We start from the raw sequence: 55,594 nt of genomic DNA on the forward strand, positions 1-55,594 counted from the left end.
GGCGGCCCGCACTACCTCAAGTCTTCGGCGTGAGCTTCAGCAGGCGTGCCTTGCTGCCGTCTTCCAGCAGCCACAGCGCGCCGTCCGGGCCCTGTTCCACTTCGCGGATGCGCTCGCCCATGTTGAAGCGCTCGGCTTCGCGCGCGCTGTCGCCATCGAAGGCCACGCGCACCAGCGAGGTGGACGACAGGCCGCCGATGAAGCCGCTGCCCTTCCACTGCGGGAACAGGCTTCCGCTGTAGATCACGAAGCCGGCCGGCGAGATCACCGGCGTCCAGGTCACCTTCGGCGCGGCGAATTCCGGGCGCGTGTCGTGGTCGGGGATCGGCCGGCCATCGTAATGATCACCATTGGAGACGATCGGGTAGCCGTAGTTGGCGCCACGCACGATCAGGTTCAGTTCGTCACCGCCGGCCGGGCCCATCTCGTGTGCCCACAGCTTGCCGCTGGCATCGAAGGACATGCCGAGGATGTTGCGGTGGCCCAGCGACCACACCTGTGCGGCCACCCCGCCCTGCGAAGCGAACGGGTTGTCGGCGGGCAGGCTGCCATCGTCGTTCAGTCGGATGATCTTGCCCAGGTTGCCGCCCATGTCCTGGGCCGGATCGAACTTCTGCCGCTCGCTGGAACTGATCCACAGCTTGCCGTCCGGGCCGAAGGCAAGACGATGGCCGTAGTGGCCTTCGCCGCTGACCTTGGGGCTCTGCCGCCAGATCACCTTCAGGTCCTTCAGCTGGCCACCGCCGTTGGCATCCAGCGTCAGGGTGGCGCGGGCCACCGCCGCACCGCGCGTATCCAGCGTGCCTTCCTCGGCATAGCTGAGGTAGATAACGTGGTTGCGGGCGAAATCCGGGTGCAGGATCACGTCGCCGAAACCGCCCTGGCCACCATAGGCGACCTTCGGAACACCGGTGATCTCGTGCTTCTGGCCGCTGGCCAGGTCCAGGTGCTGCAGTTTGCCGCGCTTCTCGGTGACCAGCAGGCTGCCATCAGGCAGGAAGGTCATCGCCCACGGCTGGTCGAAGCGGCTGACTTCGGTGGCGGTGAACGGGCGCTGGTCGGCAGCGGTGGAAGCTGCGGGCGCCGCGGTCTGGGCGCCGTTGGCGGCCGGGTCGGCGGCGTTGCAGGCGGAGGTGGCAAGGATCGGCACCAGGCCGAGGGCGAGCAGCAGGGGCGTGCGGGTCATGGGTATCTCCAGGGCGGGGATGCGGATGGCCGGGCGTTCCCTTGTATACCACCGGTGCCGTGAGCGTCGTGGCCCGAAGGTCCTGCGACCCCTGTGCGAGCGCAGCGGGATCGTCTAGGGTGGGCACGCCCGGGCAAAGCGTGCCCGCCTGCCTGCCAAGGACCTGCAATGAACACTGCACTACCCCACAAGCCGTCCACCGCCTTCATCGCCGCCTCGTGGGTGGCGCTGCTGCTGGGGGCGGCGGCGTACCTGATCGGCCTGTTCAACGCCACGATGGCGCTCAACGAGAAGGGCTACTACCTGACCCTGCTGCTGTTCGGCCTGTTCGCGGCGGTCTCGCTGCAGAAGAGCGTGCGCGATCGCGTGGAAGGCATTCCGGTGAGCGGCCTGTACTACGCGCTGTGCTGGTTCGCGCTGCTGTCGGCGCTGATGCTGCTGCTGGTTGGCCTGTGGAATGCCACGCTGGCACCCAGTGAAAAAGGCTTCTACGGCATGGCATATGCGCTGTCGCTGTTCGGTGCGGTGGCGGTGCAGAAGAACACGCGCGACCTGATCGCCGCCGGTGGTGGCGAGAGCAAGCGCAGCGCGATCGTGCCGCCGCTGCCGGAACAGGAGTGAATGTGTAGAGCCGAGCCCATGCTCGGCTCTACAGCAGCAGGGCGCTATCGCTTCAATTGCGGATCCGCCAGCTGTGCATCCTCCCAGCCACGACGCACCGCATTGCGTGCCTGCGCCCATTCCAGGCGGCTGCGGCCGCGTTCGTTGGCCCAGCGTGATTCGAGCTCGGCCTCGACCTGTTCATAGGCGCGGATGATGTCCTGTGCACGCGCGGCGTGGCCGATGCGGTAGGCCGGCTCGTAGTCCTCGAAGAACAGCTGGTCGTCATAGTACGGTTCGGCGGTGTAGCGCTCGCGCCAGTAGTTGCTGATCGCATCACGCGGGGTGCTGTCGTCCGGCACGCGGCCGGGAATCTGGTACTCGGTCATGGAGGGCTCCGTGGTGGACGAAACCCGATCATGCCGGCCCGATGGTTAATGGCCCGGTCCAGCGACGTGATTGCCAGATCAATCCGACCGGCACGGCCTGATGCGTCCGGTCAGCCTGCGCCGGCATCCTTGCGCGGCAGCGTGTAGATCACTGCGCCGATGGCAAACGCGACCAGTGCGGCGGCAATGTTCTGCCAGCTGGCGCTGGCAAACAGGGCCAGGCACAGCAGCAGTGCCAGCACCGGAATCAGTGGTCCACCGGGCAGCTTCAACGCGCCCGGGCGGTCGGCGTAGCGCTTGGCCAGGACCAGTACCGCCGCGGCGGTGCCGATGTAGGCGAACAGGCGCGTGGTCATCGACAGCAGGGCCAGCTGCACGAACGACCCGGACAGGGCCAGGCCGAGCGCGATCAGGCCCTGGCACAGGATCGACGCGGCCGGGGTATGGAAGCGCGGATGCACCTGGGCCAGGATCTTCGGCCCATAGCCATCGCGTGCCAGCGCGAACAGGAAACGCGGGCCCATCATCATCGTGTTGCTGTTGGTGCCGAGGATGGAGATGGTGGCACCGACGGTCAGGATCAGCGCCAGTGCTTCGCCACCGAATCCAGCGGCGGCATCGGCCAGCGGCGTGGCCGAGCTGGCCAGGCCGGCCAGCGTGCCCTGTGCCACCACCTGCACCGCGCCGTAGATGACGGTGACGGTGATGATCATGGTGATCAGCGCGAACGGAATGTCGCGGCGCGGATTGCGGTACTCGCCGGCGGCGGCGGGAATGTTCTCGAAACCGGCGTAGGCGTATAGCAGCAACAACGCGGCCTCGCCCATGCGTTGCAGGTCGTGCGGGTCCGGGCGCTGGCCGGAGAAGGCCAGCTTCGGGTCGATGTAGAACGCACCGATGGCCACGAACAGCAGCAGCGGCAGCATCTTGCCGATCACCAGCACCACGCCGGTGCGCGCGGCCGAACGCACGCCGATGATGTTGATGCCGGTGAGGAAGCCCAGCGACACCACGATCACCGCGATGCGGCCCAGGCCGGCACCGGCCCATGGCCAGAAGCGCGCGACCGCATCGGCCAGCGCATTGCTGAGTGCGGCCGCCGAACTGATGCGGGTCAGCCAGATCATCCAGCCGATCTCGAAACCGGCGAAGCGGCCAAAGGCCTCGCGTGCATACAGGTAGCTGCCGCCGGGTTCATCGAAGTAGCTGGCGGCCTGCGCATAGCACAGCACCAGCAAGGCCACGACGATGCCGGCGGCGACCACGCCCCACAGGCTGAAGGGGCCGAGCAGAGCGACGGTGGCGGCCGGCAGCAGGTAGATGCCGCTGCCGATCACATCGTTGATCGACAGGCCGACGATCTGCCAGCGGCTGACCGCGCGCTGCAGCTGCGGATCGTCCTGCGCGCTCAACGGCCGTCTCCCTTCAGTGCAGGCAGCTGCCACTGCGCCTGCAGTCGCTTGTACTCCGCGCGCGGCAGCAGCACGAAACGCGGCGCGTCCTGCGGCCGCAGCCAGTCCAGCAGTGCCTGCATGCGTTCCTGCGGCATCGCCGTGCAGCCGGCGGTGGCCTCGCCGGGCTGGCGCCACAGATGGGCGAAGATGCAGCTGCCCTTGCCGGGCTGGTTGTCCGGGTTGTGGGCAATCACGAAGCCTTCCCGGTAGCGCACGTCGCCCTTGTTGTGCAGGTCCAGCCGCATCGGCTCGGTGGAGCCCTTGACCGCTGCGCTGCCGACCTTCTTCTCATCCACGATGCGGTTGTAGAACGGCGAGGCGGGTACGTCCATGCAGTAGCTGCTGTCCAGCATCGGCTGGTAGGGCAGGGCGGTGCCGGGGCGGGTGACCGCATAGCCGAACGCGCTGCCGAGCGCGAATATGCCGGCCGGGCTGCGGCCATCGCCTTCCTGCTTCTGCGGGCCATCGGCCTGTGCCGGATGCAGGCCCAGGCCCCATGCGCTGCCGGTGCGGCCAAGCGCCACCGGGAACGCCTGGCCATGCGGGTGCCAGCCCTTGCCGTCGCGCACATAGGCCTGTAGTTGCCCCTGGGTGCTGTCCCAGCCATCGCTGGTGACCACGATCAGCTGGCGCGCGCCATCCAGCGGCGCAGCGTGAACGGACACCACTGCGGCAAGCAGCAGTGTAGTGATGACAAGGCGGACCAGCGATCTCATCAACATGCGCTCCGGTCAGGAATCCAGCAGGTGGTCGATCCGCTCCAGGTTCACCGCAAGCTGCTGCTGGCGATCCGGATTGGCATGGCAGAGCAGCACGAACAGGAAATCGAGCAGGGCGTGCATGGCGCTACGGTACAGCAGCTGCGCGACCTGTGGCGTGCGGTCGTGGGCGCAGACCGCCAGGGCCGCATCCGCATGCGCGCGCAGCGGGTTGGCGGTGTGGCGGGTGATGGAAATCACCTTGCCCCCCATGTCCTGGAACTGCCGCGACAGCTGCGAGAGCTGGGGCAGGTTGCCGAACTCGGAGAACACCAGCAGCGCGTCACCGGGCCGTGCGGCCGAGAGGTTGGCCAGCATCAGGATCGGGTCGGTGTGGGGTACCACGAGCAGCCCGAGCAGCGACAGCCGCATGGCAAACTCGCGGGCGAACAGGCCGTCGTCTCCCAGGCCGTACACGAACAGCTTGGGCGCACCGTCGAGCAGCTGCACGATGCGCTCGATCTCCGCGCGTGGATTGGCCTGGCGTGTTTCCTCTTCGGCCTGCGCCTTGCTGCGGCGCAGGGCCTCGCCCAGGCGCAGGTAGTCATCGCCGCTGTCGGGTTCGTCGGGCGCCTGCTGCGGATCGGCACCGGCGCGGGCGACGTCCTGGCCGATGGAGTACTTCAGGTCCGGGTAGCCCTTGAAGCCGAGCTTCTGGCTGAACTTCACCACGCTGGACTGGCTGATGCCCAACGCGCTGGCCAGTTGCTGGGACGAGTAGTCGCGCAGCAGGTGGGCGTTGTCGAGGATGAAGTCGGCGATGCGGCGCTCGATGGCCGACATCTGCCCGCGCTCGGTGCGGATCTTCAGCAGGGGCGGCATGCGGGGTGTCCGAGGGGCGTCCGTTGGAGCATAGGGGAACGCGTTGCGGTTGGCAGCGTAGAGCAGGTCATGGAGTGGGTCGGGCGGGTGGGGTTTGCAGGGGACGCCGTGAATCCGTCCACGGAGGCTTGGCCGCGCTTGCTCGTTTGCGCTGTCCTGCGCAAACGGCAAGACCGGGGTTGGGCGTCCTGCCCAACCCGCCCGAGGCATGCCTCGGGCCCATGGCGCGGACACCCCTGCAAGCCCCACCCGCCCGACCCCGGACAGATCGCGCGCGTGCCAGCCGCGAAGGGGATACGGGGTAGAGCAGAAGCAAGAGCAAAAGCATCCACGCATGGCGTGGATCCACGGGATGCCGTTGTTGCCTTTGACGTTGAGTCCGCCTTCAAGCGAGCCGAGCACCGCAGGTCCGGCGAGGGCGAAGAGGCGCGGGTGTCTGAGCGTAGCGAGTTCCCGCGCCGTCCCTCCACTGGCCGAGGAGCGCAGGGAACCGGTGCGTAGCACCGGCTCGCGGCCGGCGGAGCGTTTCTTTTGGTCACTTTTCTTTTCGCGAAAAGAAAAGTAACGCGCGACCCAACGTCAGTGGCACGCAACGTCAGCCGCAAGGCAGAAATCAACCCAGCATCTCCAGCCCACGCACTTCAGTAATGCCCAGCCCCGGCACGTCGCTGATGCTGATCTCCGATTCGTTGAAATGCACGCCGCCGCTGACCGGGTCGAACTGGCCCAGCGAGGGGCCGTCCAGATCAACCTTGGTGATCACATCGCTCTTGGCCACGGCCAGGTGCACGGCGGCAGCCACGCTGATGCTCGATTCGATCATGCAGCCGATCATGCACGGCACGCCGTAGATGCCGGCAATGTCGGCGATGCGGATCGCGTTGGACAGGCCGCCGGTCTTCATCAGCTTGATGTTGATGATGTCGGCCGCGCGCTGCTGGATCAGGTCCATCACCTGGCTCGGGCTGAACACGCTTTCGTCGGCCATCACCGGCGTGTTGACGCGGTCGGTGACGTACTTCAGCCCGCTGATGTCGGCGGCTTTCACCGGCTGCTCCAGCAGTTCAAGCACCACGCCGGCGTCTTCCAGGGTACGCATCGCATGCACCGCCTGCTTGGCAGTCCAGCCCTGGTTGGCATCCAGGCGCAGCAGGGCACGGCCTTCCACGGCGGCGTGGATGGCCTTGACCCGTTCGATGTCCAGTCCGATGTCCTTGCCGACCTTGATCTTCAGCGACTCGAAGCCGCGCTCGATCGCCGACAGCGAATCGGCCACCATCTTGTCGATGTAGTCCACGCTGATGGTGATGTCGGTGGTGATCACCGGGTCGCCGCCACCAAGCATCTGGTACAGCGGGGCACCGTGCAGCTGCGCCCACAGGTCGTACAGTGCGATCTCCACCGCCGCCTTGGCGCTGGTGTTGCGTTCCATCGCGGTCTGCACCAGCGTGCACAGGTGGTTGAGGTTGACCACGTCCTGGCCGATCAGGCGCGGGGCGATGAAGTGGCGGATCGCTTCGATGATCGAGCCGTGCGTATCGCCGGTGATCACGGCGGTGGCCGGGGCTTCGCCGTAACCGGTGTTGCCGGTATCGGTACGGATCAGGACGACCACGTCCTCGACGGTTTCCACCGTGCGCAGGGCCGTCTTGAACGGTGTCTTCAACGGCACGCGCAGCATGCCCAGTTCGATGGCAGTGATCTTCATTCAGGGGGTCTTGGCCCGCAGGCGCTGGATGTTGGTGATGCGGTCGATGTAGCGGACGGTATCGCTGGCCACCATCGGCTCCAGCGGCGTGACCGAAACACCATTGAGATGGGCCTGCACACGTCTGCCGTCGGCACCGAACCAGCTGCCGCCCGCCGTATCGTGGATCACCCAGGTGCGGCCGTCGACGTGGCCGATGGCCATCATCACGTGGCCGGGAATGTAGACCAGGTCGCCAACACGGAGGTCGGTGACGGCGCGCTCGCGCACCGCCTTGCCGTCCTTGCCGGTGAACGGCAGCCGATCCAGCGCGGGGCTGACCGCCTGCGCGCTGGTATTGCGTGGCAGCAGTACGCCGAAGCTGCGGTAGATCTCGGACACAAAGCCGCTGCAGTCGCGGGTGTCGTAGTCGTGGCCCCAGCCGTAGCGTTCGCCAAGGAACTTGAACGCCTGCTGCAGCAGCAGGCGCGGGGTCAGCGGCAGGTAGTCTGCGGCAGTGTCCTGCGAGCGTGGCAGCAGTGCCGGCACCAGCTTCAGGCGGCCGTCGGCTTCCCGCACGGGCAACTGCACCACCCACGATGCGTGCGCCTGCTGGCCGTTCACCGGATCGGCAGCCGGCCAGTCGGCCAACACCGGCAGGCGCACGCCCATGTCCAGCTGCAGGCGCGAGACACGCGGCTCTTCCGGGGTGTAGGCGGTCTGCGCGGTGGCACCGGTGACGATCCGGTACGGGCCCTTCGTGCCGTAACCGAGCACGGTGGCCTTGTCGCCGCTGGCGATGGCCTCGGCCTCGATCCACGCGCTGTAGCGCTCGCTGTGGACGAACAGCCAGCGGCCGTCGGCGCTGCGATGGACCACGGCGACCTTGTCGCCGGGGAACAGTGCCGATTCCTGGAAACGGTCGATATCGGTGTCACCGACGCTGCTGAAGACGCGCTCGCGGGTGGGGAAGGTGCGCAGTGCCGCGCGTTTCACCACCAGCCCGTAGGCCGGTGCCACCTCGGCCGGGATCGCATCCAGGCCGAGGTTGGCTTCGATCGCGCTGCGCAGCGCCGGCGCGATCGGCTGGCCCTTGTCGTTGTAGAGGGCGCGTGCGGGCCAGCGCGACAGCGCGGTGATGCTGGCACGCACTGTCGCCGCATCAAGCTGCGCCGGCAACGCCGCGATGTCCTGGAGGTGGCTGTCCTGCGCCCGCATCCGCGCGTTCTGCGCCTCGATCTGCGCGCGGTCCAGGATCGGCGCATCGGCGTTGTCCAGACGCGCGGCCCAGTATTGCGGGGTCAGGTAGGCCTCGTGCAGGCCGATCACATACGGCAGCGGCGCACCTGGGTCGGGTGGTGGTGCCGCCGGTGCAAAGGCCGGGGCGGCCAGCAGGCACAGCGCCAGGGACACGCGGCGCGGCCAACGCCGGTGCCGTTCGCGGGAAGCCAGGATCATGCGCTGCACACCCTCCTCGAATGCCTGTTGGAATATTTATTCCTTTCGGCGGCGAAAGCAAGAATAAATTATTGACCGGCATCCCGGCCCGTGTTACACAGCCGTTACCACCCGCGCTGGGGAAGTGTCGCTGTGGATCCTGCCGTTCGCAAACCACGTCTGCCTGCTGCTGCCGGCCTGTGTGCCGCGCTGCTGCTGTGGGCGTCTGCCGCGCAGGCCACGGATGGGAATAGCCGCCAGCAGTGGGCGCGCCAGGCGCAGGTGATCGACCTGATCGACAGCGGTCGCTTCAGCGATGCCCAAGCGCTGCTGGCAACGGCAGGCGATACCGCCGACGGGGCCTTCCAGCGCGAGCGCATGCGCCGCATCCGCTTGGATTTCAGCCTCGACCACGCTGCCGCCAAGGCCGCCGTACGCCGCTGGATTCCCGACCTGACCGACGAGGAATTCTCGCGCTGGGACCAGCTTGGCCTGATCGAGCATCTCGATATCGACGGCGAGCGTTGGTACTTCAAGCGCGCGCCGTCGAATCTGTTCCTGCTCAGCGCCGAAGCACGCGCGCGCCGCCGCGCGGATGCGCCGATGCCCACTCCGGGCCCGAACGAAGTGCTCAACGCACACCACGCGCGCGTGGTGGCCGCGTCCGAGCAGCGTGGCCAGGCGTCGGTGCTGCCGCAGCGCATCGAATTCACCCAATCGCTGACGGTGAAGGCCGATGCAGTGCCGGCCGGCGAGACCGTGCGTGCCTGGATTCCGTACCCGCGCGAGATCCCCGGCCAGCAGGAGCAGGTGCAGTGGCTGGGCAGCACCCCGGGCAAGGCGCGCGTGGCTCCGGCCGATACCCAGCAACGCACCGCCTACCTCGAAGCCAACGCGGTGGCCGGGCAGCCGACCCGCTTCGAGATCCGCTACGCGGTCACGATCTTCGCCCGGCATACCGCGATCGACCCGGCCGTGGTGCAACCGACCCCGGCCGATCCGGCCCTGAAGCCCTATCTGGCCGAACAGCTGCCCCATGTGCGCTTCACCCCGGCGCTGAAGCTGTTCTCCGACCAGGTACTGCAGGGCGAGACGCGCCCGTATGAAGTGGTGCGCAGGCTGTTTGCCGCGGTCGACCGCATTCCGTGGGCCGGTGCGCGCGAATATTCCACGCTCAGCAACATCAGCGATTACGCCCTGCGTGCCGGCCATGCCGACTGCGGGCAGCAGACGTTGCTGCTGATCGCACTGCTGCGCCTGAACGGCATTCCCGCACGCTGGCAGTCGGGCATGGTGTTCTCCGACGATGGCAGTGGTTACAACAACCTGCATGACTGGGGACAGGTCTACCTGGCGCCGTATGGCTGGCTGCCGATGGACGTGACCACTGGCGCACTGGCCAGCGATGTACCGGCGCTGCGCGACTTCTATCTGGGTGGCCTCGATGGCTACCGCATCGCCTTCAACGATGATTTCGGCCAGCCCTTCGTGCCGGCCAGACAGCATTACCGCTCGGAAACGGTCGACTCGCAGCGTGGCGAGGCCGAGTGGGCAGGCGGCAACCTGTACTTCGACCAATGGAGCTACGACTTCCAGTGGCGGGTACTGCCAGCCAGGCAACGCTAGCGCGACACCTCGCATTCCACACCATTCAATTCTTGCAGGAGAGAGCAGGGGATGAAGGCTTACAGCATCAAGCGGGCGGCGTTGTGCGTCGCTCTCGGGGCGTGTCTGGGCGTGATCGCGCCCAGCGCATTCGCACAGGATGGTTCAGTGGTCGGCCGGCTGGTCAGCGATGCCGGCCAGGTCCCGGCCGGTGCCACGGTGACCGTACGCAACCCGGCAACGGGCTTCGTCCGCTCCGTGCAGGCCGACGCCAACGGCAGCTACCGCATTCCGCTGCTGCCGGTCGGCACCTATGACATGGAGGTGAGCCTGCCCGGCGGAGGGGCCAGCCGCGTCGGCCAGGTGACGGTCAGCCTCGGCAGTGCCACCACGGTCAACGTGCCGCTGGGTGCGGTCAGTACCCTGGGCACGGTCGAAGTGCGGGCGCCGCAGGTGGTGTCGATGGTGGACGTGAAGTCCACCGAGTCGGCCACCAACATCACCCGCGAGGAGCTGTCGCGCCTGCCGGTGGACCGTGACATCACCGCCGTAGCGCTGCTCGCGCCGGGCGCGGTGAAGGGCAAGGGGTCACTCGGCGGGCAGGGCATTTCCTTCGGCGGTTCGTCGGTGGCCGAGAACACCGTCTACATCAATGGCCTGAACGTCACCGACTTCTACAACCGGGTCGGCTTCTCGTCGGTGCCGTTCTCGTTCTACCAGGAATTCCAGGTCAAGACCGGCGGCTACTCGGTCGAGTTCGGGCGCAGCACCGGTGGTGTCATCAACGCGGTGACCCGCTCGGGCAGCAACGATTTCAAGGCCGGCGCCGAGCTGGTGTTCGAGCCGCGGGCATGGCAATCGCAGGCACGTGATCGCTACGACGGCAGCGGCAGCCGCTACATCACCGCCAGCCGCGACGACTACAGCCGCAGCGCGCTGAATGTGTTCGCCTCCGGTGCGCTGGTGCAGGATCGCCTGTTCTTCTTCGGCATGTACGAGGCGCGCGACTACCGCCCCACCTCGACCAATGACGCCGGCACGCGCCTGAGCCAGGGCAAGGCCGATGACCCGTTCTGGGGCGGCAAGATCGACTGGCAGATCACCGACAACCAGATGCTGTCGCTGTTCGGCTTCTCGGACAAGAGCAAGACCCTCACCGACGTCTACGCCTACGATTACGCCACGGGGCAGACCGTGGGCGAGCGCAGCAACCAGATCTACAACACGGTGGGTGGCAAGAACTGGTCCGGTACCTACAGCTGGCAGGTCAACAACGACCTGACCATGAAGCTGATGTACGGCGAGAACAAGCGCAACCGTGTGCAGAGCTCGTTGATGGACGAGAACTGCAACCGCGTGTTCGACAACCGCACCGCCAGCCAGGGCGTGCCGCCATCGCTGCAGGGTGACCGCGGCTGCACCAGCAGCTCGCAGCTGGAATCCGCGCTGGACACCCGCAAGGCTGCACGCGCCGATTTCGAATGGACGCTGGGCAACCACCTGCTGCGCTTCGGCCTGGACCGCGAAGAGAACACCTCGGACTACAGCCGTGCCTACCCCGGGCCCGGCGGCCTGCGCTATGACATCTATGCCCGCACACCCGGCAGTCCGCTCAATGGTGGCGTGGTGCCGGCCAGCGGCCTGGTCGCGCGCACCCGTCGCTATGAAGTGGAAGGGGCCTTCGAGACGATCAACTCGGCCTACTACCTGGAAGACAACTGGCAGGTGACGCCGAATCTGCTGCTGAACATGGGCCTGCGCCTGGAAGCCTTCGACAACAAGGGCGGCGACGGCAGCAGCTACATCAAGATCGACGACATGCTGGCCCCGCGCCTGGGCTTCTCCTGGGACGTGCGCGGCGATGGCACGACCAAGGTGTTCGGCAACCTGGGCCGATACTTCCTGCCGGTGGCCAACGTCATCAACATCAAGCAGGCCGGTGGCTTCCTCGACGAGCGGACCTGGTATGAGTTCCTCGGCTACAGCGGCGCGGCCAACAACATCCCCAACCTGGGCGCACAGATCGGGCCGGTGGACAACTCGCAGGGCGACGGCAGCGTGCCGGACCTGCGTGCGGAAGTGAACCGGGACATGGACCCGGTCTACCAGGACGAAGCGATCCTCGGCTTCCAGCAGATGATCAACGAAGCCTGGTCGGTGGGGGCGAGCGTGACCTATCGCCGCCTGCACAATGCCATCGATGACATGAACATCACCGCGACCGGCCAGTGTGGTGCCATCGACGGGGTGTGGATCATGGGCAACCCCGGGCGCACCAATACCGTCTGGGGCGACACCGACTGCGATGGCCGCAACGACGGCTGGATCAGCATCGATACGTCGAAGGAAGGCTGGGCACTGTACGACGACAACGGCAACTACGTCGGCCAGCGCGGCTGGGTGAAGCCCAAGCGTGACTACAGGGCGCTGGAACTGCAGGTCGACCGCGCCTGGGACGGCAAGTGGGGCTTCAACGCCTCCTACACCCTTGCATACGGTCGCGGCAACGCAGAAGGCCCGGTCAACTCCGATACCGACTTCGCCGACGCAGGGCGCACCGAGAACTTCGACAACCCCTGGGTCAACTACCGCGGCTACGGCTATCTGGCCAACGACCGCCGCCACCAGTTCAAGTTCCGTGGCAGCTACGCATTGACCGAGAACCTCAGCGTGGCGGCCACGCTGGGCGTGCAGTCGGGCAGCCCGATTACCCGCTTCGGCGCCGGTAATCCGTTCGACGACACCGACTTCCACAGCTACTACGTGTGCGTGTCCAACTGCCAGTCGACGGTTCCGTCCCAGCGCGTGTTCGTGCATTCGCCACGCGGTGGCGACGGCCGCACGCCCTGGACCTATGACCTGGACGTGAGCGTCTCGTACAAGGTGCCGATTCCCACCGATCTGCGCCTGAAGCTGGCGGTGTACAACGTGCTCAACCAGCAGCGCGTGGTGACCGTGGACCAGGACTACGAGCCGCAGGACAGCATCGGCACGCCGAACCCGCTGTACCGCTACGGCACCGGCTTCCAGTCGCCGCGCTACGCGCAGCTGACCGTCACCTGGGCCTACTGAGGCCCTCTGCCGGGACCATGCGCATGCAGGCACTGTGGATGCTGGCCGCGCTGGTGGCTTTTCCGGCGGCGGCGGTCGATACCGCCTCCGTCGAGGCCGATGTCGCCGCTGTGGTCCGGCACGAGCACCTGCCCGGGCTGGCCATGGCGGTGGTCGACAACGGGCAGGTGGTCTATCGCCACGCCGAGGGCGCGCGTGGCGATGGCGGCCGCATCGATCAGGACACGCTGTTCAAGATCGCCTCCAACAGCAAGGCGATGACTGCCGCGCTGCTGGCGCGGCTGGTGCAGCAGGGCAGGCTGCGCTGGGATGATCCGGTGCAGCGGCATCTGCCGGGCTTCCGCATGCACGATGCATGGGTGGGCCAGCAGATGCAGGTGCGCGACCTGCTGATCCACAACAGCGGCCTGGGCCTGGGCGCCGGTGACCTGATGCTGTGGCCGGAACCGAACGCATTCACCCGCGCCGACATCATCGCCGGATTGGCGCACCTGACGCCGGTCAGCAGCTTCCGCAGCCACTATGCCTACGACAACCTGATGTACGTGGTGGCTGGCGAAGTGGCCGCTGCGGCAGGCGGCAAGCCGTACGACCAGTTGATGCGCGAGCAGGTGTTCGAACCACTGGGCCTGTCGCGCTGCCAGGTGGGGGCGTGGTCGGTGAAGCGCGTGGGCAACGTGGCGCAGCCGCATGCTTGGCGTGGCGATCACAATGAGGTGGTGAACGCCGACGCTGACATCAGCCCGGATCTACCGTCGATGGCCGCTGGCGGCATCCGGTGTTCGCTGCGCGACATGACGCGCTGGATGCAGGTGCTGCTCGATCCCACCGTGGCGCCCGGCTGGCTGGATACGGAGCAGCGCCGCACGCTGTGGACCCTGCACATGCCGATGCCGCTGGGTGAGCGCCAGCGGCGCTGGGACAACGCGCATTTCTACGGCTACGGCTATGGCTGGCGCGTGTCCGACATGGACGGCCAGTGGAAGGTGGCGCACACCGGCACGCTGTCCGGCATGTATTCGTCGCTGGCGCTGCTGCCCGGCCGCAAGGTGGGCGTGGTCATGCTGATCAACGGTGATGGGGAGGACGCGCGTACCGCATTGATGCAGGCCGCGCTGAAGCGCTTTACGGCGCCGGACGATGCGCGTCCGGCGCTGGAGTACCTGGCCGAACTGAAGGCAGACCAGGCGACGCGCGCGGCAAGCGGCCATCAGCGGCCGGCGACGTCGGAGGCACGGCCGACATCGGACGCCGATCTGCCGCGTTGGCAGGGTCGCTACACCGATCCGTGGCTGGGGCCGGCCTCGCTGTGCCCGGGCAAGGACGGCCTGCGTTTCAGCGTGGACAAGTCGCCCCGGCTGCAGGCGGCTGTGCTGCAGCTGCAGGGGCGCTGGCTGCTGCGCTGGGATACGCTGGGCGACGACGCACAGGCCTGGCTGCAACCCGGGGACGGTGCGTCGCCCACGCTGGACCTGCGCGCCATCGATCCGGACATCGACTTCAGCTATGACTTCCAGGACCTGCATTTCACTCGTACTGGCGACTGCGCTGGTGGCGACCACCCGCGCCGCTGAGCCACCGCGCGTTTCACCGGCCACCGATGCGGCCAGTGCCGGACTGGTGGAGATCCGCACGGTGTCGCCGCGCATCGACCTGGATATCCGCTATGCCGGCGCCAACAACTTCACCGGCGCGCGCGTGCCCGGCTACGAGGCGCCTTCGTGCTACCTGCTGGCGCCGGTGGCGAAGGCACTGGCACAGGTGGAACAGGACCTGCGCGCCGATGGCTTCGGCCTGCGCCTCTACGACTGCTACCGGCCGGTGCGTTCGGTGCAGGCCTTCATGGCCTGGGTGAACGATCCACACGAACGCTCGCGCAAGGCCCTGCAATACCCCGACCTGGACAAACCGCGCCTGCTGGCCGATGGCTACATCGCCGAGCGCTCCGGCCACAGCCGCGGTGCCACGGTGGATCTGGGCCTGCTGGATTGCCGCAGCGGGACGTGCACGCCGCTGGACATGGGCACGGACTTCGATTTCTTTGGCCCGCGTGCGCATACCCAGACCCGCGGGCTGAGCGCTGCACAGCAGGCGAACCGCCGTCAGCTGGTGCAGGCGATGGCGCGCCACGGCTTCGTCAACTATCCGCAGGAGTGGTGGCACTACACCCTGCAGCCCGAACCGGATCCCGGCACCGCGTACGACGTCCCAGTGCTTTAGCGTTTGTTGGCAGGGGCGCCCTCGACAATTTCCGCTGCTCTTGGTAGCTGTCGACCTTGGTCGACACGGTAGATCCACGCCATGCGTGGGTGCTTTCCGTCCAACCCCGGAGATAGTCGATCTCGATGGAGATTCATCCACGCATGGCGTGGATCTACCGGGGCCAGCGGATTGGGTCCGGGGCAGATCCCTTACACTGGCCGCCATTCCACTGTTGCCCACCCGATGAACCTTCCCCTGCATTTCGGCCTGCTCGGCACCCTGGAAGCGGGCGCCATCGCCCTGCTGGTCGGCCTGCTGGTGTACCTGCTGTGGTCGCGGCTGTGCCGTCTGCTGCACTGGTCGATGGGCCATGCGATCGGCTGGGCCTGCGTCATCTCGGTGGTGATCTCCGCCGGCATCGATGCGTGGAAGCTGTTCTACATGGGCATCGTGCGGCTGGAATCACCGCTGTATGCGCGCCTGTTCCTGGCCACGATCCACGATCCGAACGAACTCGGCAGCCGGGTGGTGCTGGAAATCGCCGGCGCGCTGGCCGGGGTCGCACTGGGCTGGGTGATGTTCAGTTCGCGGTCATCGGAAAAAACCGTCGACTGACGCAGGTTTTTCGTTGCCTGCCGGTTAAATGCAGAGGCGCTGAATGCGCAACTTATGAGCCACTCACTTCACTCTAACCACCGCGCTAAAGCATGCGTGGCGGCGAGTGGTTAATCGTGTGTGTGCATGCCAGTCGCGGGGCAAAATCGATTCAGAATCGCGGTGGCAGGGTAGGTGCCGTGCGGAAACAACAGGCCGCGCAACACCACCCAACAGGTAGGAGACACCCCTGATGACTATTCGCAACCGCAAGCCCCTGATCGCCCTGATCGTCGCCGCCGCCAGCGTGCTGGCCCTCCCGGCGATGGCCCAGTCGGCCAAGCAGCAGGCCGCACATGCGCAGAATGAAGCGGCGCAGGCCCAGCAGGCGGCGGCACAGGCGGGCCAGGCGGCCGACCAGGCCTCCAACGCGGCTGCAGCGGCCTCGGCGCAGGCCAACGGCGGTGGCCAGACCTGGGCCAGCATCGATACCGATGGCAACGGCACCATCAGCAAGTCCGAGGCCCAGGTGAACGCGGGCCTGGCCCAGGTATTCGACCAAGCCGACAGCAACAAGGACGGCGAGCTGAGCGCCGACGAGTACAAGGCCTACGTGGCCGCCCAGCAGGCCGGCGCGGGTGCCGGCGCGGCGCAGGGCCGCTGATCCAGACCCGATTCGGGAAGACCGGTGCATGGATCCCGGGCGGCGGTGGCCGCCCGGGTTTTTCCCGTCATCGCGGCCCCTGTATCCTTGACCGATGAACACCTCCATGCCTGCGCCGTCGCGCGCCATCGGCCTGGTCGGTTTTGACGGTGACGATACGCTGTGGAAGAGCGAGGACTACTACCGCAAGGCCGAGCAGGATTACCTTGACCTGTTGTCGCGCTACGTCGACGTGCACGACACCCAGACCGCGCGCCACCTGCTGGAAGTGCAGCAGCGCCACCTGGGCACCTTCGGCTACGGCGTCAAGAGCATGACCCTGTCGATGATCGAAGCGGCCATCGACATCACCGGCCAGCGCATCGAGGCCCGGGACATCCAGCGCATCCTCGACATCGGCCACGACACCCTGCGTCACCCGGTGGAGCTGATCGACGGAGTGCGCGACGCGGTGGCGGCCATTGCCGAGCACTACCCGGTGGTGCTGATCACCAAGGGTGACCTGTTCCACCAGGAGGCGAAGATCAAGGTCGCCAACCTGGGCGAGCTGTTCCCGCGCATCGAGATCGTCTCCGAGAAGGACCCGGAAACCTACGCTCGCGTGCTGGCCGAGTTCGACCTGCCGATGGAGCGCTTCGTGATGGTCGGCAACTCGCTGCGTTCGGATATCGAGCCGGTGGTCACTCTCGGTGGCTGGGGCGTGCATACCCCCTACGCGGTGACCTGGGCCCACGAGACCCAGCACGGCGTGGCCGATGACGAGCCGCGCATGGTCACTGCCGATACCGCCCGCGACTGGCCGGCTGCGCTGGCGGCGATCGAGGCCAAGGCCGCCGCGGCGGCCTGACAGGGCGCAGCGGCTGCGGCAGAATCGGAGCATGAACCACCGACTGCGCGCGCTGTTGCTGTCCCTGCTGCTGGTGCCGGCCACCGTGCTGGCCCAGCAGACCGCCGAGCGTTCGGCGGACTACACGGTGGAAACCGGTGACCGCTGGATCGATGCCCAGCTGCAGGACATCAACCACTACGCCGAACGCTACCCTGACGCCTTCCTCGATGAAGTGTCGCGCTACGCCGATGTCCCCCGCGGCTACCTCAATGCGCTGTTCACCACCCATGGCTGGCAGGCCGGGGATATCTATTTCGCCTGTTTCTGGGCCAAGGCCAGCGGACAGACCTGCCGCGACAGCGTGCGCGCCTTCAGCCAGAACCCGGAGGGCGGCTGGGAGGCCGTGGTGAAGCGCATGCCCACCAGGCCGGAGAACCTGCATTACCGTGCCGTGCGCCACGCCATCGTGGCCAGCTACCGGCACTGGGACCGGCCGATTACCCTGGATGCCACGCTGAAGCGTCAGTTGAAGCGGTAGTGCCGGCCGCTGGCCGGCAACTGCACCCTTCCAGGCATCAGGAGGTTGCCGGCCAGCGGCCGGCGCTACCCGGTCATGTTGCTCTGCATATCGCCGCCGCACCGCGCTCCGGCGACAATACGGGTCCGAGCTGTTCCCGTTCCCGTGATCGAGTGACTGATGAGCGCCTCTTTCGTTTCGCCTGATGTGATCCGCCGCCTGTTCGCGCAGGCCATGTCCCGCATGTACCGCACCGAAGTGCCGCTGTACGGCACGCTGGTGGAACTGGTGGAGCGGATCAACGCGCAGGTGCTTGCCCAGGACCCGGCACTGGCCGCGCAGCTGCAACGCAACGACGAGCGTGCGCGCCTGGACGAGGAGCGCCACGGCGCGATCCGCGTCGGCACCGCCGAAGAGCTGGCCACGTTGCGCCGCCTGTTTGCAGTGATGGGCATGTACCCGGTCGGCTACTACGACCTGTCGGTGGCCGGCGTACCGGTGCACTCCACCGCGTTCCGGCCGCTGACCGGCGCGGCGCTGGCGCAGAATCCGTTCCGCGTGTTCACCTCGCTGCTGCGCCTGGAGTTGATCGAAGACGAAGCCCTGCGTGCCGAATCGGCGAAGATCCTGGCACGCCGCCGCATCTTCACCGATGGTGCGCTGGCGCTGATCGACCAGGCCGAGCGTGACGGTGGGCTGTCGCAGGCCGACGCCGAGCGCTTCGTCGATGAAGCCCTGGAGACCTTCCGCTGGCACGGCGATGCCACGGTCGACCTGCCGACCTACCACGCGCTGCACAACGCGCACCGGCTGGTGGCCGACGTGGTCAGTTTCCGCGGCCCGCACATCAACCACCTGACCCCGCGCACGCTGGACATCGACGCCGCGCAGGCGGCGATGATCGAGCACGGCATGGCGGCCAAGGCGGTGATCGAAGGCCCGCCGCGCCGCGCCTGCCCGATCCTGCTGCGCCAGACCAGCTTCAAGGCGCTGGAAGAGGCCGTGCATTTCCCGGATGCGGACGGTGGCGATGCCGGCACCCACACCGCGCGCTTCGGCGAGATCGAACAGCGCGGCCTTGCGCTGACCCCGAAGGGCCGCGCGCTGTACGACCAGCTGCTGTCGCAGGCACGTGATGCCGGCGGCGAAGGCAGTACCGGTGGCGACTACGGCCAGCGCCTGCAGGCGGTGTTCGCCAGCTTCCCGGATGACCATGACACGCTGCGCCAGGAAGGATTGGGCTACTACCGCTACCAGCTGACCGACGCCGGCCGCGCCGCGCCGGAGCGCGTGGCCGATCTGCCGGCCGAAGTGCTGGTGGCCGCAGGCCTGGCCACGGCCGATCCGATCGTCTACGAGGATTTCCTGCCGGTCAGTGCCGCGGGCATCTTCCAGTCGAACCTGGGTGGCGAAGAACAGCGCGCGTATGCCGCGCATGCCAACCGCGACGCCTTCGAGCAGGCGCTGGGCGTGGCGGTGAATGACGAGTTCGAGATCTACGAGCGGCTGCAGGCCGAATCGCTGGCGGCGTTGCGCACCGCGTAAAGGCAGAGCCGGCCGCTGGCCGGGCGCCGCGTGAAGGTAGAGCCGGCCGCTGGCCGGCTGTAGGGGGAAGCCGGCCAGCGGCCGGCTCTACCCGATGTCCGGACCCGGGGTCAGCCCTTCATCGTGCCGGTATCCAGCCAGCGCTGGTGCCACGACAGCGCTTCCGGCAGCAGGTGCGGGGTGTGCTTGCCGTAGCTCTCGCGGCTGGCACGGTCTAAGTAGTCCTGCAGCTGCGGGCGGAAATCCGGATGCGCGCAGTTGTCGATCAGCACCTGCGCGCGCTTGCGCGGGGTCAGGCCGCGCAGGTCGGCCAGGCCCTGTTCGGTGACGATCACCGACACGTCGTGCTCGGTGTGGTCGACATGGCTGGCCATCGGCACGATCGCCGAGATGGTGCCGTTCTTGGCAGTGGACGGGCTCAGGAACGCCGACAGGAAACCGTTACGGGCAAAGTCACCCGAACCGCCAATGCCGTTCATGATCCGCGTGCCCATCACGTGCGTCGAATTGACGTTGCCGTAGATGTCCACCTCGATCATGCCGTTCATGCCGATGCAGCCGAGGCGGCGCACCAGTTCGGGATGGTTGGAGATCTCCTGCGTGCGCATGATGATGCGCTCGCGGTAGAAATCGATGTTCTCCTTGAACGTCTCGTTGGCCTGCGGGCTCAGCGCGAAGCCGGTGCACGAGGCGTAGCTCAGCACGCCGTCGCGCAGCAGGTCGAGCATGCCGTCCTGGATCACTTCGGTGAACGCAGCCAGGTCGCGGAAACCGCTCTTGGCCAGGCCGGCCAGCACGGCGTTGGGGATGTTGCCCACGCCCGACTGCAGCGGCAGCAGGTTCGGCGGCAGGCGGCCCTTCTTCACTTCGTGCTTGAGGAACTCGATCAGGTGCGAAGCGATCTGCTCGCTGGTCGCATCGATCGGGCTGAACGGGCTGTTGCGGTCCGGGCCGTTGGTGCGCACCACGGCCACGATCTTGTCCGGGTCGCAGCGCAGCGCGGTGTCGCCGATGCGGTCGTTGGCGTTCACCAGCGGAATCGGCTTGCGGTGCGGCGGCAGCGCGGTGCCGTAGTAGATGTCATGCATGCCGTCGACGCCGGCCGGCTGCCATTCGTTGACCTCGACGATCACCTTCTTCGCCAGGTCCAGCCAGGTCTTGTTGTTGCCGACCGAGGTGGAGGGTACCAGCGAGCCATCCTCGCGGATGGCCGAGACCTCGATCACGGCGGTATCGATCTCGCCATAGAAGCCGAACCACACGTGCTGGGCGACGTGGCTGAGGTGGATGTCGATGTAATCCAGCTTGCCCTCGTTGATGCGGTTGCGCGCATCCGGATCGCTCTGGAACGGCATGCGCATGGCGATGCCATCGGCCTTGGCCAGCGCGCCATCCAGTTCCGGCGCAGTGGAGGCGCCGGTCATCAGCTTGATCTGGAAGGGCTGGCCCTGGGCGTGCACCGCTTCGATGCGGCGGGCCAGTTCGACGGGGACGGCCTTGGGATACCCGGAGCCGGTAAAGCCGCTCATGGCCACGGTTTCACCGGGCTGGATCAGCGCGGCTGCGGCCTCGGCGGAGACCACGCGGTCACGGAGACGCGCGTTGGCGATGCGATCAACAGACATGACGACAGTGTTTCTGGGGGGAAACCCGATTATCGGCCATCCTCATCCGTACGGGGGGGTCTACCTTCGTGGAATGGCTTTTCCCCCAGGGGCTCACCCATACCCACCGGTTCTGTTTTGCAGTGCAGCGTGCAAACTGCTTTCGCAGCCCGCACGATGGCCCTGCATCCCGACGTGGGGGAGGGAGCAGAGCCCGCTGGCAGTTCGCTGCAAGCGGGCTTTTTTATTGCCTGTCGCCCCGTATGAATGCGCGGTGCCCATTATCGGTAGTGCCGGCCGCTGGCCGGCAACCCCGGCAACGTTCGGCGGGGTCAGCGGATCTGCCGGCCAGCGGCCGGCACTACCAGGTCATCGGATCTGCCGGCCAGCGGCCGGCACTACCGGGTCCGTCGCGTCCCAGCCGGGTCGATACAATCCGCCCATGACTCTTGCTCCCGCAGAACTGCCCGCCGCCCTGCAGCCCCTTGTCGACCGCGCCCTGGCGCGCCTGGCCCAGGTCCTGCCCGGGCCCATCCCCACGGAATGGCTGCCGTTGCTGACCCGGCTGGCGGTAGCCAGCGACTTCGCACTGGACACCCTGGTGCGGCAACCGGCGCTGCTGGCGCAGCTGGCCGCGCCCGGCTGCCCGCCGATCCCGGCCCCGATACTCGACCCACTGCAACCCAGCGACTGGCCCGCACAGCTGCGGCGCTGGCGCACCGCCATGTCCACGCGACTGATCTGGCGTGACCTGGCCGGGCTGGACGACGTGGCGCAGACCCTGGCCGGCGCCACCACCCTGGCCGAGGATTGCCTGCGGCTGGCGCTGGATGCCCTGCAGCAGGAATTCGCACAGCGCCACGGCGTGGTCCGCGATGGCGACGGTGCCGCGCAGCAGCTGGTGGTGTTCGGCCTCGGCAAGCTGGGCGGCGGCGAGCTCAACTTCAGTTCCGACATCGATCTGGTCTACGCCTATCCGCACGGCGGCGAATCCGACGGTCCGCGCGCGCTGGCCGCCGAAGAGTATTTCGCACGCCTCGGCCAGCGCCTGGCCAAGCTGCTGGACGAAACCACCGTCGATGGCTTCAGCCACCGCGTCGACCTGCGCCTGCGCCCGTTCGGCAGCGCCGGCCGCGTTGCGCTGTCGTTCGCGGCGATGGACCAGTACTTCCAGCGCGAAGGCCGCGACTGGGAACGCTATGCGTGGCTGAAGGCACGCGCGGTCGCCGGCGATATCCCGGCGGGTGAAGCGTGGCTGCAGACCCTGCGCCCGTTCGTGTACCGCCGCTACCTGGATTTCACCGCGCTCGATGGCCTGCGCGAAATGAAGGCGGCGATCACCGCCGAAGTCGCGCGCCGCGAGCTGCACGAAGACATCAAGCGCGGCGCCGGTGGCATCCGCGAAATCGAGTTCCTGTGCCAGGCGCTGCAGCTGATCCGCGGTGGCCGCGAGCCCGCGCTGCGCGAGCGCCGCCTGCTGGTGGCGCTGGACGCGCTGGTGGCCGCAGGGCAGATCGCGCCCGAGGATGGCAGCGCGCTGCGCGAGGCCTACCTGTTCCTGCGCCGCCTGGAAAACCGCCTGCAGATGCTGCGCGACGCACAGACCCACGTGCTGCCCAGCGACGCGCTGGACCGCACGCGCATCGCCGTCGGCCTCGGCTACCCGGACTGGGACGTGCTGCGCGCGGCATTGGCTGTGCAGCAGCAGCGGGTCAGTACTGAATTCGCCGCGCTGCTGGCGCCGCGCAAGGGCCAGGCCGCGCCCGACGCGCTGGCCAACTACTGGCGCAGCCTGCCCGAAGGCAGCAACGCACCGCTGCTGGCCGAGGCGGGTTTCCTCGACGCCAATGGTGCCGACCAGTCGCTGCGCGATTTCGCCCAGGGCACCGGCGTGAAGTCCTTGTCCGACGCCGCGCGTGCACGGCTGGATCGCGTACTGCCGGCGCTGCTGCATGCGGCCACGCGTTCGCCGCAACCCGACGCCGCGCTCAAGCGCGTGCTTGGCCTGCTGCAGGCCGTGCTGCGCCGGACCAGCTATCTGGCGCTGCTGGACGAACAGCCCAGCGCGCTGGCGCGTCTGGTCGACGTGCTGGCGCGCAGCGCGCTGCTGGCCGAGCGCCTGGCTGCGTATCCGCTGCTGCTGGACGAACTGCTGGATGTGCGCGTGTCCGGTCCGATGCCCGATGCCGCCGGCATGCTGGCCGAATGCCAGCAGTTGCTGGCGGTCGAAGATCCCGAATCGGCACTGCGCTGGCTCAACGAGACGCGGCTGGCGCTCAGTTTCCGCATGGCGATGGCCACGCTGGACGGTCGCCAGGGCGCGGTGGACAGCACGCGGCAACTGGCCGAACTGGCACAGGCGGTGGTGGTCACCGTGCTGGCGATGGCCGAGGCGGACATGCGCGCCGCGCACGGCGCGATTCCCGGTGGCCGCTTCGCGATCATCGGCTACGGCAGCCTCGGTGGCCTCGAACTGGGCTTCGGTTCCGACCTGGACCTGGTGTTCCTGCACGACCACCCGGCCGGCGTGGATGCCAGCGACGGTGCGCGTCCGCTGGAGCCGGGGCGCTGGTATGCGCGGCTCGCGCAGAAGGTGATGGCGCTGCTCGGTGCGGTCACTGCCGCCGGCCGCCTGTACGACATCGATGTGCGCCTGCGCCCCGATGGCGGCAAGGGGTCGCTGGTGTCTTCGTTGGCCAGTTACACCGAGTACCAGCGCGAGCGTGCGTGGACCTGGGAACACCAGGCGCTGGTGCGTGCGCGGGGCGTGGCCGGCGATGCCAGCCTGCTGGCCGACTTCGAACAGGTGCGTGCACAGACGCTGGGGCGCGAGCGCGACATGGCCACGCTGTATGCCGACGTGCTGAAGATGCGTGGCCGCATGCGCACTGAACTGGACCGCAGCGACGCCGCGCGGCTGGACCTGAAGCAGGGTGCCGGTGGCGTGGTGGACCTGGAATTCCTGCTGCAGACCGGGGTACTCGCGCGCAGCGCGCAGGTGCCGGCGCTGCTGCAGCCGCGCGACACGCCGTCGTTGATCGATGCGCTGGCGGTCGCCGGTTTCCTGCCCGATGCCACCGCGCAGGCGCTGCATGGTGCGCACGCCACGCTGTTGGACGTGGGCCTGGCCTGCACGCTGGACCGCCGCCCGCGACTGGCCCCGACCACGCCGGCGATTGAAGAGGCGTGTGCAGCGATTACGGCGGCGTGCAGAGCGGCAGAGCTGCCGTTCGCCTGAGTGCCGGATGGCGGAGGACTACAGTTGGTAGATGCCAACCTTGGTTGGCACGAATGCAAAGCGCCAACCAAGGTTGGCACCTGCCAGAGCAATGGCGGTCAGCCAGCCGCGCGCAGCGGCGCCATCTTCCACAACAACGCGCGGAACGGGGCCAGCAGGCAGACGCCGATCGCCAGCTTCACTGCCAGGTCGCCGGCGGCCCAGCTCACCCACGGCAAGGTGGAACCGGCAAACGCGATCGACCAGAAAATGGTGGTGTCCACTGTCGCGCTGCAGGTGGTGGCCACCATCGGTGCGCGCCACCAGCTGCCGCGGCGCAGGCGGTCGAACACGGTGATGTCCAGCAGCTGGGCCACGATGAAGGCCGAGCACGAGGCAATGGCGATGCGCGGGGTGGCCACCCAGATCGACAGCAGCACCGCCACCGCGAAGCCGATCCACGCCACCCGGCGCGCCGGGCCCGGGCCGAAGCGACGGTTGATCAGGTTGCTGACCAGGAACGCGACCGGATAGCTGAAGGCGCCCCAGGTCAGCCAGTCGTTGATCGGGTACTGCACCAGTACGTTGGACAGCAGCACCACCGCACCCATGGCCAGTACCGCCAGCACCAGGGCGCGTGGGGTCAGCGGGGCAAACAGAGGGGCAGGACGCACGGACATGGCGAGCCAGGGGGACAAAGGGGATCGCCCATTATCCGCCCGGCCTGCGGCAAAGCCAAAACCGGTCGTTCAGCTTTACAGCGCTTCACTCATCACGTCACCGGCGGCATAGGCCGTCGGCACATAGGCCAGGGTCTGGCCCTGCGCGCTCTTCACGTTCCAGCCGGCACCGGCCTCGGTGGGGTCGAAATGCACCCGTTGCCCGACCACGAAGGCCGCCGCCGGGTTCTCGCCCTGCGGCTGCACCGGCCAGCGCAGGGTGGCGGTGTGGTCGGCCTTGTCCGGTACCTGCAGCTGCACCTGGCGCTCGCCCGTGGGCGTGGTCTCCACCTTCTTCACTTCCATCGGCGGCAGCGGCACCGCCTTGGTGCGGGTCGCCCTGGCGTTGCGCTCGCTGGCCTTGAACGGTGCCTTGGACAGTTCGGACAGGCCCATCGACGCCGCCAGCGGCAGCGACAGCACGACGAACGAGGTCACGATCACGCTGGCCTCGCTGCTGTTCAACTGCGGCGCGGCGCCGGCATGGACGGTGGGCACCAGCAGCGCCGAGAGCAGCAATGCAGTGGTGGAAACGCGCAGGCAACGGAGCATGGAGACCTCCTGGTCAGCGTGGGGCGGCGGCTCAGCGCCGGGTGTCAAAGATGTCGCGCGGGCCGGTGGCCTCGGGCAGGTATTCCAGCGGGCGGCCCTGGTTGTCCTTCAGCTGCCAGCCCTGGTCGTTGCCGGTCGGCTCGAAGTTCACGGTCTGGCCCACGGTGAACTGCACGGCAGGATCGCCGACGCCGCGCGGGTACTGCATCGATGCCGTGTTCTGCGGGTCATTGGCATCACGCAGCAGCACTTCGCGGCGGCCGTCGACGGTGGTGGCGATGGCGCTCACCTCCATCTGCGGCAGCTTGATCTGCTGCGGGCGGGCCAGCGGCCGGCCGGCGTCGGCCGCATCCTGGGCTTCCTTCGCGGCGGCGGCGCGGGCCGAGGCCACCATCTGCGTGGACATTTCCAGGCTCGGTCCCTGCGGGCCCGGGTCATGGATGATCACGATGCGGCGTTCGGCGTGGGCGGCCGTGGACCAGGCCAGGCCGGTGACGATCACCGTCGACAGTACAGAGGCAAGCAGCGGACGCATGTCGTTCTCCTCGGGGAAATCAGGGGGCGGCGGCGGTGGCACCGGCCACCGGCACATGGGGGATCACCAGTTCCTGCTGCAGCTGGCTGCGCTGGTGCAGGAAGTCGAACACCGATTCCACCGTCACCACCGAATAGTTGCCAGAGATGCGTTCGCCGGCCGGATGGTCGGTGGTGGTGGCGTTGGCCACGAACAGGCGCGCACCCACGCGCTTGCCGAGGCCGATGTGCAGTACGCTGGGCTGGTATTTCTGCTGGCGCAGCCAGTGCTGCGCCTGTTCGCGCTTGACGATGGCCGGCGTGCCTTCGGCCTGCGCCATCGCCGCCGCCAGCACTTCCAGCACCCACTGGTTGGAGTTCTGGTAGTCAGTGGCGAACGGGTAGGCAACCACGTTGTACTTCGTTTCGTGCAGCGCCTTGGGCTGGATCGAGGGCGACACCAGCATCGCGCGCAGGGCCGCACGCAACGGCGCCGACGGCACGCCAATGCGCAGGTCGGTATGGCCGCCACTCTCGCCGACAAAGTTGCCCAGGCCCTCGTGGTACAGCTGCGAGCTGTCGGTCTTGCAGCGGTTGAGCAGGTGCATCGCACGCCAGCGGCCGTCGTCCTCGCGCAGCAGGAAGGCCAGGTGGCTGTGGCGCAGGCCGTAGCGGCTCAGGTCCTGGCCACCGCGCGCGGCGACCACCACGTCCACGTCGGGCAGCGCGTCCAGCCGTTCGGCGGTGGTCCAGGCCACGTCCAGCATCGCCGCCTGCGAGGCCACGCTCGGGGAGCGCTCGCGGCAGGCGGTGCTGTTGGCCCAGGCCGGTGCAGCCAGCAGCAGGCTGGCGATCAGCAGCGCGGCGCGGGGCAGGCGGGAAAAACGATCCATGTCGATACCTTGAACGGCGGGCAGGCCCGCGCGCCGATCATACGCTGCTCGGCGCAACGGGCGATCCACGCCCTTGCGCCGCGCAATCGGGTCGTGCCGGCCGCTGGCCGGCAACGGCAGGGTTTGGCCATGCGTGCGGCGTTGCCGGCCAGCGGCCGGCACTACCGTGATGCCAGGTACAGCGTTGCCGGCCAGCGGCCGGCACTACCCCAATGCCAGGCGCTGCTTCACTTCCGCCGCCACCCGCGCGGTTTCGCGCAGCGGTTCGATGCGGTCGTACTGCCAGTCCAGCCAATGCGGCTGCAGGCGCCCGCGCGCGCGCAGCTGCTGCTGGAAGCGCGCCAGGCGGCCCTGCGCGGTACTGGCCAGCGCCACCATCACCGGCATGCGCGTGGCGCACGCCTCCGAGAGCAGGTTCACCGAATCGGGTGAGACCACCACGCGGTTGGCCCAGCCGAGCAGGCCACCATAGGGATTGGTGCCGTCGCCGCCATCGCCCCAGATCACGTGCGGCAGGTCGGCGAATTTCGCGCGCAGGACCTCGGCCAGGGCCGGCGGCGTACGACGCGAGGTCGTTGCCAGCAGGCTGCCGCCTTCGCAGCGGATCTGCTCGGCCAGCGCCTGGAACACGCCGACCATCGCGGTCTCGTCCCACGGTGCCAGCGGCGTCGGCCCACCGACCAGCAGTGCGGTGCGCGGGCCGGGCAGGGTACTGAAGCCAGCGAACGCGGCGCGGCCCCAGGCCAGCCAGTCATCGTCCACCGGGTTGAGGCTGCCGAGCAGGGTCAGCACGTTGCTGCCGCGCAGGGCATCGTGTTCGGGCACCACCACCACGTCCCAATGGCGGGCGCTGATGCGCGGGTCGAGGATCTGCACCACCTGGCTGCCGCGTGCACGCAGCACGCGCAGCGCGCCAGCGGCCTGGCGCCCGCAGCCGATGGCCAGCGCCGGCGCCTCGTTGGCCAGTGACGCAAAGGCCTCGCCGTAGCCGTTGACATCGCCGGGCAGGCGCCGCGGCGACAGCCAGCGCCAGGGCGCACGCGGTTGCAGGAGCAGCGGTCGGTGGGTGCCCTGGCGCAGTGCCGAGGCCAGCGCGACCGCCTGGCGGACATTGCCCGCGCGGCCGTCAGTGACCGTCCACGGCGCGCTCGATCGTTTCACCATTGGCATTAATTCGTTTCAGCCCTGCTGGGTGTTGCAACAGTCGCGACACTCTACACTGCGGCTCGTCGTTTCGCCCCGCGCCGCCCGCGGGCACTGACTTCCCTTCGCCGCCCTGGAGATCCACCGATGTCCCACGCGCTCGACGCCGCCGCCCTCGACCAGCTGTTCCGCACGGCCCGCACCCAGAACGCCTTCCTCGACAAGCCGGTCCCCGAGAGCCTGCTGAAGGAACTGTACGACCTGGTGAAGTGGGGCCCCACCGCGGCCAACACCACGCCGGCCCGCTTCGTTTTCGTCACCTCGAAGGAGGCCAAGGACAAGCTGGCCCCGGCGCTGTCCGAAGGCAACCTGGCCAAGACCATGGCCGCGCCGGTCACCGTCATCATCGGTTTCGACCTGGACTTCCACGAGAAGCTGCCGTACCTGTTCCCGCACACCGATGCCAAGGCCTGGTTCGACGGCCCGCAGCAAGGCCGCCACGAAGCCGCCATCCGCAACGGCAGCCTGCAGGGCGCCTACCTGATCCTGGCTGCGCGCGCGCTGGGCCTGGATGCCGGCCCGATGTCCGGCTTCGACCCGGCCAAGGTCGACGAAGCCTTCTTCGCCGGCACCTCCATCAAGTCGAATTTCCTGGTCAACCTGGGTTACGGTGACCCGGCGGGCCTGTTCCCGCGCCTGCCGCGCCTGTCGTTCGACGAAGCGGCGCGCATCGCGTAAGACGCTGTATCGGTTTCGGGCCCGCCGTCGTGCGGCGGGCTCTTGCTGCACCGTGTACCCACCCTACGATCCGGAGAGTTCCTCAGATGAGCGCCACCCGTAAACTGCTGCTGCCGCTGGCCCTGACCCTGGCCATCGCCGCCTGCTCCAAGCCGGCCGACACCGCTGCCCCGGCGGCCGATGCCGCCGCCCCGGCCACCACCGAGCAGGCCGCCACCCCGGCGGCTGATGCCGCTGCTGCCGCGCCGGCCGCCGAAGCGATCAAGATCGCCTCGGGCACCTACAAGCTGGACCCGAGCCACACCGACGTGCTGGCGCAGTGGAGCCACTTCGGCTTCTCCAACCCGAGCGCGCACTTCGGCAACGTCGAAGGCACCCTGGTGTACAACGCTGAAGACGTGACCAAGTCCACCGTGGAAGTGAAGCTGCCGCTGAGCGGCCTGAACAGCTTCACCGCCAAGTTCGACGAGCACCTGAAGAGCGCCGACTTCTTCGACGCCGCCAAGTTCGCCGATGCCACCTTCAAGAGCACCAAGGTGGAAGCGGCCGGCACCAACAAGCTGACCGTCACCGGCGACCTGACCATCAAGGGCATCACCAAGCCGGTCACCCTGGACGTCACCGTCAACGGCGGCGGCGAGCACCCGATGGCCAAGGTTCCGGCCGCCGGCTTCGATGCGACCACCACCCTGAAGCGCAGCGATTTCGGCGTCGGCGCCTACGCCCCGAACGTCAGCGATGAAGTGAAGATCCGCATCACCACCGAAGCCACCGGCGAGAAGCCGGCGGCTTGATGTACCCGACTCACTCGTCTTGAGAAGGCAGGAGGCCCGCTGAAAAGCGGGCCTTCTTTTTTGGGCGCGGGTAGAGCCGGCCGCTGGCCGGCTGCTTGCGAGGTGCCCGATGATGAGGGGGCTGCCGGCCAGCGGCCGGCACTACCCTGTCGGTGGGGGCGGCCACCTCCGAAGCAGGGTTGCTCAGCGCAATGCGCCCAACCATGCCACGCACGCTTCGCTCGGGCTCTGCTTGGCCTTTACCGCCAGCCCGCTGGCCCGTGCGAACGTCTGCGCGGCCTGCGCCACCACCTGGCGCGCGATCAGCGCCGCCTGCTTGGTGGCCGCCTGCTGCTTGCGCAGCTGCACGATGTGCACCGACGGCCGGCCTACCGGCGCGTACTTCTGGTCACGGCGCAGCACGTCGGCCACCTGGGCCACTTCGAATTCGGCCTGCAGGTAGCGGTGCTGCGCCGCCACCAGCTCGCGCAGCGGCGCGCGCAGTGCAGCGCTGTCGGCGAACGCGGCCAGCGCCGCATCGCAGGCGGCGTCATCGGCAAAGCGGGTACGCAGCGCATCCACGCCGGCCAGGGTCAGTTTGGCCATGGGGGCCTCGTTGCTGCAGGAAAGGAGCGCGATTGTCGCATTGCCAGCTCGGTAGTGCCGGCCGCTGGCCAGCAATTCCATGGGAGTGTGCGGACCAACGGTCCGCACCCACCAGTCGATGACGGTCCGCACCCACCGACGGCGGCGCAGCCGAGCGTGGGCTCGGCTCTACAATGCCCCGCTGTATCACCCATGGAAGGAAGACCCATGCAGGATGCGCAGTACTGGTTGAACGAATTCTGGTCGGGCCTGAGCGTGCTCGATCTGCTGGGCGGCAGCGTGCTCGGTACGCTGCTTGGCCTGGTGCTGGGCATCCTCGGCTGGCGCTGGCTGCACCGTCGGGGTTGGTTGCAGCGGCGCAAGCGCTGGCATCACTGGCTGCTGGCCAGCTACGTGGTGCTGCTGCCGCTGGCCACGGCCTTCTTCGGCCTGCAGCTGGGCTTCACCGCCGGTGCGCACCGCGCGCTGTTCAAGCAGCTTGATCATTTCCAGCCGCACCTGCAGACCCTGGTGGAAGGCTGGAGCGAAGGCTTCACCGACTCGCTGGATGACCCGCGCATGCGCGAGGCATTGCGCAGCCAGGGCACGGTGGGCGATGTGGCCGACACCATCGCCTCGGCCTACCTCAGCGAACATCCGCTGCCCGGCCTGGACCGCCTTGGCAACGGCCCGTTGGCGCGCGGTACCGGCTGGGTGATCGGCAAGGTGCGCGAAGGCCTGCTGCGCGGCATGGTGGAAGACACGCTGGTGGACAAGGCCGGCACCCTCGGCCTGGAACCCAAGGTGGTGCGCGAGGCGCTGACCATGCATGTGGATGAGCTGCTGCACACCCGTGGCGTGCTGCGGCTGGTGAAGGCGCAGATCAACGGCATGATGCCCGGCGTGTACTTCGGGCTGCTGTTGCCGCTGCTGGTCGTCGCACTGCTGGTGGCGCTGGAGATCTGGGCCGCGCAGCGGTTCGGGTGGACGCGGCAGATGGTAGTGCCGGCCGCTGGCCGGCAACTGCAGGTTCTTGCCGAGGGTTCATGAGGTTGCCGGCCAGCGGCCGGCACTACCCTTCGGAGGGCGTGCGGACCAACGGTCCGCACCTACCGTCCTTTGATCAATCGCCGTCGGCTTCGTCCGGGTGGGCCTTCCAGTAGCCGGTCGAGCGGATCCAATCGCGCGGCACGCCCAGGTGGCCTTCGATGAACTTGCGCATCATCCGTGCGCGGCGCGATTCGGTGGCGATCCAGTAGAAGACATCACCGTCCGGGGCCTCGAAGTCGGTCAGCATGTCTTCCAGCAGCGTGCTGCTGGCCGCCGGGAAGCCGTTGCGCTCCAGCCAGTGGATGCGCACGTTCTCGTACTGCGGCAGGTCCTGGCGCTCGGCCTCGTCGCGCACTTCGATGAAGGCCTGCACTTCGGCACCGTCGGGCAGCACGTCCAGCCAGCGGGCGATGGCCGGCAGTGCGGTCTCGTCGCCGATCAGCACGTAGGCGTCGTAGGTGTTGGCCACCACGAACGAGCCGCGCGGGCCGCCGATCACCAGCGTGTCGCCCGGCTGCGCGCGCTCGGCCCACGGCCCGGCGACGCCCTGGTCGTGCAGCACGAAGTCGATGGCGAGTTCGCCGGCCTCGTGGTCCCACGCGCGCGGGGTGTAGTCGCGCGACGGCGAGGGCGCCTTGCCTTCCGGGTAGCTGCGGCCTTCGGCGGTCAGCACCGGCAGCACCATCTCGCCGCTGGCATTGGGGAAGAACAGCTTGATGTGGTCGTCGGCGCCGGGCGAATCGAAGCCGGCCAGGTCGTCGCCGCCCAGCACCACGCGGCGCATGTGCGGGGTGACTTCTTCGGTGCGCAGCACGGTCAGTTCACGGAAGCGCACATCCAGGCGCAGGCGCGTGTTGTTGTGTTCGGTCATGGGGTTTTACCTGTAAAGGTGTCGCGCGGGGGCGCGCGGGATGGGGGAGACCTGGCTGGATTCAGTCTGGCTGGGTCGTTGAAAGGGGGGATGCCTCGCTACCGGCGGTACCGTTCAGCAGGGCGGACGCCCGGCTCAGCAGCGCCGCCACCTCGTCCGCCTCGCCCTCGGCCCAACGGCCGTGGTGATGCACCAGCGCCCGCTTGAACTCGCGCAGGGCAGTGGCCAGCGGCGGCGGCAGCGACGCCTTGGTGATCTCGCGGGCACGGTCGAAGGCTCGCCGTTGCGCGAGGCGTACCTGGGTTCGCTGCACCTTCAGCTCGAACTCGCCGGCGGCGGTGATGCGGAAGATCCGCCGGCCGTCCACTTCCTCGGCCTCGATCCAGCCGGCCTGCTCGAAGCTGGCCAGCAGCGGGTACATGGTGCCGGCGCTGGGCGTATAGGCCTGCATGAACTGGTTGCTGATCAGCTGCATCAGCTCGTAGCCATGGCGTGGCTGCTCGCCGATCAGGGCCAGCACCAGCAGGCGCAGGTCGCCCCGGCTGAGCACCCGTGGCTGGCCGTTGCGGCGCGGCACATCCGGATCGGTGGAACGAGCTCTGGGAGAAGACGTACGGCTCATTTCGATATATCGGTAAACGAGTGTGCAAACGATATATCGATAGCGCGAGCCCGGCAATCATCGATCCGGCCACAAGCGCGTCTGTTTTGGGCCACAGCCCGCCCGCGCACCGCTCCAGGCGACGCGGCGGTCGCCTCCGCCAATCCAGGGGTGCGACGCGTTGTCGCCGGTCAAGCGCCCGCGCCCGCGGTCGATACCGCAGGGCGCGCGGGCGCCGCACAACCGTCATCGGCCGCAGTAACACTGCGTCCTGCACATGGTGGCTCCGGGCCCAGCGCGACAGCCGGGCACCGGCTCCAAGGTGCCGCAGTACCCGGAAACACGGGCCTGTCCTGCCGCCGGACAGGCCGGGACAGGCCTTGCGGACACTGGCCGCATGCGTCCATACGCCAGCGTAGCCAAGTGACGAAAGCCCTTGGTGCGCTACACTTTGCGGTCTAGAAATCTATACAACAGTCGCGCGCGTGCGTGCGGTAATGGGAGCGCTAATGAACTGGTTGAACGAGGTGCTGAACAACGACCCGAATCCTGTGGAAACCCAGGAGTGGATCGAGTCGTTGAAGGCCGTTATTGATGTCGAGGGCTCCGAGCGCGCGCATCAGCTGCTGGAAGGCATGGTGGAACTGACCCGTCGTTCGGGCGCCTACCTGCCGTTCTCTCCCACCACCGAATACGTCAACACCATCGAACCGCAGTTCGAGGCCAAGAGCCCGGGCAACGCCGAGCTGGAATGGCGCATCCGTTCGATCATCCGCTGGAACGCGATGGCCACCGTGGTGCGCGCCAACCGCAAGCCGGGTGACCTGGGCGGCCACATCGCCTCGTTCGCCTCCGGCGCCACCCTGTACGACGTGGGCTTCAACCACTTCTGGCGCGCCCCGAGCGAAAACCACCCGGGCGACCTGCTGTTCATCCAGGGCCACAGCGCCCCGGGCATCTACGCGCGTTCCTTCCTGGAAGGCCGCATCAGCGAAGAGCAGCTGGACAAGTTCCGCATGGAAGTGGACGGCGGGGGCCTGTCCTCGTACCCGCACCCGTGGCTGATGCCGGACTACTGGCAGACCCCGACCGTGTCGATGGGCCTGGGCCCGCTGGCCGCCATCTACCAGGCGCAGTTCATGCGCTACCTGGAAAACCGTGGCCTGATCGAGAAGTCCGACCGCAAGGTGTGGTGCTTCATCGGCGACGGCGAGAGCGACGAGCCGGAAACCCTGGGTGCCATCGCGCTGGCCGGCCGTGAAGGCCTGGACAACCTGATCTTCGTGGTGAACTGCAACCTGCAGCGCCTGGACGGCCCGGTGCGCGGCAACGGCAAGATCATCCAGGAACTGGAAGGCGTGTTCCGTGGCGGCGGCTGGAACGTGATCAAGCTGCTGTGGGGCGGTTACTGGGATGCCCTGCTGGCCAAGGACACCAACGGCGTCCTGAAGAAGCTGATGATGGAAACCGTCGACGGCGAGTACCAGAACTGCAAGGCCTTCGGCGGCGCGTACACCCGCGAGCATTTCTTCGGCAAGTACCCGGAAACCGCCGCGATGGTCGCCGGCCTTTCCGACGACGACATCTGGCGCCTGAACCGTGGTGGCCACGACCCGCACAAGGTGTACGCCGCCTACCACCAGGCCGTGAACACCAAGGGCATGCCGACCGTCATCCTGGCCAAGACCGTGAAGGGTTACGGCATGGGCAGCGCCGGTGAGGCACTGAACCCGACCCACCAGACCAAGAAGCTGGACGACGAAGCGGTGCGCCACTTCCGCGACCGCTTCAACATTCCGGTGACCGACGCGCAGCTGGCCGACGGCCAGGTGCCGTTCTACCACCCGGGCCCGGATTCGCCGGAAGTGCAGTACCTGCAGGAGCGCCGTGCCGCGCTGGGTGGTTACCTGCCGCAGCGCCGCCGCAAGGCCGACAAGACCTTCGTTGCCCCGAAGCTGGAAGCCTACGAGCGCCTGCTGAAGAGCAGCGGCGAGCGCAGCTACTCCACCACCATGGCCTTCGTGCAGAGCCTGAACATCACCCTGCGCGACAAGGAACTGGGCCCGCACATCGTGCCGATCGTGGCCGACGAAGCCCGCACCTTCGGCATGGAAGGCCTGTTCCGCCAGATTGGCATCTACGCGCCGTTCGGCCAGAAGTACAAGCCGGTCGACGCCGACCAGCTGATGTTCTACCGCGAAGACCAGAGCGGCCAGGTGCTGCAGCAGGGCATCAGCGAGCCGGGTGCGATCAGCTCGTGGATGGCCGCCGGTACCAGCTACTCGGTCAGCAACGTGCCGATGCTGCCGTTCTACATCTACTACTCGATGTTCGGCTTCCAGCGCGTGGGCGACATCGCCTGGCAGGCCGCCGACATGCGTACCCGCGGCTTCCTGCTGGGTGGCACCGCCGGCCGCACCACGCTGAACGGTGAAGGCCTGCAGCACGAGGACGGCTTCAGCCATCTGGTGGCCGGTGGCATCCCGAACGTGCGCAGCTACGACCCGACCTTCGGCTTCGAAGTGACGGTGATCCTGCAGCACGGCACCAAGCGCATGATGGAAGACCAGGTGGACGAGTATTACTACGTCACCCTGATGAACGAGAACTACACCCATCCGGAAATGCCGGAAGGTGCGGCCGAAGGCATCGTCAAGGGCATGTACCTGCTGACCGACGCCGGCAAGCCGAAGAAGGGCGAGCTGCGCGTGCAGCTGCTGGGTTCGGGCACCATCCTGCGCGAAGCCATTGCTGCGGCCGAGCTGCTGGACAAGGACTTCGGCGTGACCGCCGATATCTGGAGCTGCCCGAGCTTCAACGAACTGCGTCGCGATGGTTTCGACGTGGAGCGTGCCAACCGCCTGCATCCGGAAGGTGAGCAGCGCAAGGCCTACGTGACCGAGCTGCTGGAAGGCCGCCAGGGCCCGGCGATTGCCGCCACCGACTACGTGCGTGCGTATGCGGACCAGATCCGTGCGTTCGTGCCGATGTCGTACACCGTGCTGGGTACCGATGGCTTCGGCCGTTCGGATACGCGTGCGAACCTGCGCCGGTTCTTTGAGGTTGACCGGTACTACATCGCGCATGCCGCGATTGCGGCGCTGGCGAAGGAAGGGAAGATGACCGCGAAGGACGTGGCCCGGGCGATCAAGCAGTACAAGATTGATCCGGAGAAGGCTAACCCTGTTGGGGTTTGATTCGGGAAATGATGAGACACGAGAGGCGGCCCGGCCGCCTCTCGTCGTTTCATCAGTGAGGACCTGTTTCGACTGTTATGCGACCAGCAGTCAACGTACTCGCCGGCGGTGCATCTCATCGTGCCTCCGATCTGCCGGCCCGCAGTGGGCGTTTGGGTCGGCCTAGACCTATGCTAGGAGTGATGAGCATAGGTGATCTCATCATCTGAGACCTGGCTTAAATACTCTCTAAGTCGCAAACTGTCTCCGGAAGACCGCCTCGTCTCACTGCTGGTCGGTGGGGTCATTGCTGGTTCATCAGGGTGGCTCCCTGGCTGCGCTGGCCTACGGGGAGTTCTCACTGACCGTTTGTATCAAGTTTGCAATCTATAATTAATACTAAGGAACTCAATCTCCATGAGCGGACAGGCAAAGATTAAGACGCTCAGTCTTTTCTCTGGAGCGGGAGGGCTTGACATCGGCTTTTCCCAGGCTGGTTACGAAGTTGTGGGCTGCGTGGAAATAGAGCCTGTTTACTGTCAAACCTTGCAGGCCAATTCTGGAAAAGGAAAGCTCCTCCGACATGCGGAGGTAAACTGCGTCGACATCAGAGAGTTCGATCCAGCACCATATGTGGGTATGGGTATCGAGTGCGTAATTGGTGGACCTCCTTGCCAAACCTTTTCTGCAGCTGGGCGTCGCTCAGGCGGAGTTCTTGGCACTATCGATGCACGTGGCCGACTTTTCGAGTCCTACTGCAGAATTTTGAAAGCAATTCGTCCCAAGGTTTTCGTATTCGAGAACGTCTACGGGCTTCCTGGAGCGAATGGCGGACAGCCATGGCGTGAGATATGTAAGGCGTTCTCAGGCCTGGGGTACTCATTGAGGGCTGAGGTCGTTGATTCGGCTGACTATGGAGTCGCCCAGCACAGAGAACGGCTAATCATTGTTGGATATTTGGCCGGGGTGCCCGATTTTGAGTTCCCTGAGCCAACTCATGGGCCGGACTCGTCATCTGGTCTGCCGCTTGTCTCAGTGTATGATGCGATATCAGATCTGCAGGATGACGCGGAGCCTTACCATGAATTTGATGGGCTGTACGGACATCTGTTGTCTCTCGTTCCTGAGGGGCTGAACTATTCCTTCTTTACAAGGGAGATGGGGTATCCGAAACCATACTTCGCTTGGCGTTCAAAGTTCCACGACTTTCTCTACAAGGTTGACCAGTGCGCGCCTGCGCGCACGATTAAGGCGCAGCCGGGTAAATTCACAGGCCCATTTCATTGGAAAAATCGGCATTTCAGTGTTCAAGAGCTGAAGCGCCTTCAATCATTTCCTGATGACTATGAGATTGTCGGTAAGTATGGGAAGGCAGTAGAGCAGATCGGGAACTCTGTGCCTCCGCGTCTCGCCTATGTGATTGCACAGTCCGTTCGTGAACAGTTGTTGAGAAGGAGGGCGGATCTCACTTTTTGTGTTCGTCCTGCCGGATTCGAATCAACTTTCAAGAAGAGACAGCGAGAAAGGACAAATCACTACAAAGACGTTGCCAAGGCTGAGGTCGCAAAGCGGTTTTCGAACGTTGTGAGCATCGAAACTGCTTCGGTTAATCGCTCCGAGGAGTATTTTGTTCGGTACCGAGGAAATTTCACAAAACATTTCTCTTCTTCGATGGAGGAAGGGGATTTGGGTGATGTTTCCTACGCGGTGAAAGAGCGAAGAGAAGGGGCAAATGTTCACATTGACGTCGGTCTTGCATCCGTGAGAGCGAAGAGCGTTAAGGAGATCTCGATTGAGATCTCCGGTCTTTCTAAGTATCTGATAGACGTTGATGTATTGGAATGCAAGGCTAGAATCTCGACTTTGGATGATCTCTTTAGGGTGTGGAGTATCATCGAGGCCGTGTTGATCAAAGGTAGCCAGTTCTATACCCTGATCGATATCTATGGGCACTACGCAAACAGGGGGGATACCGTCCGTGTTATTACCTCCATTAAGTCGCGCAGCAAGTCCGCGCTTATGCGGGCGATCGAGTATTTTGGACAGTCGTCTAGTGCCGGCATATTTATGACTCAGGAGGGTGTTGCACAGGAGCTGAAGATAGATAAGAGTGAAGTGCCAGATCTCGTCGCTGAACTCCGTTCTCTTCGTTGGGATGTTAGGACGCCGAAAACGCACCCAACGATTCGGCAGAAGGCAATTCTCTGTACCTATCCATTCCCGTTGCTTTCTGGAAAGGCTCAGCTTGAGCGTAAAGTAGATCTCGGTTGACTTTGGTTGCCCGCCGATTGGCGAATCGGCGGGAGAATCAAATCAAATCCACGAATACTTTCCAGAAAAGTACTGGTAGCGACGCAAGAACATCTCCGGTTTCGGGGAGTGTTGTGCCGAAATTGGCGGAGTAAGCTGGATTCCAGTTGAGCCAACAAAGTGCATAGCACCTCGATTCCATGCCGAGGACGCATGAAGGCTGGGGTGCAATCGTATCTGCCTGGAATTAGGATCTACCCAAATAAGATGACGATCGAATGCTGCGTGGTGATTGGGGCAAAGTGCCAGTCCGTTCCAGACATGGTCCGTTGAACCGGGTGCCTCAACAGGATAGATGTGGGCTCCCACGGCTAGATCTGATGCTAGTTGGCACATGCAACAGGCATGGCCATATGCGCGTCGGATAGCTCGACCGGCGCCTGACCTCCTGACTAAAACCTCTACTGCCCTTGTGGCGCGAGCTGCCGCATCAGGACTTCCCGCATCAACTGCACCAGATGCAGCAGCGATCTGTGCAATTTCCTGGGCCGGCAAGAACTCTCCATCTCTTAGCTGCTCCATAAAGGCGGGGAAGAGATTGGGCGGGAATGCGTATACGCGCTCTCCCTTGCGAGATTCGTACACTGACCAGCCAGTCGCACGGGCCTCCTCCAGAATACGCCTGTCGAACAAGATTGAGAACCGCGCTTCCCGCCCGATACGCGTGGTGCCGTCAATTGCAACGAACACCACGCTGTCGTCCGATATGTGAGTGCCGAGGAGTACAGGGTGACCATTCCCGTTTAACGTCGAAACTGCCGGTGCATCGGCAGGGTTTTGAAATCGATATTCATGGTCATGGCGAGCATGCGGCGACACAGCTGAAACGTGTAATGCAACTCTGTAACTTCTTCTTGTGCCCAAAATTTCGAGAAATCCGGGCCATCCAGACAATGGATTAGACGCGACTACGAGGCCGCCCAATTCGGCGACTACCTGATTGAACTTGGCTATGCGGCGAGGTGACATGGTCAGATAGTGTCTAATACACGCCGCAATCGCAAGTGTCACATTTTTGACGCGCGAGCAATCGCATCTGCCGGTGTTCTTGCGAGAGAACACAGTAGGATCTCGCAGTAGAAATTACGCGCGCAGATTGCATACGTGCACTTAGATCATCGCCGAACCTGTCAGGTGGGGCCTCTACATGGGTGTCCGTAACGTTGGTGCGGTCGTGCTGGCTTCGGTGCGTAATCCGTCGACTGGGGAGTAGATTTCAGTATTGGAATTATCTGGTGCCTATTCCGAGGAACTCCCATAAAGAAGCTCCGATCGAGCGGCAGCCGGATAATTAGCCCTCCGCAAACAGGGAGAGGCAGGTGCTCCGTTTCCTAGCCTGTGCCGGCATTACAGCATCAACTCGTCAACGTTGTACTAATAGTCATGTGATGACCCACCGCCATCTGTTAGCGGTCATGCGGTCACTGTGGCGAGAAGTGCCGCGTCTGGTGTCATCACTTTCAATGCCTGATGGGGCGCTGCTGGTGAAGAAGGTGATCCAATCAGCAAGCATACGCGTAGCGCGTACTTGGCTATTGAAACGACGCTGGTGCACGCACCGATCTTTTCGCGTCCAGATTACTAGTTCCACCAGCCTGTTCTGCCGTGGACGACGTGGGATCATGAAATTCTGCCACAACCCGCCCACTCCAGTGCGACATCTGCGGTACAACGCAAGGAACATCAGTCCACCTATCCGCAAATAGCACAATCACAAGCTGCTCCAGCGAGTTGTCCACCAGCATCACGGGCTTGCCGTCGCAACTGACCTCGAAGTACCTCTCTCCCGCGTACCGCGCGTGCAGCACCAAGCCCTCGCGCACAAGTCGAACGGCTTCCTCACGCATGATCGCAAACTCAGCGTCGGACGCCTTCCGAAACGTGCGCAGTTCCGAGCCAGCCTTGGGTACATGCCGGCTGGCGATCGCCGCAGACTGCGCCGCAAGCAGGACGGCGCCTTAGATCACAGGTCTCATTGGACGCCCTGAAGATAGGTGATGGACTAGAAAGAGAACGGTCGGCTAGGAAAGACGCGGCGAGAGTCAGCAGCCGCACGACAGATGGCCAAGTCCAACTGGGCTACTCCCGCACGTGCAGCCGCTCTGTCGCCTGCGCAGTCAACGCCACACAAGCCATCTTCAACCCTTCCATCACCCGATCCCCCAGGTACTCCTCGGGCGCACCGTTCTGCCGAGTCCGCTCCGCGGCCAGCATCAGCTCCGCCACCACACGCAGCCCGGCCAGTGCGCAATCCGCATCCGCCAGCTGAAGACACCGTCCAGGCAGTTGATGCCGTTCCGGCCAAGGCTGGCCGTCCGCAGCTGCACCAGATCCGATGCGTCGCAGCGTGGCGACGAAGGCGTTGGGATCGACGGACGGCTCGCGCTCGGGTTCGGCGTTGTCCGGATCGTACTGCGCGTGCAGGGAACGGAAGTCCGATGTATTCATGGCAATGCTCCGTACAGGACAGATAGCAACGCCACCGATAGAGGCGGCGGACGGTGCGTGGTTCGAAAGCCGGACAGTAACCAAGCCGGTGGGTCCGAAGACCCCCACGCACCGCCCGCCATGGAACGCGAACGGATTGCCAGCCGGCGCCACACAAAAGGTGACGCCGGCTGACAAGCGCAAAACACAAGGTTACTGAGCGGGCTTTCGAACCCCGCGCCACCCTTTTCCGGTGGCACGCCAAGGTGTACTCGCATGGCTGCGAGATGCCAAGAAACCGTAGGCCGCAGAGGCCGTAAATGCTGACGCTTACGGCATTGTTGCATGGCGCGCGCGTGGCAGAGCCCTTGCGGTGCAGTGGTTTCGGCCGGTGTTAAGTTACCGCCCCAATGCGCATTGAAAAGCACGGTTTGGAGAGGATCGGGGTCCCAAAAGCGACAGTCCGCCCGCATGGCTGAGATCCGAAGTTGGCCGATTGCGACATGGCTTAACTTTGCAGCGCCACCCCCGGCCGAGGCCACAGCGCATCGTCGCGCTCCAGGGCGTAGTCGCTGCCGAACGCCAGCGCCGCCTCGCGTGGCGGAAGGTCTGCGTAGCAACCCAGCAGGTACTCATCCATGCCTGCGTCGCCATGATCGATGGCGAACAGGTAGAGAAGCTCCTTGTCGAACGCTTCCAGCCACGTGGGGCCGATTACGGTCATGGGCATCCTCCGGTGGGAAGGGGAGGATGGTCGGGAGCTGTCTCACAGCGTGAGTTCCGCATGTGTTCTGGCGGACAGCTCCCTCCGCTGGATATGCTCCACCCGTCGATACCGGGAGTCATCGTTATGGAAGACCTGCTCAATCGATCCGCACTGCTTCGCCAAGCGATCCTCTCCAAGGTGGATTACCCCTTGGCGGATGACTCGCCCAGATTGTTGGCGTCAATGGACGCAGCAATGCTGAGCCTTGAGCACGCAGGCGCCCTTCGCACGCTGCTGCAGGCCGGTATGGCGCCCTCTGCAATGGCATTGATGCGCTGCCAGTACGAGGCCTTCACGCGGTCCGTCTGGATCTTGCACTGCGCAGCAGACGAGCAGGTCGAACTGCTGTCCCTGCCACCGGAAGCTGGAATGAGCGAAAAGGGGCTGCCGATGCTGTCGAAGATGCTGGATGCATTTGCGGAAGTATCGGAGCTTGGCAATCTGCTCCCGCACCTTGTTGAGCTGAAGGTGCATGCATGGTTTCCGTTGAACTCATTCGTACACGCAGGGGTACACGCAATGAGCCGGAGCCGCGATGGCTTCCCTGCGCCATTGGCGGTCAACGTCATCCAAATGAGCAACAACCTTTCGATGATGGCGGGGCAGCACCTCGCCGTTCTTACCGGCGTCCCGCATCTACAAAAAGAAGTGCTACGGCTCGATGAGATCTTTGCCGAGTGCCTTCTCTTCGATGAAGAAAAGCGCCGGGCCATCGAGGCGAGGGCGTCGGTAGAACAGTCGAGCTAGCTGAAGCCAGTAGCCTACATCGAAGGCGCCGAAACCCGCTGCTGTTGCTCCTGCGTGCGCTGCATGTCTGCCTGCTCGCGCGCCTGGCGGTGGCCGATTGCTTCCACTTGGTTCAGGCTCTCTTGCACTGGCCGCTGGGCGGCCTCCGCAGTCGCCACGTGAGTGCGAAGGGAAGCAGGGTCGGACATCGCACCCTGCACCACAAAGATGTTATGTGCGGCGGGGGAGGCATCTGTCTGTCTGCTCAGCACAACATGGTCCGCGCGGGTGATTCCGGCATCCTTGGCTGCGGCCAGCAGACTGGTAGACATACGCTCGCTGGTGTCATCGAAGGTTCGGCCGTTGGCCTTGTCCAGTGCTTCCACCTTGCTCCGAATCTGGTCCAGCAGCGCCTGATCTGCTGGACTGAACGAGTGGGTGGGCGAGGACTGCATATCTGCAACGCTCTGCGTCGGTGGCGAAATGGTGTGTGCGCTGCCGGTGTTCTTCAGCTCCACCCAGCCCAACCCGCCCTTTCCGAAGTCGCCAACAGGCAGGATCTTTGCGCTGCCAAAGTCGAGGCCATTGCGCTCAAGCTGCTTCGGGTCCAGACCAAGCTCATGCAGGTCGATGCGGATGGCCGGGGGGTTGGCGACCTTCAGCCAGGAAGGCATGGCTCGCCCCGATCACTGATAGCGGATAGGTGCCGTAGTAGTTGCGGTAGTCGGAATCGCCGTGCCGGCCCAGCGTGCCAGTGCCGTCATAGAAGCACTGCTCGACGGCCTTGGTGAGCTGGACGCTCTCATTGTTGGGGCGCTTGGCAAGCGCATCATATGAGATACCATCCGCCAAGCTCCTGGTTGCACCCTCCGCTCGAATGCAACGGGAGAGCGAGCGGGACGCAAGCATTGCCTCCAGTCCGTTGTCATCCAAGGTTGGATTCAACGCTCTGAATCGGCTATCCAGTGCCCGCAGGCCCGAGACCTCCGCCAGTGCCTCGTCCTGTCGTCCCTTGTCCAGAAGCGTGCGCACCGGCTCGGTCAGGTTCACCGAGCCTGACCGGGAATCGTGTGAAGCGATCAGTTCCTCGCTGTAGGTCTGCTTGAAGACCCTGAGTGCTGCGGCGCGTTCCTTAGCCAGGATGCCGTGCATGGTCTCGTGGCCCAGCACTTCGGTAAGTCGTTCCTCAAGCCGGGTGCCCGTTACGCTTTGGAAATTGGAGGCGCTGATGAAGATCGTTGGCGGGTTTCCATCCGACCCATCCTGGAAGTGGCCGCCATTGTGATGTCCATAGGACACGGCAATCCGGCTGATCTGCCCGCTGTCGGCTGCGTTTGCCAGAAGGTGATTGAGGTAGGGGGAGCCTGCAATGCTGCGTCGGATCGCATCCTCGGCACCACTGGGAAGCTGTTTGTCTGCGCGCAGATCGGCCAATAGTGGCTCGACGCTGGATTCGATTCCCTTCATTTGTCTCCTCCTCCAAACTGGACCGCGTAGACGCAGGTTCTCGCTGTATCACCTTCATCGGAACGATAGGTCAACAGGCTGGTATCCATATACTGCTTACCACCGGTGATGGGGCGCCGGTACTGCCTGATGCCCCCTCTCTGAAATGGCACTTCTCCTCCGGTCCTGTATCCGAGGGCTTCGAGCGCTCGTCCGGCACTTTCGGCTTCCCAGTAGCACACGCCATTCGGAGCATCCGTCACTGGCTGCTTGCCCAGCTGATAAAAGATCACCTCTTGGTTGGGGAACTCACGTGCCGACTCAACCGACAGATAAGACGCTCCATAGTTGTAGCCGTTCATCGTTGCCAGGTCCTTGGCGATGTGCCTGATGCTGACCTTTTCGTCTGGCACGAGCGAGACACCGATCGCCGTGCCGAACTTGTCCGGACTGATGTCCGCCCTTGACCTGAGCGAATCCGCGTAGACAAGAATCCGTTTCTGCAACTCGGCCATGGAGATGCGGGCAGGCTGTGTATCTGCGGCAGCGGCACGTTCATTGAGGGCAGACGTATCCGTCGATCGCGCACATGCAGATGCCAGCGTGAGCATGGCCGACAGTCCGGAAATTGCCCCAATGCGAGCTAGCTGCGACATCACATGACGCGGAATCAGTAGGGGCCGCCAAGCCGAGATGGTGGGAAGCAAGGCCAGCGCCCCTTGGATTACGGTGCCCATCAGCAAGTCCCTTGCAGCGGAGAGGTCACTATACGGGACTGACCCCAAGTGACTCTACCCGCGGGGAATTGCCCCCATGTTTGCTGGCTGGCTCACATATTCAGCAAGTCGCGATCGGCGTCCTCAATTCCTCCACCTGGCCCCCATCCCACCTATGCCATCATCCACCCAGGACCGCAGCACCCATCAAGGCTGAACAGGCATGGAGCAGGCAACACGCTACACCGTAACCCTTTATCTGGCCGCGCCCGGCACCCCGCTGAAGAGTGGGGGCATCTCGCCGCGCGGCCACATGTACTTGCAGGTCGCTGCGGGCGACGAGGCCCACAGCTACGGCTTCGCACCACCGCGCCAGGCACCGGGCGAAACCCGCACCGGCGTGCAGTACGCGCAGGTGCGCCACGACGATGCCGACGAGCATCTGGACCCGTACTACAGCCGCACCCTGGAAATCACCGAGGAGCACTACGGCTGCCTGCGTGATTTCGCCGAGGAACCGGCCGAGTTCGAATTCGATGTGGATCGCCCGGCCACCATCAACCGCTGCAGCGATTTCGTCTGGGCCGCGCTGCACTACGCTGGCCTGCATCCGCTGCCGACGCCGCTGGATGGGGGCAGCAACCTGGGCGAGTTCGCGGTGCTGTTCAACCTGCCAGAGATCCAGTGCATCGCCGCGCCGTTCCCGGGCAGCGATCTGAATGCCGAAACCCACCACGCGATGCCCGAGCGCGAGGCTGAGCATCATCGCCAGGGCGACCGCGCCAGCGATGAGCCGCCGCCGACGCCGATTGAAGTGGCCGGCACGCTGCTGGACCCCTCGCATCCCGACCATCGCCTGTTCTCGCAGCTGATCCAGAAGGTAGCGGAGCTGGACGCCGCGCATGGCCGTCCGTTCGATGCCGCCAGCCAGCGCATCAGCGCCAGCCTGCTGGTGCTGGCCAAGCAGAACAACCTCTCGCGCGTGGACCACGTGCTGCTCAGCGGGCCAACCCAGAACAGCCATGCCGCCGAGAGCATCTTCATCGTGCAGGGCGACCGCAACGACCCGGCGCACCGCCGCGCCAGCATCGCCACTGAGGTGGCGGCCAAGGCCGATGTGGCCGATTCGCTGCGGTTGAAGGAGCAATGACGCGGCCACTTCGGCGGGGGCTGGTGATACTGGCGGTGCTGGGCGCGCTGGCGGCATGCCGTGCGTCACCTGCGCCTGAGGTTGCGCCGCCCCTGCTGACGCGCGCACAGGCCGAGGCCCGCACGGTTGTGCCGTTCACGCGGGCCGTGCAGTTGCAGAAGGCCGGTCGGATTGCCGAGGTCACGTTTGATTTGCCGGCAGCCCAGAAGCCGGCCATTCCGATCCTGAACATTGGGTTGCGGCTGCAGGATACCGACGGGCGCTCGTTGTTGGACGCGTGGGAGAAGATCAGGCTGGGAAGGCCACCCACGCGATTGCGCCTGGAGCGGATTGATGGCGGCGCACCTGGTCCTGTACAGCTATGGCAGAGCACTCCTGACGGGCGCGACTCACAGAGAATTCCAGAAGATGAGATTGTGCGATATCTGTCCGATACAAGCCTGGATGAGGGCGCACTGATCGAAGCCGGTCTGCACTCACGTGAGATGCTGTATCAGGTACTTCAGGTCGCGGATGTCGGTTGGCTGGAGCCGGGCCGGTATCGGTTGACAGTCGACCTGATGGAGGACCGTCCGCAGCTGGAAGGGCTCCATGCCGAACTTATTGTTGGATATCAAACGCTAGGGAAGTAAGACATGAGCAAGGAAGCAGAGCGCTACACGGTCACGATTCATCTCGCCGCACCGGGCACGCCGAGAGTCGATGTGGGCGACGCGGGCCAGAAGAGATTGTTGGATCCGTCATTTGCTGGGCACATGTTTCTTTCGCTGACACGATCAAATGACCCTGTACACGTGAGCAGGGGGTTCACGATGGGGAACGACCGTGCGAATCCCTCGCTGGGCAAAGTCGATGACACGGATCTGCGGGTCTACGACAAGCCCCGCTTCGAGCGCACGATCGAGATCAGCAAGGAGCAGTACGACCGCCTCCTCGAGTTTTCCGCAGACCCGAAGAAGCACGGCTTCGACATGAACTACGACTTCTTCTCCAACGCCTGCACCGATTTCGCCTGGGGTGCCCTGAACCACGCAGGACTGCGCCCGGTTGGGCTGGCCGGGGAGATCAACAACTACGAGGGCGCCACCAAGGTCCTGGACAACATTCGCGCCGTCAATGCCATTCCGCAGCAGGTGAAGGGCAGCGAGCTGGACAGGGTGCAGTGGAACCCGATGCCGAAGCAGACATTCCGCGAGTGGATGTTCACCGAGAACGGCGAGCAGTGGCGCGGCAACAGCACCCTCGCGGCAAGCGGCACGCCCGCAGACTCGGCGCACGATGATCATGCCCGCCTCAACCACATCCACCAGCAGGTGGCCGACCTCGGTGCCTTCGGTGCACGCAACGGCAATGTCAGTGCCAGCCTGCTCGCGCTGTCGAAGGAGCAGCAGTTCTCGCGTGTAGACGAAGTGGTGCTGGGCGAGCCGCGCGGTGATACCGCGCCGAAGCTGTTCATCGTGCAGGGGGACCGCAGTGACCCGGCGCACCAGCGCGCCAGCATGCCGGCGGAGCTGGCAGCGCAGACACCGGTAGAGGCCTCGTTCGAACGGGTGGCGCAGTTGCAGCAGAACCTGCCGCAGCGCGATGTGCAGCGCCTGCAGGAAGAGCAGCAGCTGCAACAGAGCCACGGCCCACGGATGGCATAGCCGGAGGGCAGCGCCAAGGTCGAGCGTGTGCCATGCCTGCACCGGCGCACGCCACGCCCCCCACCTGCTACCATTCCCCGGCAACCCCAGCCAGCCCACCCGCGCAGACAGATGCAGGTCGGGCCGTCGCAGTACGGCCCAGCGAGCCAGGACACGTTCCCGTGCCCATTCAAGGACGCTCGCATGTTCCGTACTCCTCTCTTCCGCTCGGTCGCCCTGGCCGTTGCCGTTTCGCTCAGCCTCGGCGCGCCTTCTGCATTCGCTGACAATGCGCCCGCCGCCAGCGCCACCGCCGCCGTGCAGCGCCAGGCCGTGGCCAAGGGCCTGTATGAGCTGGCCTACAGCCCGAAACAGAACGCCGTGTTCGTGGCCTCCTCCGGCGGTTTCGGCGATGACGCCGGCCCGGCCCAGGTGCTGCGCCTGAACCCGGCCACGCTGGCCGTGGAAACCCGCATCCCGCTGGAGCGCAAGGCGTTCGGCGTGGTGCTGGATGACGCCCACAACCGCCTGTACGTGGGCAACACCGTGGACCTGTCGGTGACCGTGGTCGACACCGCGCAGAACAAGGCCGTCGGCACCATCCAGCTGATGGAGAAGAAGACCGGCAAGGACGGCAAGGCCGCCTACACCCATGACCTGCGCGAGCTGGTGGTCGACAGCGCGGCCAACCGCCTGTACGTGACCGGCCACAGCAGCCAGCCGGACGTGAGCAGCGTGCTGTTCGTGATCGATACGAACACGCTGAAGGTGATCAACACCATCGACGGCCTGGGCAATGCCAAGGCGCCGGGCCTGGCGCTGGATGCGGCCAACAAGCGCGTCTACACCAGCAACCTGCTGGCCGAGCTGGTGGTGGTGGGCACCGATTCGAACAAGGTGGTGGCGCAGTACAAGATCGCTGCCGAGCAGCCGATGAACATCGCGCTGGACCCGGCCGGCAAGCGCCTGTTCGTGACCGACCAGGGCTCGGAGATGCTGCGTGGCTACCAGGCCAAGAGCAGTGGCCTGGTCAGCAGGCATCCGGGCCAGCGCGTGCTGGTGCTCGACCGCAGCACCGGCAAGGAACTGGCCAGCATCCCGACCGATGCCGGCCCGCTGGGCATCCTGCTGGATGCACCGCGCAAGCGCCTGTACGTGACCAACCGCGAAGCCGGTACGGTGACGGCGTACAACAGTGACAGCTACCAGAAGGTGGCCACCTACACGGTGCCGACCCACCCGAACAGCCTGGCACTGGATGCGAAGAACAACGTGCTGTTCGTTAGCGTCAAGAACGGCGAGAAGGATGACAAGGGCGCTGACGAGAGCGTGGCGCGCATCCAGCTGTAATGCGCTGACGCAAGGCCCCGCGCCGTCGCGCGTCGCGTGAAGAAGGCAGGGTGCAGGCCCTGCCTTTTTCTTTGCCTGGTTGCAGTGCCCAGCACCAGCCCGCTAGGGTTGAACCCCATGGCTGGGAGCCAAAGGGTCTGAATCATGGTGGGTATTCGCCGCTGGCTGCGCGTCGGCCTGATCTTCACGCTGGCGGGTGCACTCGGCGCCTGTAGCAGCCGCGTACCGGATGCGCAGGAGCCGCTGAATCTGATCAAGCCGATCAACGTGGCCGAGTCCGGCCAGGCGGTGCGGTTCGAGTTCGAGACGAATGCCCGCAACTTCCACCCGGGTCGCACCTATGCGCTGGAGCTTGAGTTGCAGCACCAAGGGACGCGAAAGCCCGACGAGCCTGACGTGGGCACAATGAGGATCCCGTTCGAGGTGACCCTGCAGCAATGGCGTGCTGATGCCTGGAAGGATGTTCCCACCTACGACGGCTTTCAAGCCGGGGTGCTCAATGCCGGTGAGCAGCTTCCGGAGTGGCATGCATCCAGCGAATGGCGGTATACGTCGCCGCACATGGGCAGTGATGGCCAGTACACGATGAGCCTGGTTGCTCTGCCAGTGGAAGTTGACTCCCGCTACCGCGTGGACGTGCGCACGGTGCAGAGGACAGAGGCACTGCAGGGCTACTCGGCCCGTTTTCGGATCCATGCCGCCCGACCCGCTGGAAAGTAATCAATCGCCTGGTTGCGACGCCGTTGGTCACCCGCTAGGGTTGAAGCCTATGGCAGGGAGGCAAAGGATCTGAATCATGCTGGGTATCCACCGCTGGCTGCGCGTCGGCCTGATCTTCACGCTGGCGGGCGCACTCGGTGCCTGCAACAGCCGCGTACCGGATGCGGCGGGACCGCTGGATCTGGTCAAGCCGATCAACCTTGCCGAGCCCGGCCAGGCGGTGCGTTTCGAACTCGAGACGAATGCCCGCAACTTCTATCCGGGGCGACCCTACGTGCTGGATCTTGAGGTGCAGCGACATGGGCCCGGGCCTGACAGTGAGGCTGATATGGACAATGTTCATGTTCCCTTCCAGCTGTCCCTGCAGCGCTGGGTCGCAGGTGCCTGGCAGGACGTTGCAACGTCTGATGTCTATCAGGCAAGGGCGCGCAGTCTGGGTCAGCCGCTCCCCGAATGGCATGAGTCGGCAGACTGGCGTTACGCGCAGCAGGTATCGATGGACGCCAGCCGATACAGGTTGAACATCGTCACCCTGCCGATGGAAATCGATGCCCGCTACCGCCTGGATGTGCGCACGGTGCAGCCCACCCTCTTGCTCCAGCATTACCCGGCACAGCTGCGGGTCCACGCGGACCCTCTGTCGGGAAAATGATCAGAGACTTGCGCCGCTCTGCCAGCAACGCTGGAGGCGGCTCAGCCCAGACGGTGTGCCGGGTTCTGCTGCTGCTCCTGCTCACGGGTCTGCTGTTCGGGCACTAACCCCACGGCCGGCTGCTGCGGGGCCAACCCCAATTTCTGCATCGACTGCTCCACCGGCGTCTGCGCCGCCACGGCCGTCGGCATCATCGCGCGCAGGTGCGCCGGGTTGGCCGGGTCGCCCTGCACCACGAAGATGTTGTGCCCGGCCGGGTGCTGGGCCGTGGCGTTGCTGACCAGCACGTGGTCGACCTGCTGCAGGCCCTGCTCGCGGGCGAGTACGGTCAGGCTGGCGGTCAGGCGCTCACTGGTCTGGTCGAACGCACGGCCATGCTGGGCATCCAGAGCGGACACGCCCTGGCGGACCTGCTGATGGAGGCCATAGTCGGGGTGGTTGGGGGTGAGTTCTGCCATGGCGATCGAACGGTAGCGGTGGGTCGGGGTGAACCCCGCCAGTATAGATCCGGCCGGTGAAGGGCGCCGGAAAGGTCAGTCCGCCGGCCGGTGGTCATAGCTGATCACCCGTTCGGCCAGCCAGTGCCCGTCCACGCGGCGCCAGACCTGGATGAAACGGGCCTGGCCGACCCAGCGTTCCACCCCGTCCTTGCCGCGCTCGTAAAAGCGGTGGTCGCCGATTTCCAGGGCTCGCTCATCATGCAGCGGGAACACCTGCAGCGAGGGCTCGACCCGCTCGCGGCGAAGGCGCCAGCCGCCCTTGCGCGTGCTGTCGCACAGGCTGGCCACGCTGCGGCGGAAGTCCTCGCGGTTGCTGGCCGATTTGCCATCCTTGTCATGGAAGAACTCCATGTCTTCGGTGGTCATCGCGGCGGCCCTGTCGGCGTCGCAGGCCTCGAAGGCCATGGCGAATAGTTGGGTATCGGCCTGGCGGATCTGCTCGCGCAGGTCATCGGGCGGCGCGGGCGCGGCAACCAGGCCGGCGGCCAGCAGGGGCAGGGTGAGCAGCAGCATGGCGAAACTCCAGGAGACGGTGCGCGAAGGCTGGCATGCCGGTGACCGCGGCGGTACGGCTCTGCGACGAAACCGCCTGGGCGCGGTGCGAAGGCCGGCCAGGCCGGTGCGGCTTCGCGTGGCGGCATGTGCAGGCGATGTCATGAGGGGGCGTGATTCCCTCACGGCTGCCACAGGGCGCGGCCGCTAGCCTGCAATCCTCCCCTTCCACAGGAGCGCCCATGCCTGCTTCCCGCATCCGCCTGCATGTTGAAGATACCGGTGGCGACGGCCGCCCGGTGATCCTGATCCACGGCTGGCCGCTGTCCGCCGATGCCTGGAAGACCCAGGTGGCGATCCTGCGCGATGCCCAGTATCGGGTCATCAGCTACGACCGGCGCGGCTTTGGCCGCTCTGACAAGCCGGCCGACGGCTATGACTACGACACCCTGGCGGCAGACCTGGCGGGGTTGATCGAGGAACGTGACCTGCGCGATGTCACCCTGGTCGGTTTCTCGATGGGCGGTGGCGAGGTGGCGCGCTACGTGGCCAACCACGGCCAGGATCGCCTGCACAGTGTGGTGTTCGCTGCGGCGGTGCCGCCGTTCCTGCTGCGTAGTGACGACAATCCGGAAGGTCCGCTGACCCAGGACAAGGCCGATGAAATGCGCAGCGGATTGGAGAAGGACCGCGAGGCGTTCTTCGACGGCTTCACCCGCGACTTCTTCAGCGCCAACGGCCAGCTGATGGTGACCGAAGAAACGCGCCAGGCGGCGATCGCGCTGTGCCATCAATCTGACCAGACGGCGGCACTGGGCTGCATGCACGCGTTTGCCACCACTGATTTCCGGGATGACCTGAAAAAGATCACGGTGCCGACCCTGATCCTGCACGGTGACAGCGATGCCATCGTGCCGTTCGAGGGCTCCGGCCAGCGTACCCACAAGGCCATCAAAGGCAGCGAAGTGGTGATCCTGGAAGGCGCGCCGCATGGCTGCAACACCAGCCACGCCGACCGCTTCAATCTGGCCCTGCTGAACTTCCTGAAGCGCTAAGCTGCGGCCATGCGCCAGACCAGAACCCCCCCGTGGAAGAAGCCCAACCCCAAGGGCCAGACGTCGCAACCGCTGTCGGATGCGCAGAAGGCGGCGGCACGGCAACGTGCCGAGGAGAACGGGCGACGCTATCCCAACCTGGTCGACAACATGTGGGCGGCGAAGCTGCCGCGTGGGTCGTGATTCATAGGCTGGGTGTGGCCCTGGTGTAGAGCCGGGCCGATGCTCGGCTGGGGCGCGCAGCGCGTGCCGTCCGGGAAAGGGGCAAAGGTCCGCCGAGCATGGGCTGGGCGCTACGGGCCGGGCAGTGGCTGCCAGCCCGACTCCCACCACGGTGCAACGTCGCGTTGCTGCACGTTGATCGTCTCGATCGGCAACCCAGCCAGCCGTGCCAGTTCCGCACGCAGCATTTCGGTGTCCACCGGCAGGGCGATGGCCACCTGCAGCCGGTCGGGCTGCTGGCGGACCTGCACGGGCACGACCGCATGGGCTTCATGCTCGCCACCGGTGCGGGCGATCGGGTAGCGCATCACTGTGGGCCGCCCCAGCTGGGCGAGTGCGGGCCGCCACGCCTGCAGCACCACCGGCTGTGCGGCCACGGGAGCCCGCACCTCGATGAGGGCACTCGGATAGCCGATCAGGTTCCCCATCATCACCTGGAAGCGCGCACCGTCGGGGATGGCCAGCACGGTGGCGATCAGCACCAGCAGCGAGAGGATGGCCGCAGCGACGTGCCAGCTGCGGGGTGCGGTGGCGGCGCGGGTAGCCGTACGCAGGCCCGGCCTGCGCCGCAGCGTGCGCGCGTAGATGCGCCGATCCTTCCTGCGCGGGCTGCTGCTGTGCGCCGGCAGATTCAACGGGACACTTGGCAGCCGGGCGGCGCGCGCATTGATCAGGCGTGCCAGCCACCACCACGCGAGCACGAACGCCAGCAGTGGCAGCAGCGTTCGTACGACCAGGTACAGCATCACCATCGGGAACACCTTGGGACTTGCGGACTCGGACAGCCCCGCCATCGTAGCGGTGCCATGCGCCGCATGTCGCATCCGCCAGCCGACACGTGCGAAGCGCTTGGTTAGGATGGTTGTTTGCTGTCATGGATGAACCGATGAGCCCTGCCACGTCCCGAATCCGCCGCATCTGTGGGCAGGGGCCGATCCTGCTGATGCTGCAGCTGGTCGCACTGTTGTCCGTGGCACTGGCGTCCGGGTTCTTCCATTGTCGCGTCGATCTGCTGCTGGAACCGATCACCGAGGCCTGTGGTGGCCCGGATGCGCACGCGCGGCTGCAGATGGCCGAACAGGTGATGGCACGCGCCGGTGCGTTGGACGACTGGCAGCCGCTGAGCTGGATCCCGGTCGCGGGCATTGCATTGGCGCTGCTGGGTGCGATGGCCGTGTGTGCCAGCCGCGCGCTGTGGTTGCGGGACCGGCTGCGCACGGCGAACGTGGCGCTGATGGTGCTGCATGGCGCAGCGCTGGGCCTGGCCGGATGGACGCTGTACCTGTACGAGACTGCATGGAACAGCGTGGCACGGCTGTCACCCACGGCGTGCCTGATGGACCTGGTGGCGGAGGGCGATACCCCGCTGGCGCAGGCGCAACACGTGGTGTTCCATATCCTGGCGCGCGAGAACGCGACGTTGATGCGCAATCCGGATGACCTGGCGCTGGTGCTGGCGATGTTGCTGCTGGCGACGATGATGGGGGGCATCGGCCTGTGGCGGGGGATCGCGCGGGCTCGGGCGGGCTGATCCGGGCGCACGCTCGGCGGCGCACGCCAATCGCGTTACAGTCGACGCCTCGCCACTCCAGGGAAGACCCGATGCGCTTGTTGCTGCGTGCGTTGCCGTTGTTGCTGCTGTCGCTGGCGGTGCATGCCGCCGAGGCGGACCGTCGCATCGCGGTGACCATCGATGATCTGCCATGGGCACGGCTTGACCAGATCGTGCCGCCGGACCTGCAGGCGCGGCATGAAGCGTTGATGGCCCAGCTGCGTCAGGCAGGCGTGCCGGTGGTCGGCTTCGTCAACGAGAACAAGCTTGAGGTGGATGGACAGGTGCAGCCGGCGCGGGTGCAGATGCTGCGCGACTGGCGCGATGCCGGCTATGTGCTGGGCAATCACACCTATTCGCACATGGATCTGAATGCGAAGGGCGTGGCGGCGTTCCAGCAGGATTTCCTGCGCGGCGAGACGGTGCTGCGGCCGTTGCTGGCCGAGAAGGGGCAGGTGCCGCAGTGGATGCGCCATCCCTACCTGCGCGCTGGCCGTACCGTAGATGAGCGCATGCAGATGGATGGGTTCTTCAAGCAGCATGGCTACCGCGTGGCGCCGGTGACGGTGGACAACGGTGAGTGGGTGTGGGCGTTCGCCTATGCCAACGTGATGAACGAGCAGGCGGACTCGCCCGCGCGCGCAGCGACGCTGGCGCAGCTGCGCAAGGGCTACGTGCCGTACATGCTGAACAAGCTGGACTATTACGAGAAACAGTCGCAGGCGCTGCTGGGGTACGCGCTGCCGCAGGTGTGGCTGATGCATGCCAATGAGCTCAACGCGGCGACGTTTGCCGAACTGGTGGCGGCCACGAAGCGCCGCGGCTATCGCTTCATTTCACTGGACGAGGCGATGCGTGACCCGGCCTACGCGCGGGGTGCCGAGGGCTACAACGGCCGCTATGGCCCGAGCTGGCTGCACCGCTGGGCGATGGCGGAGAACAAGCCGAAGGACTTCTACGCCGGCGAACCCGAGGTGCCGGCGTGGGTGATGAAGCTGGCCAAGGTCGATTCGGAGTAAGGCTCAGCGCTTGACGGCCAGCACGCCGTCCAGCGCCAGTTCGGCCTTGAAACCCGCCTTTTCCAGGCGCTTGGCCACTTCGCGCGGCACGTCGCGGCCGCTGGTCAGCTTGTTCGGCGCACCGGTGTAGTGGAACAGGCGGCCGCCCTTGCGGATCACGCGGGCGAGGTGGTCGTAGAACACCTGTGAGTACAGCTCGCCGGCGATGCCGAAGCGCGGCGGGTCGTGCAGGATCGCGTCGACACTGTTGCTGGCCACCTGTTCGATCTGCTGCGAGGCGTCGCCGTGGCTGAACTGCAGGCGGCCACCGGCGGCAGCCGAGTCCGGATCCGGTGACCACGGGTTGAGCGTGCGCAGCCACATCACATCGGCGTTCTTCTCGAACGAACGGATCTGGCCGACACCGGCTTCCAGCGCACAGGCAGCGAAGTAGCCGAGACCACCGCAGGTATCGAGGATGACCTTGCCGGCCGGGGCGACCAGCTCCACCTTGCGGCGCGCATCCTCGAACGGCGACAGCTTCGAGGTCGGCAGCATCTTGATGCCGTCGATCTCGAAGGTCGGTGCGCCCCATTCGGTCGGCACCAGCTTGATCAGCGAGCCGCTGTAGCGCGAGATCGGCGCGAAGTCCTCGCCATCCCAGTAGTACAGCGTGCGGTCCTTCAGCTTGCCCGGCCAGGGGTAGGGCTGGCCCCGGAAGTGGAAGCCATCCGCATCCAGCGCCACGCTGTCCTGGCTGCGGCCGAGGTCGAGCGAGCCCTGCCAGTCGGCGGCGCCCTTGTCACGGGCACGGCGCAGGGTGTCGGCGCTGTCACGGGTCAGCAGGGGGCCGGTGTAATGGGGCACGGCGGGTACCGGGGCGGTTCGGGGGAGGGCATGGTACCGCAGCCCCCATGATGTGTTGAAAGAGTGGTTTCTGACCATGGTCGTTGAGAACAACGGTCTGTGAGGCGTGTGCAATCAATCAGTATGACGGGATGCCGCGGCACGGCCTTCAGTGAAAGGCTGAAGGCCGCCTAAGATCAGTTGCCTACTGGGCGAACTGAGTTCCGCGATTGGATGCGCATTGC

The 55,594-nt window shown here is 65.8% G+C and carries 53 protein-coding genes (1 of these 53 cut by a window edge); 27 read left to right on the forward strand and 26 right to left on the reverse strand.

From position 1 onward, the window contains the following. Window positions 1–16: 16 nt before the first annotated feature. A complete protein-coding gene (locus tag LRM18_RS15715) occupies window positions 17–1,186 on the reverse strand; it encodes a PQQ-dependent sugar dehydrogenase (RefSeq protein WP_270954981.1) in 1,170 nt (389 codons plus the stop codon). A gap of 168 nt (window positions 1,187–1,354) precedes the next feature. Here LRM18_RS15715 and yiaA point away from each other — a divergent pair, with 168 nt between their 5' ends. Beyond that, window positions 1,355–1,807, forward strand: coding sequence for an inner membrane protein YiaA (gene yiaA, locus LRM18_RS15720; RefSeq protein WP_049468576.1), 453 nt, complete (start codon window positions 1,355–1,357; stop codon window positions 1,805–1,807). A gap of 44 nt (window positions 1,808–1,851) precedes the next feature. On the opposite strand, the gene LRM18_RS15725 is transcribed toward yiaA, so the two are convergent. From LRM18_RS15725 to LRM18_RS15750, 6 genes are all read right to left on the reverse strand, one after another. Further along, complete coding sequence (locus tag LRM18_RS15725) at window positions 1,852–2,175, reverse strand: hypothetical protein (RefSeq protein WP_049468574.1); 324 nt, start codon at window positions 2,173–2,175, stop codon at window positions 1,852–1,854. Between the two features lie 110 nt (window positions 2,176–2,285). After that, window positions 2,286–3,587 carry an amino acid permease gene (locus tag LRM18_RS15730; RefSeq protein ID WP_270954982.1) on the reverse strand — a complete coding sequence of 434 codons (1,302 nt, stop codon included), beginning with the start codon at window positions 3,585–3,587 and terminating at the stop codon, window positions 2,286–2,288. Next, entirely contained in the window at window positions 3,584–4,345 is a 762-nt protein-coding gene (locus tag LRM18_RS15735; protein WP_064237517.1) for a L,D-transpeptidase family protein, read from the reverse strand. The genes LRM18_RS15730 and LRM18_RS15735 overlap by 4 nt, the downstream gene beginning before the upstream one ends. 15 nt (window positions 4,346–4,360) lie before the next feature. Further along, the gene (locus LRM18_RS15740; protein WP_053461992.1) at window positions 4,361–5,209 is read right to left on the reverse strand and encodes a MurR/RpiR family transcriptional regulator; all 849 of its coding nucleotides are present in this window, start codon (window positions 5,207–5,209) and stop codon (window positions 4,361–4,363) included. 613 nt (window positions 5,210–5,822) lie between these two features. Beyond that, complete coding sequence (locus LRM18_RS15745) at window positions 5,823–6,917, reverse strand: dipeptide epimerase (protein ID WP_014645715.1); 1,095 nt, start codon at window positions 6,915–6,917, stop codon at window positions 5,823–5,825. After that, window positions 6,918–8,354 (reverse strand): SH3 domain-containing protein, encoded by a 1,437-nt coding sequence (locus LRM18_RS15750; protein ID WP_270954984.1) that lies wholly within the window; start codon window positions 8,352–8,354, stop codon window positions 6,918–6,920. 132 nt (window positions 8,355–8,486) lie between these two features. Between LRM18_RS15750 and LRM18_RS15755 the strand changes: the two genes are divergently transcribed. From LRM18_RS15755 to LRM18_RS15795, 9 genes are all read left to right on the forward strand, one after another. Next, window positions 8,487–9,959: a transglutaminase-like domain-containing protein gene (locus LRM18_RS15755; protein ID WP_270954985.1), complete on the forward strand. Its 1,473-nt coding sequence runs from the start codon at window positions 8,487–8,489 to the stop codon at window positions 9,957–9,959. 51 nt (window positions 9,960–10,010) lie between these two features. Next, window positions 10,011–13,010 carry a TonB-dependent receptor gene (locus LRM18_RS15760; protein ID WP_270954986.1) on the forward strand — a complete coding sequence of 1,000 codons (3,000 nt, stop codon included), beginning with the start codon at window positions 10,011–10,013 and terminating at the stop codon, window positions 13,008–13,010. Window positions 13,011–13,033: 23 nt separating this feature from the next. Continuing rightward, on the forward strand, window positions 13,034–14,584 hold the full coding sequence (locus LRM18_RS15765) for a serine hydrolase domain-containing protein (protein WP_270954987.1): 1,551 nt from the start codon (window positions 13,034–13,036) through the stop codon (window positions 14,582–14,584). Continuing rightward, on the forward strand, window positions 14,517–15,230 hold the full coding sequence (locus LRM18_RS15770; protein WP_270954988.1) for a M15 family metallopeptidase: 714 nt from the start codon (window positions 14,517–14,519) through the stop codon (window positions 15,228–15,230). Before LRM18_RS15765 ends, LRM18_RS15770 begins: the two co-directional genes overlap by 68 nt. 225 nt (window positions 15,231–15,455) lie before the next feature. Then, a complete protein-coding gene (locus tag LRM18_RS15775) occupies window positions 15,456–15,827 on the forward strand; it encodes a hypothetical protein (RefSeq protein ID WP_049468636.1) in 372 nt (123 codons plus the stop codon). 232 nt (window positions 15,828–16,059) lie between these two features. After that, entirely contained in the window at window positions 16,060–16,470 is a 411-nt protein-coding gene (locus tag LRM18_RS15780) for an EF-hand domain-containing protein (RefSeq protein WP_057494561.1), read from the forward strand. A gap of 94 nt (window positions 16,471–16,564) precedes the next feature. Next, complete coding sequence (locus tag LRM18_RS15785) at window positions 16,565–17,317, forward strand: HAD family hydrolase (RefSeq protein ID WP_049468641.1); 753 nt, start codon at window positions 16,565–16,567, stop codon at window positions 17,315–17,317. Between the two features lie 31 nt (window positions 17,318–17,348). Further along, window positions 17,349–17,837 (forward strand): hypothetical protein, encoded by a 489-nt coding sequence (locus LRM18_RS15790; protein WP_150827434.1) that lies wholly within the window; start codon window positions 17,349–17,351, stop codon window positions 17,835–17,837. Window positions 17,838–17,996: 159 nt separating this feature from the next. Next, window positions 17,997–19,361, forward strand: coding sequence for a VOC family protein (locus LRM18_RS15795; RefSeq protein WP_270954989.1), 1,365 nt, complete (start codon window positions 17,997–17,999; stop codon window positions 19,359–19,361). A 110-nt stretch (window positions 19,362–19,471) separates the two neighbouring features. Here the strand turns inward: LRM18_RS15795 and LRM18_RS15800 are convergent, their stop codons facing one another. Next, window positions 19,472–20,986, reverse strand: coding sequence for an acetyl-CoA hydrolase/transferase family protein (locus tag LRM18_RS15800; RefSeq protein ID WP_270954990.1), 1,515 nt, complete (start codon window positions 20,984–20,986; stop codon window positions 19,472–19,474). Between the two features lie 421 nt (window positions 20,987–21,407). On the opposite strand from LRM18_RS15800, the gene glnE reads away from it, so the two are divergent. Further along, window positions 21,408–24,203 (forward strand): bifunctional [glutamate--ammonia ligase]-adenylyl-L-tyrosine phosphorylase/[glutamate--ammonia-ligase] adenylyltransferase, encoded by a 2,796-nt coding sequence (gene glnE, locus LRM18_RS15805; protein ID WP_270954991.1) that lies wholly within the window; start codon window positions 21,408–21,410, stop codon window positions 24,201–24,203. Window positions 24,204–24,301: 98 nt separating this feature from the next. Here glnE and LRM18_RS15810 read toward each other — a convergent pair whose 3' ends face one another. From LRM18_RS15810 to LRM18_RS15830, 5 genes are all read right to left on the reverse strand, one after another. Then, the gene (locus tag LRM18_RS15810) at window positions 24,302–24,862 is read right to left on the reverse strand and encodes a queuosine precursor transporter (RefSeq protein WP_057494557.1); all 561 of its coding nucleotides are present in this window, start codon (window positions 24,860–24,862) and stop codon (window positions 24,302–24,304) included. A 75-nt stretch (window positions 24,863–24,937) separates the two neighbouring features. Beyond that, the gene (locus LRM18_RS15815; protein WP_270954992.1) at window positions 24,938–25,453 is read right to left on the reverse strand and encodes a hypothetical protein; all 516 of its coding nucleotides are present in this window, start codon (window positions 25,451–25,453) and stop codon (window positions 24,938–24,940) included. A gap of 31 nt (window positions 25,454–25,484) precedes the next feature. Continuing rightward, window positions 25,485–25,988, reverse strand: coding sequence for a hypothetical protein (locus LRM18_RS15820; protein ID WP_270954993.1), 504 nt, complete (start codon window positions 25,986–25,988; stop codon window positions 25,485–25,487). Window positions 25,989–26,007: 19 nt separating this feature from the next. Next, window positions 26,008–26,859 carry a DUF2145 domain-containing protein gene (locus LRM18_RS15825; RefSeq protein ID WP_270954994.1) on the reverse strand — a complete coding sequence of 284 codons (852 nt, stop codon included), beginning with the start codon at window positions 26,857–26,859 and terminating at the stop codon, window positions 26,008–26,010. A gap of 204 nt (window positions 26,860–27,063) precedes the next feature. Beyond that, on the reverse strand, window positions 27,064–28,023 hold the full coding sequence (locus tag LRM18_RS15830; protein ID WP_270954995.1) for a mitochondrial fission ELM1 family protein: 960 nt from the start codon (window positions 28,021–28,023) through the stop codon (window positions 27,064–27,066). A 126-nt stretch (window positions 28,024–28,149) separates the two neighbouring features. Between LRM18_RS15830 and LRM18_RS15835 the strand changes: the two genes are divergently transcribed. After that, window positions 28,150–28,740 carry a malonic semialdehyde reductase gene (locus tag LRM18_RS15835; protein WP_064237526.1) on the forward strand — a complete coding sequence of 197 codons (591 nt, stop codon included), beginning with the start codon at window positions 28,150–28,152 and terminating at the stop codon, window positions 28,738–28,740. 86 nt (window positions 28,741–28,826) lie between these two features. After that, window positions 28,827–29,534 (forward strand): YceI family protein, encoded by a 708-nt coding sequence (locus LRM18_RS15840; RefSeq protein WP_005415047.1) that lies wholly within the window; start codon window positions 28,827–28,829, stop codon window positions 29,532–29,534. Between the two features lie 183 nt (window positions 29,535–29,717). On the opposite strand, the gene LRM18_RS15845 is transcribed toward LRM18_RS15840, so the two are convergent. Continuing rightward, window positions 29,718–30,119 (reverse strand): hypothetical protein, encoded by a 402-nt coding sequence (locus tag LRM18_RS15845; protein WP_130768637.1) that lies wholly within the window; start codon window positions 30,117–30,119, stop codon window positions 29,718–29,720. A gap of 207 nt (window positions 30,120–30,326) precedes the next feature. On the opposite strand from LRM18_RS15845, the gene LRM18_RS15850 reads away from it, so the two are divergent. After that, window positions 30,327–31,148 carry a hypothetical protein gene (locus LRM18_RS15850; RefSeq protein ID WP_130768638.1) on the forward strand — a complete coding sequence of 274 codons (822 nt, stop codon included), beginning with the start codon at window positions 30,327–30,329 and terminating at the stop codon, window positions 31,146–31,148. A 73-nt stretch (window positions 31,149–31,221) separates the two neighbouring features. Here LRM18_RS15850 and LRM18_RS15855 read toward each other — a convergent pair whose 3' ends face one another. Beyond that, on the reverse strand, window positions 31,222–32,019 hold the full coding sequence (locus LRM18_RS15855; protein WP_270954996.1) for a siderophore-interacting protein: 798 nt from the start codon (window positions 32,017–32,019) through the stop codon (window positions 31,222–31,224). Window positions 32,020–32,080: 61 nt separating this feature from the next. Further along, complete coding sequence (locus tag LRM18_RS15860) at window positions 32,081–32,641, reverse strand: PadR family transcriptional regulator (protein ID WP_049468662.1); 561 nt, start codon at window positions 32,639–32,641, stop codon at window positions 32,081–32,083. A 488-nt stretch (window positions 32,642–33,129) separates the two neighbouring features. Here LRM18_RS15860 and aceE point away from each other — a divergent pair, with 488 nt between their 5' ends. Together aceE and LRM18_RS15870 are read left to right on the forward strand one after the other, a co-directional pair. Continuing rightward, window positions 33,130–35,817, forward strand: a complete 2,688-nt coding sequence (aceE, locus tag LRM18_RS15865; RefSeq protein ID WP_012478970.1) for a pyruvate dehydrogenase (acetyl-transferring), homodimeric type — start codon at window positions 33,130–33,132, stop codon at window positions 35,815–35,817. Between the two features lie 396 nt (window positions 35,818–36,213). Next, entirely contained in the window at window positions 36,214–38,067 is a 1,854-nt protein-coding gene (locus tag LRM18_RS15870) for a DNA cytosine methyltransferase (protein WP_270954997.1), read from the forward strand. A gap of 2,118 nt (window positions 38,068–40,185) precedes the next feature. Here the strand turns inward: LRM18_RS15870 and LRM18_RS15875 are convergent. Together LRM18_RS15875 and LRM18_RS15880 are read right to left on the reverse strand one after the other, a co-directional pair. Continuing rightward, window positions 40,186–40,554: a hypothetical protein gene (locus tag LRM18_RS15875; protein WP_270954998.1), complete on the reverse strand. Its 369-nt coding sequence runs from the start codon at window positions 40,552–40,554 to the stop codon at window positions 40,186–40,188. A gap of 487 nt (window positions 40,555–41,041) precedes the next feature. Continuing rightward, on the reverse strand, window positions 41,042–41,263 hold the full coding sequence (locus tag LRM18_RS15880) for a hypothetical protein (protein ID WP_150827439.1): 222 nt from the start codon (window positions 41,261–41,263) through the stop codon (window positions 41,042–41,044). Window positions 41,264–41,383: 120 nt separating this feature from the next. Here LRM18_RS15880 and LRM18_RS15885 point away from each other — a divergent pair, with 120 nt between their 5' ends. Further along, window positions 41,384–42,046, forward strand: a complete 663-nt coding sequence (locus LRM18_RS15885) for a hypothetical protein (RefSeq protein ID WP_270954999.1) — start codon at window positions 41,384–41,386, stop codon at window positions 42,044–42,046. 14 nt (window positions 42,047–42,060) lie between these two features. Here the strand turns inward: LRM18_RS15885 and LRM18_RS20345 are convergent, their stop codons facing one another. From LRM18_RS20345 to LRM18_RS15895, 3 genes are read right to left on the reverse strand one after another with little or no spacing between them, the layout of a single operon-like run. Then, complete coding sequence (locus LRM18_RS20345; RefSeq protein ID WP_336297088.1) at window positions 42,061–42,699, reverse strand: XVIPCD domain-containing protein; 639 nt, start codon at window positions 42,697–42,699, stop codon at window positions 42,061–42,063. After that, window positions 42,644–43,492 (reverse strand): hypothetical protein, encoded by an 849-nt coding sequence (locus LRM18_RS20350; RefSeq protein WP_336297089.1) that lies wholly within the window; start codon window positions 43,490–43,492, stop codon window positions 42,644–42,646. Before LRM18_RS20350 ends, LRM18_RS20345 begins: the two co-directional genes overlap by 56 nt. Next, a complete protein-coding gene (locus LRM18_RS15895) occupies window positions 43,489–44,208 on the reverse strand; it encodes a hypothetical protein (RefSeq protein ID WP_270955000.1) in 720 nt (239 codons plus the stop codon). The genes LRM18_RS20350 and LRM18_RS15895 overlap by 4 nt, the downstream gene beginning before the upstream one ends. 202 nt (window positions 44,209–44,410) lie before the next feature. On the opposite strand from LRM18_RS15895, the gene LRM18_RS15900 reads away from it, so the two are divergent. The 6 genes from LRM18_RS15900 (at window position 44,411) to LRM18_RS15925 (ending at window position 49,684) form a co-directional block, all read left to right on the forward strand. Beyond that, window positions 44,411–45,337, forward strand: coding sequence for an XVIPCD domain-containing protein (locus LRM18_RS15900; RefSeq protein WP_270955001.1), 927 nt, complete (start codon window positions 44,411–44,413; stop codon window positions 45,335–45,337). Between the two features lie 35 nt (window positions 45,338–45,372). Beyond that, window positions 45,373–45,969 (forward strand): hypothetical protein, encoded by a 597-nt coding sequence (locus LRM18_RS15905; RefSeq protein WP_270955002.1) that lies wholly within the window; start codon window positions 45,373–45,375, stop codon window positions 45,967–45,969. A 3-nt stretch (window positions 45,970–45,972) separates the two neighbouring features. Further along, the gene (locus LRM18_RS15910; RefSeq protein WP_270955003.1) at window positions 45,973–46,983 is read left to right on the forward strand and encodes an XVIPCD domain-containing protein; all 1,011 of its coding nucleotides are present in this window, start codon (window positions 45,973–45,975) and stop codon (window positions 46,981–46,983) included. A gap of 183 nt (window positions 46,984–47,166) precedes the next feature. Then, window positions 47,167–48,312, forward strand: a complete 1,146-nt coding sequence (locus LRM18_RS15915) for a YncE family protein (RefSeq protein ID WP_206632677.1) — start codon at window positions 47,167–47,169, stop codon at window positions 48,310–48,312. Between the two features lie 144 nt (window positions 48,313–48,456). Then, on the forward strand, window positions 48,457–49,032 hold the full coding sequence (locus tag LRM18_RS15920; RefSeq protein WP_270955004.1) for a hypothetical protein: 576 nt from the start codon (window positions 48,457–48,459) through the stop codon (window positions 49,030–49,032). Between the two features lie 76 nt (window positions 49,033–49,108). Beyond that, entirely contained in the window at window positions 49,109–49,684 is a 576-nt protein-coding gene (locus tag LRM18_RS15925) for a hypothetical protein (RefSeq protein WP_206632678.1), read from the forward strand. Window positions 49,685–49,725: 41 nt separating this feature from the next. On the opposite strand, the gene LRM18_RS15930 is transcribed toward LRM18_RS15925, so the two are convergent. Continuing rightward, a complete protein-coding gene (locus LRM18_RS15930; RefSeq protein ID WP_270955005.1) occupies window positions 49,726–50,142 on the reverse strand; it encodes an XVIPCD domain-containing protein in 417 nt (138 codons plus the stop codon). Between the two features lie 75 nt (window positions 50,143–50,217). After that, window positions 50,218–50,697, reverse strand: a complete 480-nt coding sequence (locus LRM18_RS15935) for a nuclear transport factor 2 family protein (protein WP_206632679.1) — start codon at window positions 50,695–50,697, stop codon at window positions 50,218–50,220. 221 nt (window positions 50,698–50,918) lie between these two features. Here LRM18_RS15935 and LRM18_RS15940 point away from each other — a divergent pair, with 221 nt between their 5' ends. After that, window positions 50,919–51,731: an alpha/beta hydrolase gene (locus LRM18_RS15940; protein ID WP_270955006.1), complete on the forward strand. Its 813-nt coding sequence runs from the start codon at window positions 50,919–50,921 to the stop codon at window positions 51,729–51,731. Window positions 51,732–51,740: 9 nt separating this feature from the next. Next, on the forward strand, window positions 51,741–51,914 hold the full coding sequence (locus LRM18_RS15945) for a hypothetical protein (protein ID WP_005415066.1): 174 nt from the start codon (window positions 51,741–51,743) through the stop codon (window positions 51,912–51,914). Between the two features lie 110 nt (window positions 51,915–52,024). Here LRM18_RS15945 and LRM18_RS15950 read toward each other — a convergent pair whose 3' ends face one another. After that, on the reverse strand, window positions 52,025–52,705 hold the full coding sequence (locus LRM18_RS15950; RefSeq protein ID WP_270955044.1) for a hypothetical protein: 681 nt from the start codon (window positions 52,703–52,705) through the stop codon (window positions 52,025–52,027). A 134-nt stretch (window positions 52,706–52,839) separates the two neighbouring features. On the opposite strand from LRM18_RS15950, the gene LRM18_RS15955 reads away from it, so the two are divergent. Both LRM18_RS15955 and LRM18_RS15960 read left to right on the forward strand, forming a co-directional pair. Further along, on the forward strand, window positions 52,840–53,484 hold the full coding sequence (locus tag LRM18_RS15955) for a hypothetical protein (RefSeq protein WP_154583143.1): 645 nt from the start codon (window positions 52,840–52,842) through the stop codon (window positions 53,482–53,484). 71 nt (window positions 53,485–53,555) lie between these two features. Beyond that, window positions 53,556–54,524 (forward strand): polysaccharide deacetylase family protein, encoded by a 969-nt coding sequence (locus LRM18_RS15960; RefSeq protein WP_270955007.1) that lies wholly within the window; start codon window positions 53,556–53,558, stop codon window positions 54,522–54,524. A gap of 3 nt (window positions 54,525–54,527) precedes the next feature. Here LRM18_RS15960 and LRM18_RS15965 read toward each other — a convergent pair whose 3' ends face one another. Further along, complete coding sequence (locus tag LRM18_RS15965; RefSeq protein ID WP_270955008.1) at window positions 54,528–55,370, reverse strand: MnmC family methyltransferase; 843 nt, start codon at window positions 55,368–55,370, stop codon at window positions 54,528–54,530. A 184-nt stretch (window positions 55,371–55,554) separates the two neighbouring features. Continuing rightward, a protein-coding gene (locus LRM18_RS15970) for a hypothetical protein (protein WP_143025133.1) crosses the window boundary here: on the reverse strand, window positions 55,555–55,594 show its end. The gene runs 635 nt beyond the window's last position; 40 of the gene's 675 nt are visible here — the last part of the coding sequence; its start codon lies beyond the right edge, outside the window — the gene reads right to left on this strand; it ends in the stop codon at window positions 55,555–55,557.

This window comes from Stenotrophomonas sp. PI_27 (assembly GCF_027854495.1).
Classification (GTDB): Bacteria; Pseudomonadota; Gammaproteobacteria; order Xanthomonadales; family Xanthomonadaceae; genus Stenotrophomonas; species Stenotrophomonas pavanii.

Excerpts from the sequence above, each read along its gene's own strand:
- LRM18_RS15715 (WP_270954981.1), bottom strand. The coding sequence starts at position 1,186 with ATGACCCGCACGCCCCTGCTGCTCGCCCTCGGCCTGGTGCCGATCCTT.
- yiaA (WP_049468576.1), top strand. The coding sequence starts at position 1,355 with ATGAACACTGCACTACCCCACAAGCCGTCCACCGCCTTCATCGCCGCC.
- LRM18_RS15725 (WP_049468574.1), bottom strand. The coding sequence starts at position 2,175 with ATGACCGAGTACCAGATTCCCGGCCGCGTGCCGGACGACAGCACCCCG.
- LRM18_RS15735 (WP_064237517.1), bottom strand. The coding sequence starts at position 4,345 with ATGAGATCGCTGGTCCGCCTTGTCATCACTACACTGCTGCTTGCCGCA.
- LRM18_RS15740 (WP_053461992.1), bottom strand. The coding sequence starts at position 5,209 with ATGCCGCCCCTGCTGAAGATCCGCACCGAGCGCGGGCAGATGTCGGCC.
- LRM18_RS15745 (WP_014645715.1), bottom strand. The coding sequence starts at position 6,917 with ATGAAGATCACTGCCATCGAACTGGGCATGCTGCGCGTGCCGTTGAAG.
- LRM18_RS15750 (WP_270954984.1), bottom strand. The coding sequence starts at position 8,354 with ATGATCCTGGCTTCCCGCGAACGGCACCGGCGTTGGCCGCGCCGCGTG.
- LRM18_RS15760 (WP_270954986.1), top strand. The coding sequence starts at position 10,011 with ATGAAGGCTTACAGCATCAAGCGGGCGGCGTTGTGCGTCGCTCTCGGG.
- LRM18_RS15765 (WP_270954987.1), top strand. The coding sequence starts at position 13,034 with ATGCAGGCACTGTGGATGCTGGCCGCGCTGGTGGCTTTTCCGGCGGCG.
- LRM18_RS15770 (WP_270954988.1), top strand. The coding sequence starts at position 14,517 with ATGACTTCCAGGACCTGCATTTCACTCGTACTGGCGACTGCGCTGGTG.
- LRM18_RS15775 (WP_049468636.1), top strand. The coding sequence starts at position 15,456 with ATGAACCTTCCCCTGCATTTCGGCCTGCTCGGCACCCTGGAAGCGGGC.
- LRM18_RS15780 (WP_057494561.1), top strand. The coding sequence starts at position 16,060 with ATGACTATTCGCAACCGCAAGCCCCTGATCGCCCTGATCGTCGCCGCC.
- LRM18_RS15785 (WP_049468641.1), top strand. The coding sequence starts at position 16,565 with ATGAACACCTCCATGCCTGCGCCGTCGCGCGCCATCGGCCTGGTCGGT.
- LRM18_RS15790 (WP_150827434.1), top strand. The coding sequence starts at position 17,349 with ATGAACCACCGACTGCGCGCGCTGTTGCTGTCCCTGCTGCTGGTGCCG.
- LRM18_RS15795 (WP_270954989.1), top strand. The coding sequence starts at position 17,997 with ATGAGCGCCTCTTTCGTTTCGCCTGATGTGATCCGCCGCCTGTTCGCG.
- LRM18_RS15800 (WP_270954990.1), bottom strand. The coding sequence starts at position 20,986 with ATGTCTGTTGATCGCATCGCCAACGCGCGTCTCCGTGACCGCGTGGTC.
- glnE (WP_270954991.1), top strand. The coding sequence starts at position 21,408 with ATGACTCTTGCTCCCGCAGAACTGCCCGCCGCCCTGCAGCCCCTTGTC.
- LRM18_RS15810 (WP_057494557.1), bottom strand. The coding sequence starts at position 24,862 with ATGTCCGTGCGTCCTGCCCCTCTGTTTGCCCCGCTGACCCCACGCGCC.
- LRM18_RS15815 (WP_270954992.1), bottom strand. The coding sequence starts at position 25,453 with ATGCTCCGTTGCCTGCGCGTTTCCACCACTGCATTGCTGCTCTCGGCG.
- LRM18_RS15820 (WP_270954993.1), bottom strand. The coding sequence starts at position 25,988 with ATGCGTCCGCTGCTTGCCTCTGTACTGTCGACGGTGATCGTCACCGGC.
- LRM18_RS15825 (WP_270954994.1), bottom strand. The coding sequence starts at position 26,859 with ATGGATCGTTTTTCCCGCCTGCCCCGCGCCGCGCTGCTGATCGCCAGC.
- LRM18_RS15830 (WP_270954995.1), bottom strand. The coding sequence starts at position 28,023 with ATGGTGAAACGATCGAGCGCGCCGTGGACGGTCACTGACGGCCGCGCG.
- LRM18_RS15835 (WP_064237526.1), top strand. The coding sequence starts at position 28,150 with ATGTCCCACGCGCTCGACGCCGCCGCCCTCGACCAGCTGTTCCGCACG.
- LRM18_RS15840 (WP_005415047.1), top strand. The coding sequence starts at position 28,827 with ATGAGCGCCACCCGTAAACTGCTGCTGCCGCTGGCCCTGACCCTGGCC.
- LRM18_RS15845 (WP_130768637.1), bottom strand. The coding sequence starts at position 30,119 with ATGGCCAAACTGACCCTGGCCGGCGTGGATGCGCTGCGTACCCGCTTT.
- LRM18_RS15850 (WP_130768638.1), top strand. The coding sequence starts at position 30,327 with ATGCAGGATGCGCAGTACTGGTTGAACGAATTCTGGTCGGGCCTGAGC.
- LRM18_RS15855 (WP_270954996.1), bottom strand. The coding sequence starts at position 32,019 with ATGACCGAACACAACAACACGCGCCTGCGCCTGGATGTGCGCTTCCGT.
- LRM18_RS15860 (WP_049468662.1), bottom strand. The coding sequence starts at position 32,641 with ATGAGCCGTACGTCTTCTCCCAGAGCTCGTTCCACCGATCCGGATGTG.
- aceE (WP_012478970.1), top strand. The coding sequence starts at position 33,130 with ATGAACTGGTTGAACGAGGTGCTGAACAACGACCCGAATCCTGTGGAA.
- LRM18_RS15870 (WP_270954997.1), top strand. The coding sequence starts at position 36,214 with ATGAGCGGACAGGCAAAGATTAAGACGCTCAGTCTTTTCTCTGGAGCG.
- LRM18_RS15875 (WP_270954998.1), bottom strand. The coding sequence starts at position 40,554 with ATGAATACATCGGACTTCCGTTCCCTGCACGCGCAGTACGATCCGGAC.
- LRM18_RS15880 (WP_150827439.1), bottom strand. The coding sequence starts at position 41,263 with ATGCCCATGACCGTAATCGGCCCCACGTGGCTGGAAGCGTTCGACAAG.
- LRM18_RS15885 (WP_270954999.1), top strand. The coding sequence starts at position 41,384 with ATGGAAGACCTGCTCAATCGATCCGCACTGCTTCGCCAAGCGATCCTC.
- LRM18_RS20345 (WP_336297088.1), bottom strand. The coding sequence starts at position 42,699 with ATGCCTTCCTGGCTGAAGGTCGCCAACCCCCCGGCCATCCGCATCGAC.
- LRM18_RS20350 (WP_336297089.1), bottom strand. The coding sequence starts at position 43,492 with ATGAAGGGAATCGAATCCAGCGTCGAGCCACTATTGGCCGATCTGCGC.
- LRM18_RS15895 (WP_270955000.1), bottom strand. The coding sequence starts at position 44,208 with ATGGGCACCGTAATCCAAGGGGCGCTGGCCTTGCTTCCCACCATCTCG.
- LRM18_RS15900 (WP_270955001.1), top strand. The coding sequence starts at position 44,411 with ATGGAGCAGGCAACACGCTACACCGTAACCCTTTATCTGGCCGCGCCC.
- LRM18_RS15910 (WP_270955003.1), top strand. The coding sequence starts at position 45,973 with ATGAGCAAGGAAGCAGAGCGCTACACGGTCACGATTCATCTCGCCGCA.
- LRM18_RS15915 (WP_206632677.1), top strand. The coding sequence starts at position 47,167 with ATGTTCCGTACTCCTCTCTTCCGCTCGGTCGCCCTGGCCGTTGCCGTT.
- LRM18_RS15920 (WP_270955004.1), top strand. The coding sequence starts at position 48,457 with ATGGTGGGTATTCGCCGCTGGCTGCGCGTCGGCCTGATCTTCACGCTG.
- LRM18_RS15925 (WP_206632678.1), top strand. The coding sequence starts at position 49,109 with ATGCTGGGTATCCACCGCTGGCTGCGCGTCGGCCTGATCTTCACGCTG.
- LRM18_RS15930 (WP_270955005.1), bottom strand. The coding sequence starts at position 50,142 with ATGGCAGAACTCACCCCCAACCACCCCGACTATGGCCTCCATCAGCAG.
- LRM18_RS15935 (WP_206632679.1), bottom strand. The coding sequence starts at position 50,697 with ATGCTGCTGCTCACCCTGCCCCTGCTGGCCGCCGGCCTGGTTGCCGCG.
- LRM18_RS15940 (WP_270955006.1), top strand. The coding sequence starts at position 50,919 with ATGCCTGCTTCCCGCATCCGCCTGCATGTTGAAGATACCGGTGGCGAC.
- LRM18_RS15945 (WP_005415066.1), top strand. The coding sequence starts at position 51,741 with ATGCGCCAGACCAGAACCCCCCCGTGGAAGAAGCCCAACCCCAAGGGC.
- LRM18_RS15950 (WP_270955044.1), bottom strand. The coding sequence starts at position 52,705 with ATGGTGATGCTGTACCTGGTCGTACGAACGCTGCTGCCACTGCTGGCG.
- LRM18_RS15955 (WP_154583143.1), top strand. The coding sequence starts at position 52,840 with ATGAGCCCTGCCACGTCCCGAATCCGCCGCATCTGTGGGCAGGGGCCG.
- LRM18_RS15960 (WP_270955007.1), top strand. The coding sequence starts at position 53,556 with ATGCGCTTGTTGCTGCGTGCGTTGCCGTTGTTGCTGCTGTCGCTGGCG.